General features: G+C 55.0%; 45 protein-coding genes, 3 tRNA genes and 1 pseudogene (2 of these 49 running past the window's edge). 31 read left to right on the top strand and 18 right to left on the bottom strand.

The features are described from left to right. Both EPYR_RS14500 and EPYR_RS14495 read right to left on the bottom strand, forming a co-directional pair. Positions 1–844, bottom strand: partial view of a hypothetical protein gene (locus EPYR_RS14500; RefSeq protein WP_012669121.1) — the 5' portion only. It extends 191 nt beyond the left edge of the window; 844 of the gene's 1,035 nt are visible here — the first part of the coding sequence; it begins with the start codon at positions 842–844; its stop codon lies beyond the left edge, outside the window. Between the two features lie 406 nt (positions 845–1,250). Continuing rightward, positions 1,251–2,462 carry a hypothetical protein gene (locus EPYR_RS14495; protein ID WP_012669120.1) on the bottom strand — a complete coding sequence of 404 codons (1,212 nt, stop codon included), beginning with the start codon at positions 2,460–2,462 and terminating at the stop codon, positions 1,251–1,253. A 302-nt stretch (positions 2,463–2,764) separates the two neighbouring features. Here EPYR_RS14495 and aas point away from each other — a divergent pair, with 302 nt between their 5' ends. Further along, the gene (aas, locus tag EPYR_RS14490; RefSeq protein ID WP_012669119.1) at positions 2,765–4,936 is read left to right on the top strand and encodes a bifunctional acyl-ACP--phospholipid O-acyltransferase/long-chain-fatty-acid--ACP ligase; all 2,172 of its coding nucleotides are present in this window, start codon (positions 2,765–2,767) and stop codon (positions 4,934–4,936) included. Continuing rightward, a complete protein-coding gene (gene lplT / locus EPYR_RS14485) occupies positions 4,917–6,122 on the top strand; it encodes a lysophospholipid transporter LplT (RefSeq protein ID WP_041474038.1) in 1,206 nt (401 codons plus the stop codon). Before aas ends, lplT begins: the two co-directional genes overlap by 20 nt. A gap of 70 nt (positions 6,123–6,192) precedes the next feature. On the opposite strand, the gene EPYR_RS14480 is transcribed toward lplT, so the two are convergent. From EPYR_RS14480 to mutH, 4 genes are all read right to left on the bottom strand, one after another. Then, on the bottom strand, positions 6,193–7,233 hold the full coding sequence (locus EPYR_RS14480; RefSeq protein ID WP_012669117.1) for an NADP(H)-dependent aldo-keto reductase: 1,041 nt from the start codon (positions 7,231–7,233) through the stop codon (positions 6,193–6,195). Between the two features lie 347 nt (positions 7,234–7,580). Next, positions 7,581–7,796: a YgdI/YgdR family lipoprotein gene (locus tag EPYR_RS14475; RefSeq protein ID WP_012669116.1), complete on the bottom strand. Its 216-nt coding sequence runs from the start codon at positions 7,794–7,796 to the stop codon at positions 7,581–7,583. A 160-nt stretch (positions 7,797–7,956) separates the two neighbouring features. Continuing rightward, a complete protein-coding gene (locus EPYR_RS14470; protein ID WP_012669115.1) occupies positions 7,957–8,667 on the bottom strand; it encodes a TerC family protein in 711 nt (236 codons plus the stop codon). Positions 8,668–8,777: 110 nt separating this feature from the next. Next, entirely contained in the window at positions 8,778–9,464 is a 687-nt protein-coding gene (gene mutH, locus EPYR_RS14465) for a DNA mismatch repair endonuclease MutH (RefSeq protein WP_012669114.1), read from the bottom strand. 684 nt (positions 9,465–10,148) lie between these two features. On the opposite strand from mutH, the gene rppH reads away from it, so the two are divergent. The 4 genes from rppH (at position 10,149) to thyA (ending at position 14,748) form a co-directional block, all read left to right on the top strand. Next, a complete protein-coding gene (gene rppH, locus EPYR_RS14460; RefSeq protein WP_012669113.1) occupies positions 10,149–10,676 on the top strand; it encodes an RNA pyrophosphohydrolase in 528 nt (175 codons plus the stop codon). 12 nt (positions 10,677–10,688) lie between these two features. Further along, a complete protein-coding gene (ptsP, locus tag EPYR_RS14455) occupies positions 10,689–12,935 on the top strand; it encodes a phosphoenolpyruvate--protein phosphotransferase (protein WP_012669112.1) in 2,247 nt (748 codons plus the stop codon). Positions 12,936–13,078: 143 nt separating this feature from the next. Continuing rightward, on the top strand, positions 13,079–13,957 hold the full coding sequence (lgt, locus tag EPYR_RS14450) for a prolipoprotein diacylglyceryl transferase (RefSeq protein WP_012669111.1): 879 nt from the start codon (positions 13,079–13,081) through the stop codon (positions 13,955–13,957). Continuing rightward, positions 13,954–14,748, top strand: coding sequence for a thymidylate synthase (gene thyA / locus EPYR_RS14445; RefSeq protein ID WP_012669110.1), 795 nt, complete (start codon positions 13,954–13,956; stop codon positions 14,746–14,748). The genes lgt and thyA overlap by 4 nt, the downstream gene beginning before the upstream one ends. On the opposite strand, the pseudogene ddpX reads toward thyA, so the two are convergent. Continuing rightward, a pseudogene (ddpX, locus tag EPYR_RS19500) lies at positions 14,726–15,314 on the bottom strand (D-alanyl-D-alanine dipeptidase). The gene thyA and the pseudogene ddpX sit on opposite strands and share 23 nt — an antisense overlap. A gap of 136 nt (positions 15,315–15,450) precedes the next feature. Here ddpX and EPYR_RS14435 point away from each other — a divergent pair. From EPYR_RS14435 to recD, 8 genes are all read left to right on the top strand, one after another. Further along, positions 15,451–15,918, top strand: a complete 468-nt coding sequence (locus tag EPYR_RS14435; RefSeq protein WP_012669108.1) for a prepilin-type N-terminal cleavage/methylation domain-containing protein — start codon at positions 15,451–15,453, stop codon at positions 15,916–15,918. Beyond that, positions 15,909–16,460, top strand: coding sequence for a prepilin peptidase-dependent protein (locus tag EPYR_RS14430; RefSeq protein ID WP_014539382.1), 552 nt, complete (start codon positions 15,909–15,911; stop codon positions 16,458–16,460). Before EPYR_RS14435 ends, EPYR_RS14430 begins: the two co-directional genes overlap by 10 nt. Next, the gene (locus EPYR_RS14425) at positions 16,460–16,873 is read left to right on the top strand and encodes a DUF2509 family protein (RefSeq protein ID WP_012669106.1); all 414 of its coding nucleotides are present in this window, start codon (positions 16,460–16,462) and stop codon (positions 16,871–16,873) included. The genes EPYR_RS14430 and EPYR_RS14425 overlap by 1 nt, the downstream gene beginning before the upstream one ends. Next, the gene (locus EPYR_RS14420; protein WP_012669105.1) at positions 16,863–17,195 is read left to right on the top strand and encodes a prepilin-type N-terminal cleavage/methylation domain-containing protein; all 333 of its coding nucleotides are present in this window, start codon (positions 16,863–16,865) and stop codon (positions 17,193–17,195) included. Before EPYR_RS14425 ends, EPYR_RS14420 begins: the two co-directional genes overlap by 11 nt. Positions 17,196–17,266: 71 nt before the next feature. Further along, positions 17,267–20,635, top strand: a complete 3,369-nt coding sequence (gene recC / locus EPYR_RS14415) for an exodeoxyribonuclease V subunit gamma (protein ID WP_012669104.1) — start codon at positions 17,267–17,269, stop codon at positions 20,633–20,635. Positions 20,636–20,816: 181 nt separating this feature from the next. Beyond that, positions 20,817–23,702 (top strand): pitrilysin, encoded by a 2,886-nt coding sequence (ptrA, locus tag EPYR_RS14410; protein ID WP_012669103.1) that lies wholly within the window; start codon positions 20,817–20,819, stop codon positions 23,700–23,702. Continuing rightward, positions 23,699–27,235 carry an exodeoxyribonuclease V subunit beta gene (gene recB, locus EPYR_RS14405; RefSeq protein ID WP_012669102.1) on the top strand — a complete coding sequence of 1,179 codons (3,537 nt, stop codon included), beginning with the start codon at positions 23,699–23,701 and terminating at the stop codon, positions 27,233–27,235. Before ptrA ends, recB begins: the two co-directional genes overlap by 4 nt. Further along, a complete protein-coding gene (gene recD / locus EPYR_RS14400) occupies positions 27,232–29,079 on the top strand; it encodes an exodeoxyribonuclease V subunit alpha (RefSeq protein WP_012669101.1) in 1,848 nt (615 codons plus the stop codon). Before recB ends, recD begins: the two co-directional genes overlap by 4 nt. Positions 29,080–29,247: 168 nt before the next feature. On the opposite strand, the gene EPYR_RS14395 is transcribed toward recD, so the two are convergent. Then, a complete protein-coding gene (locus EPYR_RS14395) occupies positions 29,248–29,805 on the bottom strand; it encodes a YagU family protein (protein WP_012669100.1) in 558 nt (185 codons plus the stop codon). Between the two features lie 190 nt (positions 29,806–29,995). Then, complete coding sequence (gene argA / locus EPYR_RS14390) at positions 29,996–31,351, bottom strand: amino-acid N-acetyltransferase (protein ID WP_041474037.1); 1,356 nt, start codon at positions 31,349–31,351, stop codon at positions 29,996–29,998. A 228-nt stretch (positions 31,352–31,579) separates the two neighbouring features. On the opposite strand from argA, the gene amiC reads away from it, so the two are divergent. After that, complete coding sequence (amiC, locus tag EPYR_RS14385; RefSeq protein WP_012669098.1) at positions 31,580–32,827, top strand: N-acetylmuramoyl-L-alanine amidase AmiC; 1,248 nt, start codon at positions 31,580–31,582, stop codon at positions 32,825–32,827. An 81-nt stretch (positions 32,828–32,908) separates the two neighbouring features. Here the strand turns inward: amiC and EPYR_RS14380 are convergent. From EPYR_RS14380 to EPYR_RS14370, 3 genes are all read right to left on the bottom strand, one after another. Continuing rightward, a tRNA-Met gene (locus tag EPYR_RS14380) sits at positions 32,909–32,985 on the bottom strand. A gap of 41 nt (positions 32,986–33,026) precedes the next feature. Further along, a tRNA-Met gene (locus EPYR_RS14375) sits at positions 33,027–33,103 on the bottom strand. Positions 33,104–33,179: 76 nt separating this feature from the next. Further along, positions 33,180–33,256: transfer RNA gene (locus tag EPYR_RS14370), tRNA-Met, on the bottom strand. Positions 33,257–33,462: 206 nt separating this feature from the next. On the opposite strand from EPYR_RS14370, the gene mltA reads away from it, so the two are divergent. After that, complete coding sequence (mltA, locus tag EPYR_RS14365) at positions 33,463–34,608, top strand: murein transglycosylase A (RefSeq protein ID WP_012669097.1); 1,146 nt, start codon at positions 33,463–33,465, stop codon at positions 34,606–34,608. 50 nt (positions 34,609–34,658) lie between these two features. Beyond that, positions 34,659–35,459 carry a tRNA cyclic N6-threonylcarbamoyladenosine(37) synthase TcdA gene (gene tcdA, locus EPYR_RS14360; RefSeq protein ID WP_012669096.1) on the top strand — a complete coding sequence of 267 codons (801 nt, stop codon included), beginning with the start codon at positions 34,659–34,661 and terminating at the stop codon, positions 35,457–35,459. On the opposite strand, the gene csdE is transcribed toward tcdA, so the two are convergent. Together csdE and csdA are read right to left on the bottom strand one after the other, a co-directional pair. After that, the gene (gene csdE, locus EPYR_RS14355) at positions 35,456–35,905 is read right to left on the bottom strand and encodes a cysteine desulfurase sulfur acceptor subunit CsdE (RefSeq protein ID WP_012669095.1); all 450 of its coding nucleotides are present in this window, start codon (positions 35,903–35,905) and stop codon (positions 35,456–35,458) included. The genes tcdA and csdE overlap by 4 nt on opposite strands. A gap of 1 nt (position 35,906) precedes the next feature. Next, complete coding sequence (gene csdA / locus EPYR_RS14350; RefSeq protein ID WP_012669094.1) at positions 35,907–37,115, bottom strand: cysteine desulfurase CsdA; 1,209 nt, start codon at positions 37,113–37,115, stop codon at positions 35,907–35,909. A gap of 231 nt (positions 37,116–37,346) precedes the next feature. Here csdA and EPYR_RS14345 point away from each other — a divergent pair, with 231 nt between their 5' ends. The 4 genes from EPYR_RS14345 (at position 37,347) to rlmM (ending at position 40,412) form a co-directional block, all read left to right on the top strand. Next, positions 37,347–37,571, top strand: a complete 225-nt coding sequence (locus EPYR_RS14345; RefSeq protein ID WP_012669093.1) for a YgdI/YgdR family lipoprotein — start codon at positions 37,347–37,349, stop codon at positions 37,569–37,571. A 350-nt stretch (positions 37,572–37,921) separates the two neighbouring features. After that, complete coding sequence (locus EPYR_RS14340; RefSeq protein ID WP_012669092.1) at positions 37,922–38,839, top strand: transcriptional regulator GcvA; 918 nt, start codon at positions 37,922–37,924, stop codon at positions 38,837–38,839. A gap of 84 nt (positions 38,840–38,923) precedes the next feature. After that, positions 38,924–39,319 (top strand): DUF423 domain-containing protein, encoded by a 396-nt coding sequence (locus EPYR_RS14335; protein WP_012669091.1) that lies wholly within the window; start codon positions 38,924–38,926, stop codon positions 39,317–39,319. Next, positions 39,312–40,412, top strand: coding sequence for a 23S rRNA (cytidine(2498)-2'-O)-methyltransferase RlmM (gene rlmM / locus EPYR_RS14330; RefSeq protein WP_012669090.1), 1,101 nt, complete (start codon positions 39,312–39,314; stop codon positions 40,410–40,412). Before EPYR_RS14335 ends, rlmM begins: the two co-directional genes overlap by 8 nt. 64 nt (positions 40,413–40,476) lie before the next feature. Here the strand turns inward: rlmM and xni are convergent, their stop codons facing one another. The 3 genes from xni to queF form a co-directional block, all read right to left on the bottom strand. Continuing rightward, positions 40,477–41,229 carry a flap endonuclease Xni gene (gene xni / locus EPYR_RS14325; RefSeq protein ID WP_187298269.1) on the bottom strand — a complete coding sequence of 251 codons (753 nt, stop codon included), beginning with the start codon at positions 41,227–41,229 and terminating at the stop codon, positions 40,477–40,479. Between the two features lie 30 nt (positions 41,230–41,259). Next, the gene (ppnN, locus tag EPYR_RS14320) at positions 41,260–42,624 is read right to left on the bottom strand and encodes a nucleotide 5'-monophosphate nucleosidase PpnN (protein WP_041474036.1); all 1,365 of its coding nucleotides are present in this window, start codon (positions 42,622–42,624) and stop codon (positions 41,260–41,262) included. Between the two features lie 145 nt (positions 42,625–42,769). Beyond that, positions 42,770–43,615: an NADPH-dependent 7-cyano-7-deazaguanine reductase QueF gene (gene queF / locus EPYR_RS14315; RefSeq protein ID WP_012669087.1), complete on the bottom strand. Its 846-nt coding sequence runs from the start codon at positions 43,613–43,615 to the stop codon at positions 42,770–42,772. A 118-nt stretch (positions 43,616–43,733) separates the two neighbouring features. Between queF and syd the strand changes: the two genes are divergently transcribed. From syd to EPYR_RS14290, 5 genes are all read left to right on the top strand, one after another. Beyond that, positions 43,734–44,300, top strand: a complete 567-nt coding sequence (gene syd / locus EPYR_RS14310) for a SecY-interacting protein (RefSeq protein ID WP_012669086.1) — start codon at positions 43,734–43,736, stop codon at positions 44,298–44,300. Between the two features lie 599 nt (positions 44,301–44,899). Further along, positions 44,900–45,223, top strand: a complete 324-nt coding sequence (locus EPYR_RS14305) for a YqcC family protein (RefSeq protein WP_012669085.1) — start codon at positions 44,900–44,902, stop codon at positions 45,221–45,223. Further along, positions 45,223–46,020 carry a tRNA pseudouridine(65) synthase TruC gene (truC, locus tag EPYR_RS14300; protein WP_012669084.1) on the top strand — a complete coding sequence of 266 codons (798 nt, stop codon included), beginning with the start codon at positions 45,223–45,225 and terminating at the stop codon, positions 46,018–46,020. Before EPYR_RS14305 ends, truC begins: the two co-directional genes overlap by 1 nt. Then, positions 46,013–46,462, top strand: coding sequence for a flavodoxin (locus EPYR_RS14295; protein ID WP_012669083.1), 450 nt, complete (start codon positions 46,013–46,015; stop codon positions 46,460–46,462). Before truC ends, EPYR_RS14295 begins: the two co-directional genes overlap by 8 nt. A gap of 105 nt (positions 46,463–46,567) precedes the next feature. After that, a complete protein-coding gene (locus tag EPYR_RS14290; protein ID WP_012669082.1) occupies positions 46,568–47,707 on the top strand; it encodes a glycerate kinase in 1,140 nt (379 codons plus the stop codon). Positions 47,708–47,772: 65 nt separating this feature from the next. Here EPYR_RS14290 and barA read toward each other — a convergent pair whose 3' ends face one another. Next, a complete protein-coding gene (gene barA, locus EPYR_RS14285) occupies positions 47,773–50,502 on the bottom strand; it encodes a two-component sensor histidine kinase BarA (protein WP_012669081.1) in 2,730 nt (909 codons plus the stop codon). A 141-nt stretch (positions 50,503–50,643) separates the two neighbouring features. On the opposite strand from barA, the gene rlmD reads away from it, so the two are divergent. From rlmD to eno, 5 genes are all read left to right on the top strand, one after another. Then, positions 50,644–51,960: a 23S rRNA (uracil(1939)-C(5))-methyltransferase RlmD gene (gene rlmD / locus EPYR_RS14280; protein WP_012669080.1), complete on the top strand. Its 1,317-nt coding sequence runs from the start codon at positions 50,644–50,646 to the stop codon at positions 51,958–51,960. Positions 51,961–51,992: 32 nt separating this feature from the next. Beyond that, on the top strand, positions 51,993–54,227 hold the full coding sequence (gene relA, locus EPYR_RS14275) for a GTP diphosphokinase (protein ID WP_012669079.1): 2,235 nt from the start codon (positions 51,993–51,995) through the stop codon (positions 54,225–54,227). 38 nt (positions 54,228–54,265) lie between these two features. Continuing rightward, positions 54,266–55,042 carry a nucleoside triphosphate pyrophosphohydrolase gene (mazG, locus tag EPYR_RS14270; protein ID WP_012669078.1) on the top strand — a complete coding sequence of 259 codons (777 nt, stop codon included), beginning with the start codon at positions 54,266–54,268 and terminating at the stop codon, positions 55,040–55,042. Positions 55,043–55,241: 199 nt separating this feature from the next. Next, positions 55,242–56,879, top strand: coding sequence for a glutamine hydrolyzing CTP synthase (gene pyrG / locus EPYR_RS14265; protein ID WP_012669077.1), 1,638 nt, complete (start codon positions 55,242–55,244; stop codon positions 56,877–56,879). A gap of 80 nt (positions 56,880–56,959) precedes the next feature. Beyond that, positions 56,960–57,671: the 5' portion of a phosphopyruvate hydratase gene (gene eno, locus EPYR_RS14260; RefSeq protein ID WP_012669076.1), read on the top strand. 584 nt of this gene lie beyond the right edge of the window; the window shows 712 of its 1,296 coding nt (coding positions 1–712); its start codon is at positions 56,960–56,962; its stop codon lies beyond the right edge, outside the window.

Raw genomic sequence — 57,671 nt, 5'->3', positions numbered from 1 at the left:
TTTTTTCCCACACTCCCTTATCATCGAGTGGATGCTCGGTTTTTTTATTTCTGTGGAACTCAAAGTATATTCTTTTGTACAATTTATCCTCAAATTTGATGAGTTCTTGAGAGAGATTACGCTGTCCATTATTAATCATGTAAGTAGGGTTAGTCACTTCGTGGATAAATGTATTTATTTCTTGTGATGTTCTTAACGGGGTTTTAGATGTAGGTAGAAACTTTGTGTTAACATTTTTTTCTTTTTCTTTCATTATTGTACTTGGCATATGCTTCATTGATAAAGTTCTGCTTTTAGGATCCGGGCGGATTGGTAAGTTCGGTTCTCCCTCTGTATCATGTTTTTCAACGGTAGCGGCAGCGTCTGCCAGTAGTAGTAAATTATTTCGCAACTCTGGTGTTAATTTTAATTTTAATTTTTTACTGTTTTCATGAGTTGAAGGGATGGGGCGTTTATTCGCGTTACTGGCCATTGTGTTTTGAGAATTACTGACATTTGTAGTCAGCTCGGTAAATCCTTTTTGAAAAGGATAGGAGGGGGCGTTAACATGTTTTCCATCGGTAATTCTTTCAGTAGTGTTGATGCAGGGTTGGCGGTCTGGAGTAATTCTATTTGGCACTTTTTTCCCCTCGTGAAATTGGTTTAATTGTCTTTTTTTGTATTTAATGAAAGATGTTTCATTTTCCAAAGTTATTCCGGGGAGTATATAAATAAACGCTTGTCTCTTGTTTTGGATGCCGCAACGTTTAAAAAAATGGGTGTTATCCTGCCATATATTAAGGGGGGTTAACTGGGGGGCATTTAGAGCAGGTTTGTCAGTATTTCCATTAATAAAAATGATCATTAGTTAACTCTATGTTTCTTCTGTAAATATTTAAATGTGTTACTTTATCGTGCGTATTTATTCGCAGTTTTTAGCTAATGGAGCAGGCCTACTATGGTGTTTACTTTTCTACGTGCGCTGTTGCGCCTGGCGTTTCGCACCAGTCGCCGGTTCCAGTTTAAGCAAACAGCGAGTGTTGAGTCGGCACGAGTTAAGCGTCCAGCCGATCGTGGAACTGGGCGGCGGCTGGGGATCTCAATGAAAGGGGAATAGTCGTTAACGTCTGATATTCATGAAAAAAGGGCGGGCATGTTATCCCACCGTTAACATTAGCATTCCCCGGCTAAAGTAAAAATCTGGGGCTGTGAAAGACCACGAAATATCAGGCACAGGGTGGAATGAAAATAATACGGCAGGATTATTTATCCTATCGAATGTCAGATTGTTTTAGAAAAAAATCCAATTCAGCCTGTAAATAGTACCCTAACCTCTCCTTTACAAAATTCATGGACCATAGGCGTGTATCCAGAAGGTCGGTCGTTTCTTGATTGTTGGAATTAGCAGTTCTAATAACCATTCTATAATGATTTTTTAGTTCATGTATAATTTCTTCCAAGAGGATTTCTTTATTTGATGTCTGCGAAATCGGGCCATTTGACTTGAGTAAGCCTCGTAATTTTTCCTTCCAGTGCGCACTAAATTTCCTGAGTGCAAGAAAGTGAACGGTATTGTTGTTTTTTTTCATGAAAGCAGGGTGAGTCACGCTGATGAGGAGGGCGTCTATTTCATCTTTCAGATTATTTAAGTATTTTTCTTCTTCTTGTGAGATCGAATGCGTTACAGATATAGATGGAGGTTCTGCGCTAAAATTATTGTCCTGACCTACGGATGTGGAAGGTCGTGGTAAATTATCGGGCGATACGCCTGATATCAAAATTCCCCTTGCTTTTTTTACATTGGTGGCAACGTCTGCCAGCATATGTAAATCAGATAATGGTAGTTCTAATTTCAACGTCCTGCCTGAATTATCTGAACTATCTAAATTATCTTCATTAGTGGCAACGTCTGCCAGCAGATGTAAATCAGAGAATGTTAGTCCTGATTCCAACGTCCTGCTTGAATTATCTTCATTAGTGGCAACGTCTGCCAGCAGATGTAAATCAGATAATGGTAGTTCTAATTTCAACGTCCTGCCTGAATTATCTGAACTATCTAAATTATCTTCATTAGTGGCAACGTCTGCCAGCAGATGTAAATCAGAGAATGTTAGTCCTGATTCCAACGTCCTGCTTGAATTATCTTCATTAGTGGCAACGTCTGCCAGCAGATGTAAATCAGATAATGGTAGTTCTGATTTTAACGTCCTGCCTGAATTATCTGCATTGGTGGCAACGTCTGCCAGCAGATATAAATTATCGTTCGGTGATGTTTTTAATTTTTTTCTATTTTCGTTGTTTGATTGGGTTGCACCTTTTTTTCTTTTTTTAACTATTTCTGTATGAGTATTACTACCGTTTATGATCTTATTGATAACATTTTTTCTATCCAAGGAAGGGGGTTTTTTAGTGGCCTTTAAGCTGCTGGCATGATCATGGGGGCGTATAGGATTTGGATTGCCTGTAGAGATATTTTTTTTCATTTTGTCTTTATAAAATATTTTATTTTCTTTAGTGAAAGACATTTTTATCAAATTAATCCTATTATATATATCAATAAACGCTCGATTTATGGCTTGGGTGCTGGAATATTATCAATCGTAATCATTTCTTTAGAAAATTAATGGCGCCGTGCCATGGGATCTGATTTTAAGTAAATCTGACAGCATGTTAGCGCAGATGATCTTTTATAAATTAACTTTATCATCCTTCTATAAATATTGAATTTTCTTGCTATATCGTGCATCTTTAGAAGCAATTTTAGCTGCGAAGGAGCAGGCTGGCTATGGTGTTTATTTTTTTACGTGTGCTGTTGCGTCTGGCGTTTCGCACCCGCTTAACCGGCGATATCGCCAGCCTGTCGCAACAACGCGTGTTGATCACCCCGAATCATATGTCATTTCTCGACGGGGTACTGCTGGCGGTATTCCTGCCGGTAAAACCGGTGTTTGCCGTTTACTCCTCCATCAGTGACCAGTGGTATATGCGCGTGTTGCGTTCGCTAATCGATTTCGTGCCGCTCGACCCCACCAAACCGATGTCGGTTAAGCATTTAGTCAAGCTGATTGGTCAGGGACGGCCGGTGGTGATTTTCCCTGAAGGGCGTATCACCGTGACCGGTTCACTGATGAAAATCTACGATGGGGCGGGGTTTGTCGCGGCAAAATCACAGGCAATCGTGGTGCCGCTGCGTATCGAAGGGGCCGAGTACACGCCTTTCGGCCGCCTGGGGGGCGTGGTCAAGCGCCGCCTGTTCCCGCGCATTACGCTGACCGTCCTGCCTGCCACCACCATCCCCATGCCGCAGGCACCGCGCGCCCGTGACCGCCGCCGCCTGGCCGGAGAGCATCTCCACCATATTATGATGGAGGCGCGCATGGCGGTGCGCCCGCGTGAAACCCTGTATCAGGCATTTCTCGCCGCCCGTACCCGTTACGGCCTGTTTAAGCCCTGTATAGAAGACGTTAATTTCAAACCCGACAGTTACAGCGGATTGCTGAAAAAAGCGCTTGGCGTTGGGCGCATTCTGCAACGTTACAGCCAGCCCGGTGAACATGTCGGCCTGCTGCTGCCAAACGCAACGGTGACGGCGGCGGCAATCCTTGGTGCCTCGATGCGCGGGCGCGTGCCGGCCATGTTGAATTACACCGCCGGGGTTAAAGGACTCACCAGCGCCTTGACCGCTGGCGAAATCAACACCGTATTTACCTCACGACAGTTCCTCGACAAAGGCAAGCTGTGGCATCTGCCTCAGGGCATCACTCAGGTTAAGTGGATTTATCTGGAAGATTTGAAAGATACCCTGACCACTCAGGATAAACTGTGGATCATGGGTCATTTGCTGCTGCCGCAGCGGGCGATGGTTGCTCAACAGCCGGAAGACGCGGCGATGGTGCTGTTCACCTCCGGTTCTGAAGGTCACCCCAAAGGGGTGGTGCATTCGCATAAGAGCCTGCTGGCGAACGTCGAACAGATCCGCACCGTGGCAGACTTTACCCCACGCGATCGCTTTATGTCGGCGCTGCCGCTTTTCCACGCCTTTGGCCTGACCGTGGGTCTGTTCACCCCACTGATGACCGGGGCGCAGGTGTTCCTGTATCCCAGCCCATTGCATTATCGTATCGTCCCTGAACTGGTGTATGACCGGAACTGTACCGTGCTGTTCGGCACCTCGACTTTCCTCGGCAACTATGCCCGCTTCGCCAACCCGTATGATTTTGCCCGGTTGCGCTACGTGGTCGCCGGGGCGGAGAAACTGCAGGATCACACGCGTGAATTATGGATGGAAAAATACGGCATTCGCATTCTGGAAGGCTATGGCGTGACGGAATGTGCGCCGGTAGTGGCGATCAACGTGCCGATGGCCGCTAAATCTCACACCGTGGGGCGCATCCTGCCGGGGATGGATTCACGCCTGGTGTCGGTGCCGGGCATTGAGCAGGGCGGCCGGTTGCAGTTGCGCGGCCCGAATATCATGAAAGGCTATCTGCGCGTGGAACATCCGGGCAGGCTTGAGGCACCACAGGCCGATAACGGTGAAGGACAGATGGAAGCGGGCTGGTATGACACCGGCGATATCGTTAGCTTCGACGAAAGCGGCTTCTGCCAGATCCAGGGGCGCGTGAAGCGTTTTGCTAAAATTGCGGGTGAGATGGTGTCACTGGAGATCGTGGAACAGCTAGCCCAGAAAGCCTCCGGAGACAAACAGCACGCCGCCACCATCAAACCGGACGGCAATCGCGGCGAGGCGCTGGTGCTGTTTACCACCGACGCGCAGCTGACGCGTGAACAATTGATGCACAGCGCCCGTGAACTGGGTAGCCCGGAACTGGCCGTGCCAAGAGATATTCGCCTGTTGGCGCAGCTACCGCTGCTGGGCAGCGGTAAACCTGATTTTGTTACCCTGCGCGAGATGGCGGAGCAGCCGGAGGATCGTCGTGACTCATCCGCAAACTGAGGCAAAACCGCTGCTGTCAAAAGGGATGATGGCGGTGATTGCCGCTCAGTTCCTGTCGGCATTTGGCGACAACGCGCTGTTGTTTGCCACCCTGGCGGTGCTGAAGAAGCTGGTCTGGCCCGACTGGAGCCAGCCCGTATTACAGATGGTGTTTGTCGCCACCTATATCATTCTGGCACCGTTTGTTGGCCAGCTGGCGGACAGCTTTGCCAAAGGGCGGGTGATGATGTTTGCCAACGTGCTCAAACTGCTGGGCGCACTGACCATCTGCGTGGGGTTTGATCCTTTCCTTGGCTATAGCCTGGTGGGGATTGGCGCAGCGGCTTATTCCCCGGCGAAGTACGGCATCCTTGGTGAACTGACCGGCGGCGATACGCTGGTGAAAGCCAACGGCCTGATAGAGTCATCGACCATTGCGGCTATACTGCTCGGTTCCGTCGCCGGAGGTTTTCTCTCCGACTGGAATCTGACGGGGGCGCTAGTGACCTGCGTCGTGGTGTACGGGCTGGCGGTGGCGGCTAACCTGTTTATCCCAACGCTTGCCGTCGCACGCGCTGGCCGCTCATGGCATCCTAAAAAGATCTCTGTCAGCTTCTTCCAGGCTTGTGCCGTGCTGTGGCGTGACGGGCAAACGCGTTTTTCTCTGGTGGGAACCAGCATGTTTTGGGGGGCGGGCGTCACGCTGCGTTTTCTGCTGGTGCTGTGGGTTCCGGTGGCATTGGGGATCGACGATAACAAAACGCCAACGCTGCTGAATGCGATGGTGGCGATTGGCATCGTGATCGGTGCAATGGCCGCCGCGAAGCTGGTGACGTTGAAAACCGTGGCGCGCTGTATGCCCGCCGGAGTGCTGATTGGTGTGGCAGTGCTGGTGTTCTCACTGCAACATCATGCGGTAAATGCTTATCTGCTGCTGGTCATTATCGGTATGCTGGGCGGTTTCTTTGTGGTGCCGCTGAATGCGCTGCTGCAGATGCGGGGTAAAGAGAGCGTCGGGGCGGGTAACGCGATTGCGGTACAGAATCTCGGTGAAAATACCGCGATGTTGCTGATGCTGGGGCTTTACTCGCTGGCGATCAAACTGGGTGCGCCAGCGGTGGCGACCGGAGTGGGTTTTGGCGCGCTGTTTGCGCTGTCCATTGCTCTTCTGTGGGGCTGGCAGTGGCGGCAAAACCGTAAGATATGATGCCGTATGGCAAACCGGGCCGTTCACGGCCCGGTGGTTAACGCACTGTCATTCAAAACGACGCCAGGGATTACGGTGCCGGATAGGTATAGCGGCGGTGAATCGCCTCCAGCCCGGCGAGAACCTCTTCATTAAGCGTGACGTCGTAGCTGTCGATATTGATTTTCAGCTGTTCCAGCGAGGTAGCGCCCAGCAGGGTACTGGCGACAAACGGCTGTTGGCGCACAAAGGCCAGCGCCATTTGCGATGGATCAAGCCCGTGCTGGTGGGCAAGGCTCACATACTCGGCTATCGCCTGCTGTGACTGCTCGCCGCTGTAGCGGGTAAAGCGGCTGAACAGCGTGTTGCGCGCCCCGGCGGGTTTAGCGCCGTTCAGGTATTTACCGCTCAGAGTACCGAATGCCAGGCTGGAATAAGCCAGCAGCTCGACGCCTTCATGATGGGCGATTTCCGCCAGACCCACCTCAAAGCTGCGGTTCAGCAGGCTGTAGGGGTTCTGAATGCTGACGATGCGCGGCAGCTCATGTTTTTCTGCCAGCTGCAAATAGCGCATCACCCCCCATGCCGTCTCATTCGACACGCCGATATAGCGAATTTTACCGGCACGCACCTGTTCAGCCAGCGCCTCCAGCGTCTCCAGCAGCGTAACCGTGGAGGTATCTTCGCTGTACTGATAGTTCAGCTTACCGAAGAAGTTGGTCTGTCGCTGCGGCCAGTGCAGCTGGTAGAGATCAAGATAGTCGGTGTTCAGGCGTTTCAGGCTGGCTTCCAGTGCGGCGCGAATGTTTTTACGGTCGAGAGCCTGGTTCGGGCGAATTGAGGCATCTGTACCGCGTATCGGACCGGACACTTTTGAAGCCAGCACGATCTTATCGCGCTGGCCTCGGGCCTTCAGCCAGCTGCCAATATACTGTTCGGTCAGTCCCTGTGTTTCCGGGCGCGGCGGCACCGGGTACATTTCGGCAGTATCGATCAGGTTGATGCCACGGCTCAGAGCCAGGTCAAGCTGCGCATGGGCGTCAGCTTCGCTGTTTTGCTCACCAAATGTCATGGTGCCCAGCCCCAGAGAACTGACTTCCAGGGTACTGTGGGGAATACGGTGGTAATGCATTGCGGGCTTCCTTTTGATTAGGCGAAGGTCAGGGACTTAAGCTACGTGCGCAACAGGGGGTTGCTACCAGCGGGATAGCGCGTCACGCGGCCAAAACCCGGGGGCGATGATACCCGTCATATTCCAGGCTAAAGATGCGCTGGCTGCTCTTATTTACCCGGCTCAGGTTGGAGCCTTCCCCCTAAGCAGGCAGCACCCGTGCTGCTCAGAAACGCGTTGCTATTTGTCCTGCAACTCGAATGACTTGGGTAAATAACCGCGCCGGGCGGATGGGGGAAGATGCGACGGAGCGGGAAAATCGGTAGCTGGCACCTGTCATCGTGCGTTACCAGGTAACAAAACGCGGATTAACGTTCAACCATAGAAGAGACTTCATCACCGTTGATTTGCAGTTCATGACCGGATTGATCAGTATATTTCACCAGCCCGGTCTCTTTGTCAATCTGGGGCTTTCCGTCGGTCATGATCATTGTACCGTCTTTGGTCGCCATCACGTAATCGCTACTACAGCCGCTAATCATCACGGCAATGCCCAGCACCGCTGCGTCAAAAAACCACTTCATATTCATCTCCCTGCATTTCTCAGAGCAAACTCTAAGTGTAGTAATAAACGCTTTTACTTGTCAGATTAACAGTATGATTCCGAAAAAAGGAGTGACGAAGGACAAACCCGTCACATCTGTCCGTGCTACCCCGGCGACTGGCCAGGGTAGCGGAACAATGTCAGCGGGGCTGTTTTTTGTTACGTAACAGATTCAGGCTTTCTACCGCCATGGAGAAGAACATAGCAAAATAGATGTAACCTTTCGGAATATGAATGCGGAAGCTCTCGAGTATTAATGTGAAGCCAACGAGGATGAGAAACGCCAGCGCCAGCATTTTTACCGACGGATGACGTTCAACAAAACCGCCAATAGTCCGCGCGGCAAACATCATCACCATCACCGCAATTACCACTGCGGCCATCATAATAATCAAATGATCGGACAGGCCAACCGCTGTGATCACCGAATCGAGGCTAAAGATAATATCCAGCAGCATAATCTGTACGATGGCACCCATGAACGAATGCACGTTGGTTTTGTGCTCGTCAAAACCGCCCTCAATAGTTTCATGAATCTCCATACCTGACTTCCACAGCAGGAACAGTCCGCCGCCCAGCAGTATCAGGTCGCGCAGGGACAAGTCGTGATCCATCACGGTAAAGAGCGGGTCGGTCAGGCGGATAACCCAGGCAATGGAAGCCAGCAGACCGAGGCGCATTAGCATCGCACCGGCCAGACCCAGACGGCGGGCGGTATTTTGCTGGTGCTTCGGTAGCTTCGCCACCACCAGCGAAAGGAAGATAATATTATCGATACCGAGAACGATTTCGAGGACGGTCAACGTTCCGAGGGCTAACCATGCGTTGGGATCGGCAATCCATTCAAACATTATTTCGTTACACCTTAAACTTAAACAAAATATAAACGAAGATTATACGCAGGTTGATTGCAGCATGAAAATTTTACTGCATTTTTTTAGCGTGCATTCCGCCAGTGCGGTCATAACAAAAAGTGCTGGGCAAGCAGTGGAGCGGTAAAGGTTTTCTTCAGGTAAAAGCCGCGCGGCAGCGTCATGACAGGTTGCCCGTTGCGGCCAATCGCTTCAGTCAGCGCTTTGCTGTTGGCGGCCTTTGGGCGGATTTGCAGCACTTCACCGTGGCGGGCAGTGATTTGATCCACCTTGCCCAGCACGATCATATCCATCAGCTCTTCCCAATCGCTTTGCAGCTGCCGTTCTTCGTCTGCATTCGGGCTCCATAGCAATGCAGCACCAACGCGCCGCTGCACCAGCTCAATGCTGCGCTCGCCTTCTACCGGAACCCACAACACCCGTGCCAGCTTATACCGGACGTGGCTGTTGTGCCAGGTGACTCCGCTGTTACCGGTCAGCGGTGCCACGCAGACAAAGGTCGTTTCCAGCGGGCGGCCTGCGGCATCAACCGGAATCGTCTTCAGCTCTACGCCAATCTCGGCAAAATCCTGCTGCGGTTTGCTGCCGGCGTTGGCACCAAGATAACGTTCCAGTAGCAGGCCGACCCAGCCTTTATCGCGCTTCAAATCACGCGGAACAGGTAAACCGATGCGCAACGCCAGTTCCCCAAGCGTGTAGCCCGCCAGTGCGCTGGCTCGCGCCAGCAACTCATCTTCATTTTGTGGTGGGGGGATCCGATCAATCTCAGCGTTCATTATCGCTTCCGTTATTGTTCAAAAAACAGGCGCTTTTTATTTGCGCCGCTCCTTTCCATTCTGGAACTGGGGGTAACGCTAATAATAGCATGATATATGGCGTTTTTTTATGGCATCAGCCGCCTGAACATTGACAATGCGCGGCGGTTTTACCCGGCTTGTCACCGGGAATGAACAGGATCACCGGGGTAGTTATCCACAGAAAAGTGGGATAACTCACAGGTAAAGCCCATACTGTTTCCATTTACAGCCTTGACGCGGGCATTTTTCTCAAGTTTTAACCTGATCCAGCCTAACTAATCGACATATTCTGTGGATAACGTAGTAAGCGTTCGATCTTTCACCAGTGACGGTTCAGGTTGATATGACAGCGGTATGACAGCGGGCGTAAAAGCGGCAATTTATGATAAATATCGTTGATAAATATGCGTTTAATTTTATGTTGTGCAAAAGTACACTGTGCTGTGAGTAAAGTTTTCCCCATCTGTTAACAGAGTTCTACACAAAGCTATCCACAGAAAACGTGAATAAGATCGCTCTTTTATCCGCAATTCTGTTCATAACTTTGCGATTTGCCAACAGTTATCCCAGCCTGATTCAGCAGGATCGTGTAAAAGCAGTGGTTTACCGTCTGTAAGGAGTATGAAACAATCAGAACATCCAGTTTTAGTTTGAGGTAGTCCGGTGATCGATGATGATGGCTACCGCCCGAATGTGGGTATCGTAATTTGTAACAGGCAGGGGCAGGTTTTGTGGGCCAGGCGTTTTGGTCAGCACTCCTGGCAGTTTCCTCAGGGCGGGATTAATCCTGGTGAAACTGCGGAGCAGGCGATGTACCGCGAGCTTTTCGAGGAAGTCGGCCTGAACCGCAAGGATGTTCGTATCCTTGCCGCGACCCGTAACTGGTTACGATATAAGTTGCCGAAACGTTTGGTGCGTTGGGACACAAAGCCGGTTTGTATCGGCCAAAAACAGAAGTGGTACCTTCTGCAGCTGATGTGCAATGACGCGGATATCAATGTGCAAACCAGCAGCACGCCAGAGTTCGACGGCTGGCGCTGGGTGAGCTACTGGTATCCGGTTCGCCAGGTCGTCTCTTTTAAACGTGATGTTTATCGTCGCGTAATGAAAGAGTTCGCTGGCGTGGTCATGCCCCTGCAGGAGAGTGCCGTACAGAGAAATACGCCAGGTTATCGACGAAAGAGAGGTTAAGCCACATAGATTATGCTCACACAGCTGCGCGAAATAGTTGAAAAAGTGGCGGCAGCGCCCCGGCTTACCGAGGCGCTGGATATCCTGGTTAACGAAATTTGTCTGGCGATGGATACCGAGGTCTGCTCGGTCTATCTTGCCGACCACGACCGCCGCTGCTACTACCTGATGGCAACGCGCGGGCTGAAGAAACCGCGTGGGCGCACGGTCGCACTTGCCTTTGATGAGGGGATCGTCGGGTTGGTTGGCCGGCTGGCAGAGCCTATCAACCTCGCCGACGCACAGAAACACCCCAGTTTTAAATACGTTCCCTCGGTCAAAGAAGAGCGTTTCCGTTCTTTTCTTGGCGTGCCGATTATCAGCAGACGTCAGCTATTGGGCGTGCTGGTGGTACAGCAACGTGAGCACCGCCAGTTTGACGAAAGTGAAGAATCTTTTCTGGTCACGCTGGCCACCCAGATGGCGGGGCTACTCTCACAGTCCCAGCTTAATGCCCTGTTTGGCCAGTACAGACAAACCCGTATCCGCGCGCTGGCAGCCGCTCCCGGCGTTGCTGTTGCCAAAGGTTGGGTTGACTCCAGTCAGCCCTCTCTGGAGAACGTCTTCTCCGCTTCAACGCTGGACACGGTGCGCGAGCGTGAGCGTCTGGCGCTGGCGCTGAGCGAAGCCTCGAACGAATTCCGCCGCTACAGCAAGCGTTTCACGGCCAGTATGCACAAAGAGAGCGCGGCAATCTTCGATCTCTATTCTCACCTGCTGAGCGATGCGCGCCTGAAGCAGGATTTGCAGAAGGAGATCGATGCCGGTTCGGTTGCCGAATGGGCGGTGAAAAAAGTGGTAGAGAAATTTGCCGCCCAGTTTGCCAGCCTGCAGGACAGCTATCTGCGCGAAAGGGCAGGGGATCTGCGCGTTCTTGGTCAGCGCCTGCTGTTTCACCTTGATGACACTATGCAGGGCACCAACACCTGGCCTGAGCGTTTTGTGCTGGTGGCTGATGAGCTGACCGCCACTACCCTGGCTGAACTGCCGCACGATCGCCTCGTGGGCGTGGTAGTACGCGACGGGGCTGCCAACTCGCATGCGGCCATTATGGTGCGCGCGATGGGCATTCCGACGGTAATGGGTGCCGATATTCAACCTGAACTGATGAACGGCCGCCTGCTGATCGTCGACGGCTATCGCGGCGAGCTGCTGGTCGATCCTGAACCGGTGCTGGTACAGGAGTATCAGCGGTTGATCAGCGAAGAAAACGAGCTGAGCCAGCTGGCAGAAGATAACGTTTTCCTGCCCGGCACGTTAAAAAGCGGTGAGCAGGTCAAGGTGATGCTTAATGCGGGACTGAGCGCCGAACATGAACAGGTTTTGGGCAACCGGGTGGATGGGGTTGGGCTGTACCGCACCGAGATCCCGTTTATGCTACAAAGCGGTTTTCCGTCGGAAGAAGAGCAGGTTGCGCAGTATCAGGGTATGTTACAGCTGTTTCTCGATAAGCCAGTCACGCTGCGTACCCTGGACGTTGGTGCAGATAAACAGCTGCCGTATATGCCGATCAGCGAGGAAAATCCGTGCCTCGGCTGGCGCGGGATCCGCCTTACCCTCGACCAACCTGAAATCTTCCTCGTCCAGCTACGCGCCATGCTGCGAGCCAACGTTGCCAGCGACAACCTCAATATTTTGCTGCCGATGGTCAGCAGCCTTGAGGAGATCGACGAAGCCCGCAAGCTGCTGGACCGCGCCGCGCGTGAAGTTGAAGAGATGCTGGGTTACGCCATCCCGCTGCCTCGCCTCGGCATCATGATTGAAGTGCCGTCGATGATCTTTATGATCGACCAGCTCCGGCAGCGGGTTGATTTTGTCTCGATTGGGACCAACGATTTAACCCAGTATCTGCTGGCGGTAGACCGCAACAATACCCGCGTGGCCAACCTGTACGACAGCCTGCATCCGGCGATGCTGCGCGCGCTGAAAGCGATTGCTGAAGCCACCCGGCACGCCGGCATTGAGCTTTGCCTGTGTGGCGAAATGGCCGGTGACCCCATGTGCGTGGTGCTGTTAGTTGGCCTTGGCTATCACCACCTCAGCATGAATGGCCGTAACGTGGCGCGCGTGAAGTATCTGCTGCGCCATATTGAACTGAAAGAAGCCCAACTTTTGGCCCAGCGCGGGCTGGAAGCGCAGCTTGCCAGCGAAGTGCGCCATCATGTGGTCAGCTTTATGGAGCAGCATGGATTGGGCGGATTAATCAGAGGCGGCCGCTGAAACAGCGCCGCCCGGTGATGATGCCTGACAAAGTTTACCGTTCCCCGAACCTGAATAACTCGCTTTATGCTATGATCCGCGCCTTCTTATATCGCCTTTGGCGCACGGCTCCCCGTCAAGACTGACTTTAATAATGGTGAAAGATGAATAACGGCTATCTGGCTTTCCCTCAATTCGATCCGGTGATCTTCTCCATCGGACCGGTTTCACTGCACTGGTACGGGCTGATGTATCTGGTGGGCTTTGTCTTCGCCATGTGGCTGGCGGTGCGCCGTGCCAACAAGCCGGGCAGCGGCTGGAAAAAGGAAGAAGTGGAAAACCTGCTGTATGCCGGTTTCCTTGGGGTCTTTCTTGGCGGGCGTATTGGCTACGTGCTGTTTTACAATATGCCGCTGTTCCTTGAAAACCCGCTGTATTTGTTCAAAGTCTGGGATGGCGGCATGTCATTCCACGGTGGTTTGATTGGGGTTATCGTGGTGATGCTGGTATTTGTTCACCGCAGCAAACGTCATTTCTTCCAGGTCGCTGATTTTATCGCGCCGCTGATCCCGTTTGGCCTCGGGGCGGGTCGTCTCGGCAACTTCATTAACGGCGAACTGTGGGGTCGCGTTGACCCGAACCTGCCGTGGGCGATGCTGTTCCCCGGCTCACGTAGCGAAGATATCGCGCTGGTAGCAACACACCCCGAATGGCAGCAGCTGCTGGCAACCTGGGGCGTATTGCCGCGTCACCCTTCACAGCTTTATGAGCTGGTTCTGGAAGGCGTGGTGCTGTTTATCATTCTTAACCTGTTTATTCGCCAATCCCGTCCGATGGGCGCAGTATCCGGGCTTTTTCTTATTGGTTACGGCGCGTTCCGCATTATCGTTGAGTTTTTCCGTCAGCCCGACCAGCAGCTTGGCCTGTTTGGCGGCATCAGCATGGGGCAGATCCTGTCGCTGCCGATGATCCTGGCCGGAGTGATTATGATGATTTGGGCGTATCGTCGTCGCCCGCAGCAACGAATTCGAGAGGCAAAATGAAACAGTATCTGGCATTAATGCAGCATGTGCTTGAGCAGGGCACGCCGAAAGACGATCGTACCGGCACCGGTACGCTGTCAATCTTTGGCCACCAGATGCGTTTCAACCTGCAACAGGGCTTTCCGCTGGTCACCACTAAAAAGTGCCATCTGCGTTCGATTATTCATGAGCTTTTGTGGTTCCTGAATGGCGACACCAATACGGCTTATCTGAAAGAAAATAAGGTGTCGATCTGGGACGAATGGGCGGACGAAAACGGCGATCTCGGCCCGGTCTACGGCAAGCAGTGGCGCAGCTGGGGAACCGCAGACGGGCGACAGATTGACCAGTTGAGCAAGGTTATCGAACAGCTTAAAAGCGATCCTGACTCAAGGCGTATTATTGTTTCGGCCTGGAATGTCGGCGAGCTGGAGCAGATGGCGCTGGCGCCGTGCCACGCCTTTTTCCAGTTCTACGTGGCGCAGGGGAAGCTCTCCTGCCAGCTGTATCAGCGTTCTTGCGATATTTTCCTCGGTCTGCCGTTCAACATTGCCAGCTATGCTTTGCTGTTACACATGATCGCGCAGCAGTGCGACCTCGAAGTGGGCGATTTTGTCTGGACCGGCGGAGATACCCACCTGTACAGCAATCACCTGGAACAGGCTCGTTTACAGCTGCAGCGTGAACCGCGCGCGTTGCCAAAACTGGTGATTAAGCGTAAACCGGCCTCGCTGTTTGACTATTGTTTCGACGATTTTGAGATTGAAGGTTACGATCCGCACCCGGCGATTAAAGCGCCGGTGGCCATCTGAAGCTCCCCCCTGATTTCGGCGGGTAGCAGGCAAACTGCTCAGGCAGCAACGGATAGCTTGCCGCCTGAGGTCGTTCAAAATGCCACCATTCGGTGGCAATGCCACAGAATCCCCCACCAAACAATGATCGCGTTCAGCAACAGGCGATGACGCAGAGCCTGCATTGGCACAGCAGGATGATACGCATGAGAGCGCGGATGCATCTCGTCGAACCCGGTTCCCATATCAACAACCCTGCTTTCCTTGTCCACCAGCGTCACATCCACCACCGTACCGCGACAATGGTTTGAACCCTCGTCAGGCGGGATAACATAGTCCGGGTCCGAACAGGACAGCCATAAATTTTGCTGTGCCTGCTGTGGACGGTACGCGTCGTAAATCAACAGGGTAAAACCTGCCAGCTGTACAATGTGCACGCTGCGCGCCAGGGCAGCATCAGGATGCAGCAGACAGCGATCTTCACCATAGATAGCCTGCCCGGTGATATTGTCTGCCGTGGCGTACTTTTAAGCGATCCTCACCTGCGGCAGCGCGACGCTGATGTCGACCAGCTCGGTATCAGGCATCAATATTTCCCCCTTTTGGAAGCCGCATCTTAACGTTAATGAGTGTTCATGCAACATCACAATTATCCTGGAAGGAAGCTCGCATCCCGATCTGTTGGTGCTGGCAACAGCAGGAGAAAAGCGCACACTGGCCGGTATGAAAATAAGGAATGTCTCCGGTTTTACGCTGCTGGAAATGCTGGTGGCGATCGCCATCGCCTGTCTGCTCAGTTTAGGGGGCTGGCGAGGCTGGCACGACTGGCAGCAGCGGCAGCAGCTGGATGACTGCGCGCAGCAGATCCGGCACCTGCTGCAGCGAATACGCAGCGATGCCAACTGGCATAACGCCGTGCGGTTGCTGTGGCTTAAACCCGGTGCGCGCTGGTGTCTGGGGGCAGGCAGTGTGCCAGCACGCTGTCGCGCCGGAATGCGACATGCTCTGCCGGCACCGTACCCTGGAATACGCGTGCAGGAAATCACTGCGGGAACAGGGTTTTATGGCAAAAACAGCGTGGCTCACGCTGGCAGAATCGTTATCAGTAGTCCCGCTGGTGAACGGCGCGTGATCCTCTCGGCTCGTGGCCGGGTGCGCATCTGCGCACAGTCGGAGGAGCAATGCCGATGAAAACACAGGGCTTTACGCTGCTGGAAATCTTGATTGCTATGGCGATTGGTAGCGTGCTGTTGCTCGGCGTTGCGCGCACGCTGCCGCTGATACAGACGCAAAATCTGCGTTTAATGATGCAGGCACAGCTGCACGAGGAATTGCAACATATGATGCGGAGCCTGGAAAAAGCCGTGCGGCGTGCCGGTTACTGTAACGGCACATGCCAGGGAAAGGGGTTGCGCATCGGCCGCGCTGATGGCAGCTGTCTGCTGGTGCGCTGGGATGAAAACAGCAACGGTCAGTGGGAAGGAACGGGGCATAAAGACAGTGATTTTTACGGCTACCGGCTGCGCGCTAAAAGTCTTGAGATGCAGCGCGGAGTGGACAGCTGTGAAGGCGGCGGCTGGGAACGGCTGAACGAACCCCGGTTCATCACTATAAGTGCTTTTCAACTGGAAATGCGTCACCGGCTGATGAAGGTGACGCTCAGCGGATTTGCGAAAGCCTGGCCTGACGTCTCGCTAACCGTCGAGCACTGGCTGATGGCGGAGAACCTGTAATGCGCCTGGATTCCCAGCGCGGCAGCGGTACGTTAATCATGGTGGTCATCCTTCTGCTAATGGGAACGCTTATGCTTAACGCCACGCGGCGACAGCTCAGTGATGCAGGCAGCCTGGTCGGCGATGAACGGATTTACCTGCAACAATTTACCGCCGCAACCTCGGCGCTGGCCTGGGGGCAGCGTCTCTCCTGGAAAGCAGCCGACGGCTGGCAGTGCCAGCAGCAGGGAGAGTACCGCTGGCGTGCCTGTCTGCACTTTGCGCGGATGCTGCTGCGCGCCGATAGCGGGCCGCAGACCCTGGTACTGTATCACTGGATGAAAAAATCCCGTTCAGGCGAACTGCAGCCCCGACCACACGGCTGGCTGGACTACTGCCCGCTGGCAAAAAAGGGAGGATGCGATGTGGAATAACCAGAAAAATCAGCGTGGGTTCAGTCTGCCAGAAACGTTGTTTGCCCTGCTGCTATTTAGCGTCAGTTTTACCGCGTTGATGAAATATCAGCAGGTGCTGGGGCTGGGGTTTCAACAGCAGTGGCAGCAGCGTGAAGCCTGGCGCCAGGCTTTTCAACGCCTGCAGGGTAATGTACAGATTAATGAGAGCATGGGCTGGCACAGCCAGCTCAGCTCGCGCAGCGGCCCGGTGGGTTGCCGGTTGCTCAGTGCCCAGGTGACCAGCCCTGCAGGACGGCAAGCTGCGCTGACTCAACTGAACTGCCAGCATGGCCGCAGATAGCCTGCGGCGTTTTCAAGCCGTGCGGAACGGGTTACAGTACCCTCCGCGACATCATTAAGGGGCAGCGCCGTATGTTTCATGTTTACCATTCGAATCAGCTGGACGTGCTGAAAATGTTGGCCTGCTGGCAGATAGAAAACCAGCCGTTGCGCGATCCGCTGCGTTCTGAGGTGGTACTGGTGCAAAGCCCCGGCATGGCGCAGTGGCTGCAAATGTCGCTGGCCGAAGAGTTTAAGATTGCTGCCAATATCGACTTCCCGCTGCCCGCCAGCTTTATCTGGGACATGTTTGTACGCGTACTGCCTGAAATCCCTAAGGAGAGCGCATTTAACAAGTCCAGTATGAGCTGGAAGCTGATGGCGATCCTGCCCGGTATGCTGCCGGGGGAAGCCTTTACCATGCTGCGGCACTATCTGAGTGACGACGACGACAAGCGTAAGCTTTTCCAGCTGGCATCGCGCGTGGCGGATCTGTTTGACCAGTATCTGGTCTATCGTCCACAGTGGCTAAACGGCTGGGAAAAGGGCCAGCTGACAGAGGGGCTGGGGGATGCTCAGATATGGCAGGCCCCGCTGTGGGCGGCGCTGGTGGAATACACCCGGCGTCTGGGACAGCCGGAATGGCACCGCGCCAATCTTTATCGGCGTTTCATCTCCCGGCTGGAAAACAGCAGCACGCGCCCGCCAAATCTGCCCGACCGGGTATTTATTTGTGGTATTTCGGCGCTGCCGCCGGTTTACCTGCAGGCGCTACAGGCGCTGGGAAAGCACATTGAAATCTACCTGCTGTTTACCAACCCCTGCCGTCACTACTGGGCTGATATTCAGGACTATGCTTTCCTCGCGAAGCTGCAAAGCCGCCATCGCCGCCATTACCAGGATAACCGCCCGATCCCGCAGTTTCGCGATGCCGACAACGCTTCCTCGCTGTTTAATGACGCTGGCGAGCAGCAGCTAAGTAACCCGCTGCTGGCTTTCTGGGGGAAGCTGGGGCGCGACAATCTCTATCTGCTGGCGGATATGGAGCCGGACGAAGTGTTCGCCTTTGTTGATATTGAACCTATCAATCTGCTGCAAACGCTTAAGCGCGACCTGCTGGAGCTGGAAGATCATGCGGTGATTGGCCTGCTAGAAAGTGAATGGGAGAACAGCCGCAGCAAGCGCGTGCTGAACGCAGATGACCGATCGGTAGAGATTCACCTGTGCCACAGCCCGCAGCGTGAGGTTGAAGTATTGCAGGACAGGCTGCTGGCGATGATGGCCGACGACCCGAAGCTGACCGCACGGGATATCATTGTGATGGTCGCCGATATCGATGCCTACACGCCGTTTATTCAGGCGGTGTTTGGCAATGCGCCAGCCGATCGCGCCGTGCCGTTTGCCATTTCTGACCGCCGTGCCAGCCAGGCGCATCCGGCGCTTCAGGCCTTTATTTCCCTGCTCAGCCTGCCGGACAGCCGCTTTACCGCCGAGGAGGTGCTTGCCCTGCTGGAAGTGCCCGCCGTCGCCAGCCGTTTCGCCATAGACGAAGAGGGACTCAGCCTGCTGCGCCACTGGGTAGCGGAGTCGGGTGTGCGCTGGGGGCTGGACGATGATAGCGTGCGCGAGCTGGATCTGCCCGCAACCGGCCAGCACACCTGGCATTTTGGCCTGACGCGCATGCTGCTGGGCTATGCCATGAACAGCGAAGCGGGCGACTGGCAAGGGATCCTGCCCTTTGACGAGTCCAGCGGTTTGATTGCCGAACTGGCGGGAAATCTGGCTGAACTGCTGATGCAGCTTAACCGCTGGCAGCAGTGGCTAAGTGAACCGCGTGAGTTGGATAGCTGGTTACCGCTGTGTCGCCGGATGCTGGATGACTTTTTTAACAGTGATGCAGAAACAGATGCCGCGCTGGCGCTGATTGAAGAGCAGTGGCAGCAGGCGATTAACTACGGCGTGCAGGCCGGGTATCGACAGGCGGTGCCGCTCACCTTGCTGCGCGATGAGCTTTCATCGCGCCTTGACCAGCAGCGTATCAGCCAGCGATTCCTCGCCGGCCCGGTCAATTTCTGTACCCTGATGCCAATGCGCTCAATCCCGTTCAAAGTGGTGTGCCTGCTGGGCATGAACGACGGAGTCTATCCGCGTACCTTGCCGCCGCTGGGCTTTGACTTAATGAGTCAGCAATTGCAAAAGGGCGATCGCAGCCGTCGCGACGATGACCGCTATCTGTTCCTTGAAGCACTTAACTCGGCGCAGCAGCAGCTGTATATCAGCTATATTGCCCGCTCGATACAGGATAATACTGAACGTTACCCGTCGGTGCTGGTCAGTGAACTGGTGGAATACATTAGCCAGAGCTTTTGCCTGGCTGAAGACAGCGCCAGGGATGTTGACAGCAGCGCTGAAGCGGTAGTGAAACATTTGCATCATCTGCACAGTCGTATGCCATTCGCGGCGGAGAATTTTAGCCCACAGGCAGAATTTCGCAGCTTTGCCGCCGAGTGGCTGCCCGCTGCCAGCGGACAGGGAACGGCCCATCCGCCATTTATGCGGGCGTTGCCGGAAGAGAGCGAAACGGTCATCGGTTTTGACAAGCTGGTTCGTTTCTGGCGCCATCCGGTTCGGGCTTTTTTCAGCCTGCGGCTTGGCGTCAGCTTCCAGCTGGAAGAGACCGGGTTGCCGGATGCGGAACCGTTTTCCCTTGATGGCCTGAGCCGCTACCAGGTTAACAGCCTGCTGCTTAACAGCCTGATCGACGGAAACGAAGGTGACAAGCTGTATACCCGCCAGCGCGCTGCCGGGGTACTGCCATACGGCGCATTCGGTGAACTGTTCTGGCAGGAACAGGAAGCAGAAATGAGCGAACTGGCCGCGCAGGTGCGTGAGCAGCGTGCGGCGGCGGAAAACTGGGAAATCTCGTTAACGTTGGGTGGAGTAACGCTTAGCGGCTGGCTGGCACAGGTACAGGACAACGGGCTGCTGCGCTGGCGTCCGGGCAAGCTGAATGTTAAAGATGGCCTGGCGCTATGGCTGGAACATTTGGTGTACTGCGCCATGGGCGGCAGCGGCAGCAGCCTGATGCTGGGGCGTGAAAAGAGCGTGTGGCGTTTCCCGCCGCTGGCTGCCGATGCCGCGCAGCAGCAGCTGGTTCACTATATTGGTGGTTACCGCCAGGGGATGCGTGCGCCCCTGTTACTGACCGCTTCCGGCGGTGCTTGGCTGAAAGCGTGCTTTGATCAAAAGACTGGCGTTTTGCAGCATGATGAGGCCACGCAGAAACAGGCACGCGGAAAGTTATTGCAGTGCTGGCAGGGAAATTATCAGGTTGAGGGCGAAGGGAGCGATCCTTACCTGCAACGGTTGCTGCGTCGGCTGGATGATGACAGCGTGCAGGAGATGATCGCTCAGGCAGAGCGCTGGCTGTTACCGCTTTTGCTGCACCATCAGCCTGACTAAGCTGCCGCCTTGGGGATGAAGGCACCTGTCAGGTCAACAGACATTGCGCGTAAGATCCTGTCGTGTTTTTATTGAATGGTGGATGAAGTTAGCGTGCGTCATCGGGCGCATGATGGAAGGTTTAAGCCGATATTCATCTGGCAGGAAGTCAGATGGTTACCCGTTTGGTTGAGGAGTATCAATGCGTCGTTATGCAGTCTGGTTAGCTTGTTTTGTTTCCGTCACGTTGTTCAGCCCTCTGACACAGGCTCAGGCAGGTTGGCGTCCACTCACCGAAACCATTCGCAAAAGTGAAAAAGACCCGCGTCAGTACCAGTCGATTAAGCTTGATAATGGCATGACGGTTCTGCTGGTGTCAGATGTGCGCGCGACAAAATCGCTGGCGGCGCTGGCGCTACCCGTTGGATCGCTGGAAAACCCCACCGACCAGCCCGGCCTGGCGCATTATTTAGAACATATGCTATTGATGGGATCAAAGCGCTACCCGCAGCCGGATAATCTGGCAGAGTTCCTGAAAAAAAGTGGCGGCAGTCATAACGCCAGTACCGCATCTTATCGCACCGCTTTCTACCTTGAGGTGGAAAACAGCGCGCTGCAGCCGGCGGCAGACCGGCTAGCCGATGCGATTGCTGAACCGCTGCTCGACCCGGTCAATGCCGATCGTGAACGTAATGCGGTGAATGCTGAACTTACCATGGCGCGCTCGCGTGATGGCATGCGCATGGCGCAGGTCGATGCGGAAACGCTTAACCCCCTGCACCCCAGCTCTCGCTTCTCCGGCGGAAATCTGGAAACGCTGCGCGATAAGCCAGGCAGTAAACTGCAGGATGCGCTTAAGGCGTTTTATCATCGCTATTATTCAGCGAATCTGATGAAGGCGGTGATCTACGGTAATCAGCCGCTGCCCGAACTGGCTAACATCGCGGCAGGCACTTTTGGTCGCGTGGAAAACCGCCACGCCAGCGTACCGGATATCACTGTTCCGGTGGTAACCGACCAGCAGAAAGGCATCATTATTCACTATGTGCCGGCCCAGCCGCGCAAACAGCTAAAAATAGAATTTCGTATTGAGAACAACAGCGACCGGTTCCGCAGCAAAACCGACACGCTTATTGGTTATCTGATCGGTAACCGCAGCAAAAACACCCTTTCTGACTGGTTACAAAATCAGGGGCTGGCGGACGCGATCAATGCCGGAGCAGACCCGATGGTTGACCGTAACGCCGGGGTGTTCACTATCTCCGTTTCGCTGACCGACAAAGGCCAGGCAAACCGCGATGAAGTGATTGCTGCGGTGTTCAGTTACCTCGATACGCTGCGCAGTCAGGGCATTGATAAGCGCTATTTTGATGAAGTGTCACATGTTCTCGATCTTGATTTCCGCTATCCTTCGATAACCCGTGATATGGACTACATCGAATGGCTGGTCGATACCATGCTGCGCGTGCCGGTAGCCGATACGCTGGTGGCGCCGTATATCGCTGACCGCTACGATCCACAGGCAATTAAAGCGCGTCTCGATGGCATGACGCCGCAAAATGCGCGCATCTGGTTTATCAGCCCGCAGGAGCCGCACAATAAAACCGCTTACTTTGTTGATGCGCCTTACCAGGTCGATCGCATCAGCGCGCAGCGCTTTAAAGACTGGCAGACTGCCAGCGACAAAATAAAACTGGTGCTACCGCTGCTCAACCCTTTGATCCCGGATGATTTTAGCCTGATCAAGGCCGATAAAGCCTATTCTCGCCCTGAAGAATTGATCAATCAGAACGGGCTGCGCGTTTTCTATATGCCCAGTCAGTATCACGCCGATGAACCAAAGGCCAATATTGCCCTTGTGCTGCGCAACACGGCTGCCACAAGCACGGCACAGAATCAGGTGATGTTCGCACTTAACGATTATCTGGCCGGGGTGGCGCTGGACGAACTGAGTTCACAGGCGTCGGTTGGCGGTATCAGCTTCTCCACCAGTGAAGATGACGGTGTGGCCTTCAGCGCCAGCGGCTTCACCCAGCGCCTGCCGAAGCTGATGAGCCAGCTACTGGCGGGCTATGCCAGTTTTACCCCAAGCGAACAGCTGCTTGAACAGGCTAAGTCCTGGTATCTGGAGCAGCTGGATGCGGCAGAAAAAGGCAAAGCGTTTGAACTTGCGTTCCAGCCTGCACAGCTGCTGTCTGAGCTGCCGTACACCGAACGCAGCGAGCGGCGTAAGCAGGTAGCGGGGATCACTTTGCAACAGCTGCTGGACTACCGCAAAATGCTACTGGAGCAGTCAACGCCGGAACTGATGGTGGTGGGTAATATGACCCCCGACGCGGTGCGTAAACTGGCAAACAGTATAAAAGAGCGCCTGAACTGTGTAGGCGCTGAACGGTGGCACAGCCAGCAGGTTAAGCTTGATAAGCGAGTGCTGGCTAACCTGCAAAAGCCGGGCAGCAGCAGTGACTCGGCGCTGGCTGCGGTGTATATCCCGCTTGGATTTTCCGAAAACCAGAGCCTGGCCAGTAGTTCTCTGCTCAGCCAGATTATTCAGCCGTGGTTTTACAATCAGCTGCGTACCCAGGAGCAGCTGGGCTATGCGGTCTTTACCTTCCAAATGCCGGTCGGACGCCAGTGGGGCATTGGCTTCCTGCTGCAAAGTAACGATAAACAGCCGGCCTATCTGCTACGCCGTTTCAAGGCTTTCTACCCCACGGCCGAAAAGCGACTGAGTGGCATGAGCAAACAGGAGTTTTCTCAGTACCAGGCGGCCATGATCAATGAGCTTAAGCAGCGTCCGCAAACGCTGGATGAAGAGGCGGCGCGCTTCAGCAAAGATTTTGATCGTGAGAACTACCGTTTTGATACCCGTGAAAAAGTGATTGCGCAGATCCAGAAGTTAACGCCGGAATCACTGGCCGATTTCTTCCACCAGGCGGTGATGGCCCCAACCGGGCTGGCGCTGCTGTCGCAGATCTCCGGCAGCCATGATGGCAAGGCCGATTATGCGCAAGAGAAGGGCTGGACCACCTGGAAGGATCTCTCCACGCTGCAACAGTCGCTGCCGGTGAGCCAGGATACACTATGAGCCAACGAGCCGCTGAAACGCTGGAGCCGCTGAGCCTTCCCCTGCACGGCGAGCGGCTGATTGAAGCTTCGGCCGGGACGGGAAAAACCTTCACCATCGGGCTGCTCTATCTGCGGCTGCTGCTCGGCCTGGGAGGGGCGGCGGCCTTCAGCCGCCCGCTGTCGGTAGAAGAAATTCTGGTCGTTACCTTCACCGAGGCTGCCACCGCCGAGCTGCGCGGGCGTATTCGTGCCAATATCCACGAGCTGCGCATCGCCTGCATTCGTGGTAAAAGCCCGAATCTGATGCTGGCGGCATTAATAGCGGAGATCGCCGATCTGCCCCAGGCGGCATCGGTGCTGCTGGCGGCCGAGCATCAAATGGACGAAGCCGGCATTTTTACCATTCACGGCTTTTGCCAGCGCATGCTGAATCTCAATGCCTTTGAGTCCGGTATGCTGTTTGATCAGCAGCTGCTGGAAGATGAAACGCCGCTGCGCCGCCGGGCGGCGGCCGATTTCTGGCGTCGCTACTGTTATCCGCTGCCGCTGCCGGTAGCACGCGTGGTGCGCCAACTGTGGGCGGGGCCGGAGCAGTTACTGAAAACCCTGTCGCCGTGGCTTGGCGGCGAAGCGCCAGTGCTGAAATCGGCGCCGGAGAGCGATGAGACCCTTGAGCAGCGCCATGAGAAAATCATTGCGCGCATCAGCATGTTGAAACAGGCGTGGCTGGCGGCGGGTAATTTACAGCAGGTGATTGACGCTTCCGGCGTTGATCGCCGCAGCTACAATAGTAAGCACTTACCAAACTGGCTGGAGAAAATCTCCCTGTGGGCGCAGGCAGAGACGCAAGACTACCAGCTGCCAAAAGACCTTGAGCGCTTCGGCCAGCGCATCCTGCTGGAGAAAACGAAAAAAGGTGAGCCGCCACGTCACCCCCTGTTCGATCAAATTGACGCCTTTCTCGCCGAGCCGCTGTCGCTCCGTGACCTGGTGATTGCCCGCGCGCTGCAGCAGGTTCGCTTTGTCACCCAGCAGGAGAAACGACTGCATGGCCAACTGGGATTTGACGATTTGTTGGGACGCTTCGATTTTGCCCTCCAGCAGCCGGGTGGTGAGGCGCTGGCTTCAGCTATCCGCCAACGTTATCCGGTGGCGCTGATCGATGAATTCCAGGACACCGACCCGCAGCAGTATCGTATTTTCCGCACGCTGTATCGTCGGCAGGCTGACAGTGCACTGCTACTGATCGGCGACCCGAAACAGGCGATCTACGCGTTTCGCGGCGCGGATATCTTTACCTATATGAAAGCGCGCTCTGAAGTTAGCGCCCACTATACGCTGGAGACTAACTGGCGGTCGTCTCCGGCAATGGTTAATGCGGTCAATCAGCTGTTTTTACGCCAGAAAAACCCGTTCCTCTTCAACGAAATACCCTTTATTAACGTCAATCCGGCTGCGCCTAATCACGGCCTGAACTTTAGCGTGCAGGGTAAAGTGCAGCCTGCTCTGCAGTTCTGGCTACAGCCCGGTAATGGAGTGGGGGTTAGTGATTACCAACAGTTTATGGCGCGTCAGTGCGCGGCGGAAATCTGCCGCTGGCTCACTGCGGGTCAGCAGGGCGAGGCGTTAATAGGAAATACCGGGAAACAGAGTCCGGTACAGGCCTCGGACATTACCGTGCTGGTGCGCAGCCGCAGTGAAGCCGCAGTGGTGCGCGAAGCGTTATATGCTCTGGCCATTCCGTCAGTTTACCTCTCCAACCGTGACAGCGTATTTACCACGCCGGAAGCGCGCGAAATGCTGTGGCTGTTACAGGCGGTGCTGGCTCCGGAGCAGGAGCGCGTTCTGCGCAGCGCGCTGGCCACCAGCCTGTTTGGCACCGATGCGCTGGCGCTTGATGCGCTCAGCCAGGACGAACGCGCATGGGATGCGCTGGTGGATGAGTTCGTTGATTATCGCCAGCGCTGGCTGCAACGCGGCGTGCTGCCGATGCTGCGTGAGCTGATGATGAAACGCCAGATAGCCGAAAACCTGCTGGCCTCCGATAACGGTGAACGCCGGCTGACCGATCTGCTGCATGTGGGCGAACTGTTGCAGGAAGCCTCTGCCACCCTCGACAGCGAACATGCGCTGGTGCGCTGGCTGGCGCAGCAGGTGGAGCAGCCGGATGGCCAGTCATCCGTTCAGCAGCTGCGTCTGGAGAGCGATCGCCATTTGGTACAGATTGTCACTATCCACAAATCCAAAGGTTTGCAGTATCCGCTGGTGTGGCTGCCGTTTGTCGCCAACTTTCGCGAGGCGGATAACGGCGTTTACCATGACCGGCAGACGTTTACCGCGTTGCTTGATTTACAGCAGAGCGAGGAAAGTATCGAACTGGCGGAGCAGGAGCGGCTGGCGGAAGATCTGCGATTGCTCTACGTCGCACTGACTCGTTCGGTATTTCACTGTAGCGTTGGCATCGCGCCGCTGATTAAGGGCGCACGTAAGAAAGAGGGCAACAGCGACCTGCATTGCAGCGCGCTGGGCTATCTGGTGCAGCAGGGTGAACCGGCCGATGCCTCCGGCCTGCTGGCGGCATTACAGGCGTTGAACGGTGATGCCATAGCGTTAATGAGGCCAGCAGAGGCAGATGCCACCCCGTGGCAGGCGCAGCAAACGGAGCCGCAAATCCTCAGCAGCCGGACGCTGCCACGCTCGCTGCGTGATAACTGGCGCGTGACCAGTTATTCCGGTCTGCAACAGCACGGCCATTCAATTGCGCTGGAATTGCTGCCGCGCCTCGACGTTGATGCGGCCGGGGAAGCCAGCAATGAACCCGTTCCGCAGCTGACGCCGCATACCTTCCCGCGCGGTGCCGGGCCGGGAACATTTCTTCACGGGCTGTTTGAAACGCTGGAATTCACCACTCCGCTGGATGAAGAGTGGCTGGCGCAGCAACTCAGCAGCCAGGGGCTGGGGGATGAGTGGCAGCCGGTGATGCGCGACTGGGTTGAGCGCATCCTGCATACCCCGCTTAATGAGACGGGCGTCAGCCTTTACCAGCTGCCAGCACAAGCAAGGAAGGCGGAGCTGCAGTTTTATTTGCCGATCTCCCGTCTGCTGACGGCAGAGGCGCTGGACAGGGTGGTACGTCAGGACCCGCTGTCGCAGCCCTGCCCACCGCTCGACTTTCACCAGGTTCAGGGCATGTTGAAAGGTTTTATCGATCTGGTGTTCTGCTGGCAGGGTAAATATTACCTGCTGGACTATAAATCTAACTGGCTGGGCGAAGACAGCAGCGCCTATACGCGGGAGGCGATGGCGCAGGCGATGCAGGCGCATCGTTATGATTTGCAGTACCAGCTTTACACGTTGGCGCTGCACCGCTATCTGCGTCACCGTCTGGTTGTTTACGACTACCAGCAGCACTTTGGTGGCGTTATCTATCTGTTTCTGCGTGGTCTGGACGGTGCGGCTGGCAGTAACGGGATTTACTTTACCCGACCGCAGCCGGAGTTTGTCACCGCTCTTGACCAACTGTTTGCCAGCCCCCCGGAGAGTAACCTATGACGCTGGCAGAAGCCTTACAGCTGGCACAGCACCAGCGCTTACTACGTCCTCTGGACGTGCAGTTTGCCTGCATGGTGGCAACTGAACAGCAGCCCGCGCTGATGCTGGCGGCAGCGCTGGTCAGCCGCGACGCCGGGGAAGGTCATGTTTGTCTGCCGTTGGCACAGCTGCGGCCTGCCTCTTTTTTTGCCGGGCGCCATCCGGAGCTGGCACAGGCACTGTGGCAGGCTGCGGGCGCGCCGGAGGACTGGCAGGCGCTGCTGCTGGCACAAAGCGCGGTCAGCGACGGCCAGCAGGCCACGCCGCTGGTGGTGTATCAACAGCGGCTTTATCTGCATCGTATGTGGCAAAGCGAGGGGGAAATTGCGCAGTTTATTCAGCGTCAGAATTATCCTCAGGATCTGGAAGAAAAGCGGGTGCGTGATACGCTGGAGCGTTATTTTGGCCAGCAGCCCGATGACTGGCAAAAGATCGCCGCAGCGGTAGCGCTGACGCGCCAGGTGTCGGTGATCTCCGGCGGGCCTGGAACCGGCAAAACCACCACCGTGGCCAAGCTGCTTGCCAGCCTGATTGAACTATCGCCCACGCCACCGCGTATCGAACTGGCGGCACCGACCGGCAAGGCGGCGGCGCGGCTGACGGAATCGCTCGGTAAAACGCTGCTACAGCTGCAGCTGGCCGATCGCATCCTGAGAAGTTTCCCATTGGAGGCGACGACGCTGCATCGCCTGCTGGGGGCGCTGCCGGGCAGTCAGCGCATGCGCTATCATGCCGGAAATCCACTGCATCTTGACGTACTGGTCGTCGATGAAGCCTCAATGGTGGATCTCCCGATGCTGGCTAACCTGATTGCCGCTTTGCCCGCTCATGCGCGGGTTATCTTTCTCGGTGACCGCGATCAGCTGGCTTCAGTCGAAGCCGGAGCGGTGCTGGGTGATATTTGCCGTTGTGCGGAAGAGGGCTACAGCCCGCAGCGTGCCGCAGAGCTGACGCGTCTTACCGGCTGCGAGGTGGCGGGGCGCGAAGATGCCAGCGCCTCTGCGGTGCGCGATACGATCTGCCTGCTGCGTAAAAGCTATCGTTTTACGCAATCATCCGGCATCGGCCAGCTGGCGCTGGCGGTTAATGCGGGTGAGGTAAAAAGGGCAGAGCAGTTATTCAGCAAGGGTTTAAGCGATATCCGCCACCATACGCTAAGCAGCAGCGAGGACTATCAGCAGCTGCTGGACGACTGTGTTGCAGGGTACCGTGAATACCTGAAATTGCTGAAGGAAGGAGCCACGCCAGGCGAAGTCCTGGCCGCATTTGGCCGCTTCCAGCTGCTGTGCGCTGTGCGCGAAGGACCGTTTGGTGTTGCAGGGCTGAATGACCGTATTGAACAGACGCTGCGCCTGACGGGGCTTATCCGCCGCAATACCGCACTTAACGGCAAATGGTACGCTGGTCGCCCGGTGATGATTGCGCGCAATGACCGTGCGCTCGGCCTGTTTAACGGTGATATCGGCATCGCGATGCCGGATGAAAAACAGCAGCTGAAAGTGTATTTTCCGTTACCGGATGGCACTCTCAAGGCGGTGCAGCCCAGCCGCCTGCCGCCGCATGATACGGCCTATGCCATGACGGTGCACAAGTCGCAGGGATCCGAGTTTGAGCACACGCTGCTGGTTTTACCTAACCAGATGATGCCGGTACTGACCCGTGAACTGGTTTATACCGCCATGACCCGCGCCAGACAGCAGTTAACCCTTTATGCCGACTTTTCGGTGTTCAACAGTGCGGTGAAGATACGCACGCAGCGGCGTAGTGGGCTGGTGGATCGGTTGAATAACAGGGCAGCTTTTTAGCCTGAGCCGGGAGCAGGGAGCAGGCCTTTTCGCTTAACGTGGACTGAAAAGGGTGGCTGAACTGGCAGCACCGCCCTGCAGACGGAAAAAATGCGGAAACACCGGCGGTGTGGAACTTGGAGCCATAAAATGCCCGGCAGCAAGGCAGGGCATTTTATGTATTAAGTGTTATTTAAACTCGCTAAACCACTTTCCTGTGATGGGCTTCGCGAACGCAGCCAGTACTGCAATCAGGCTGACTTCAATCGATACCGACCAGGCGATATGGCCTGTGATCTCGCTCCAAAGCTCATAACCATTAAGATCCCACAGCCAGCCGATTTTTCCGCCTGAATAAGCCGGATGGCGAAAGCCCAGCGCCGGAATAAGGAAACCGTGCATCGCGATAGTGATGATTAAGCCATAGGCAGCGCCGTACCACAGTCTGACTTTAGGCCAGAAAGCGGATAGCAGGACGTAAGCAAAGGCGAAAGCAAAACTAAACAGCCAGTGGTACAGCATCACCGCGCCGGGAATAGTGATGCCCTGATAGACATAATCCATGGAATGGGCGTTGATCCCCAGCGGGCCAAGCCAGGCGTCAATATGTGCTGCGGGCGGTGATATTTCACCGGCTATACGCGGGGGCATATTCGCTTCCGTGCCGGACTTGACCAGGGAACTGATAAACCCGCCAATCAGGGTACTCCATACGATAATTTTCAGGTTTATTTTATTGATTGTCATAACACACATTTTCCTTACGTCCATCGAAAACAGACAGCGGTTAGCCACCTGCAATAATCATATTTGTTTTGTCATCTGCAGGTGATTCAGCGCCCTTATCTTCTCACCAACAGGGGTGAAATGCCTGTATCTGCTGCCGGCACGGCTGGCAAAAACAGGCTAAAGCTTCAGGCTCCGGCACCGAAAGCGATCAGCTCTGGCGGGTATGAACGCTGGCTTCGCGCAGGTCTGCCATCAACACTTTGGAACGCCGCTGATAGTTATACATCTGCTTTTTACTTTCCGGCAGCCGCTCGATCTCTACCGGCTCAAAGCCGCGCTCCTGGAACCAGTGAATGCTGCGCGTGGTCAGCACGAACAGCTTTTTTAGCCCCATCTGCCGCGCCTGTAACGCCACGCGCTCCAGTAATGCTTCACCGCGTGACGAGCTGCGGTAATCAGGATGTACCGCTACGCAGGCCATTTCACCAATCTGCTCTTCCGGGAACGGATAGAGGGCGGCACAGCCGATGGTCAGGTTATCGCGCTCGATAATGGTAAATTTGTCGATTTCCATCTCCAGCTGTTCACGCGAACGGCGTACCAGAATGCCCTGCTGTTCCATCGGGCGGATCAGTTCCAGAATGCCGCCGATATCGTTAATGGTGGCACGGCGGATCTGCTCGGCGCTCTCCATAACAATCTGGGTGCCGATGCCGTCGCGTGAGAACAGTTCCTGTAACAGCGCGCCATCTTCCCGATAGCTGATCAGGTGGCTGCGACGTACCCCGCTGCGGCAGGCTTTTACCGCGCCGCGCAGGAAGCGTACCGTGCCTGAGTGGTAATCATCCCGGGTTTCAAACTCTTCGATGCGCAGCTGTGCCTCATTCGGGAACAGCTCGGAGATAATGCGGCCTTCTGCATCCGTCACCCCCTGTTCGGAGCAGAAACCAATCATCTTTTCGGCCTTCAGCTTAATTGACAGTTGGGTGGCCACCTCTTCCGAGGTCAGATTGAAGCTCTCTCCGGTGACCGATACGGCTACCGGCCCCAACAGGACAATGGCTCCGCTGTCCAGCTGACGATGTATCGATTCTTCATCGATGCGGCGGATACGGCCGCTATGGCAGTAGTCGACGCCATCATCGACGCCCAGCGGCTGAGCGATAATAAAGTTTCCGCTAACGACATTAATATGCGCGCCCTGCAATGGGGTGTTATTCAGGCTCATGGACAGGCGGGCAGTAATATCTAACTGCAAACGGCCGGCAGCCTGCTTGACCAGCTCCAGCGACTGGGCATCCGTTACGCGGGTATGTTTATGGTAGACAGGTTCCAGATTGTGCCCGGCAAGGCTGGCATCGATCTGCGGGCGGGCGCCGTACACCACCACCAGGCGGATGCCCAGGCTATGCAGCAGGCCGATATCGTTGACGATGCTTGAGAAGTTTTCATGCCCGATGGCTTCACCGCCCAGCATAATGACAAACGTTTTACCACGATGGGCGTTGATATAGGGTACGGTATGGCGAAATCCCTGAACCAGCTCGGTACTACGTTCCTTCACGGCAAATCCTCTCTGCATTATTATTCGTTAAAAGTGTATTTTTATTCTTTTATGGGCGCGGGTGCAAGTAGCATTTGTCCTTAATCATCACTCGGAATGGTATTTTCTTCTGTCAGACGCGCTGCATTTATTCGTTTTTCTCAGTGACACTGCCGGAGGGATTCGTTAGAGTTTCGCCGATTTTTTTATTTGGCTTTTTATTAGACACCTCACAGCATTTGGAGTGGCATGACTGATTCAACTTCCCTTAACCGCCGACGGTTATTACAAGGGGCCGGGGCGCTGTGGCTGTTGAGCGTTAGCCGCACAGGCATGAGCGCCAGTCGACATGTTGTCGCAATCCGCATCTGGCCTTCGTCCACCTACTCACGTTTGACCATTGAGTCTAATACGCCGCTGAAATATAAGCAGTTTGCTCTGAGAAACCCCGACCGTGTCGTGGTGGATATTGAACATATTCAGCTTAATCGCGTATTGAACGATGTCGGGAAGCTGGTGCGCGAAGACGATCCTTATATTAAAAATGTGCGTGTGGGTCAGTTTGACCCGAATACCGTGCGCCTGGTGCTGGAAATCAAACAGAATGTTGCGCCGCGTACCTTTACTCTTGCCCCGGTCGCCGGGATTAAACATCGTCTGGTGCTGGATCTCTATCCGGTGCAAAGGCCGCAGCACAATGACGATCCGCTGCTGGCGTTACTGGAAGATTACAATCAGGGCGATCTGGGGCGTAGCCAGCCTAAGGCCGCGCCGCTACCCGGTAAGGCTGGAAAGGATCGGCCGATAGTGATTATGCTTGACCCCGGTCACGGTGGCGAAGATTCCGGCGCCGTTGGCAAACACAAAACGCGTGAAAAAGACGTGGTGCTGAAAATTGCCCGCCGCCTGAAATCCCTGATCGACAAGCAGCCGAATATGCGCGCCTATATGACGCGTAATGAAGATGTGTTTATTCCGTTAAAAGTGCGGGTGGCGAAAGCGCGCAAACAGCGTGCCGATCTGTTTATTTCCATTCACGCCGATGCGTTTACCCGTCGTACAGCGCGCGGATCGTCCGTGTTCGCGTTATCGACAAAAGGGGCCACCAGTACCGCAGCACGATTTCTGGCACAGACCCAGAATGAGTCGGATCTGATTGGCGGCGTCAGTATGAGGGGCGATCGCTATCTCGACCATACGATGTTCGATATGTTGCAGGGCCGCACAATCAACGACAGCCTGAGGTTTGGCGGGGAAGTGCTGGCGCGGATGGGAAAAATTAATCACCTGCACAAGCGCACCGTCGATCAGGCGGGTTTTGCGGTGTTGAAAGCGCCCGATATCCCGTCAATTCTGGTAGAAACCGCATTTATCAGTAACCTGGAAGAGGAACGTAAGCTGCGTACCACGCGTTTTCAGCATCAGGTGGCGGATTCGATTCTGGCAGGGATTAAAGCCTATTTTGCTAACGGCGCGTCGTTGGCCACCAATAAATAACCACCGGAAAGAAAGGATTCTGCCCGGTAAAACAGGCTGGATAAGCTTCAGATACAAAAAAACACCCTGAAGGGTGTTTGTTGGTTGCGGGAGCCGGATTTGAACCGACGACCTTCGGGTTATGAGCCCGACGAGCTACCAGGCTGCTCCATCCCGCGTCCGGTTGACGCTTTTATTACTGCACACCACGACGGCAAATTGGTTGCGGGAGCCGGATTTGAACCGACGACCTTCGGGTTATGAGCCCGACGAGCTACCAGGCTGCTCCATCCCGCGTCCGCGTGGTTTGTCGCTTCCATCACGACACTGTCTCTGTTACTGCTTCACTAAACCTTAACTGATTTCAGTGAATTGGTTGCGGGAGCCGGATTTGAACCGACGACCTTCGGGTTATGAGCCCGACGAGCTACCAGGCTGCTCCATCCCGCGTCCGTGGAAGCGCACTATACGCCTGATGCGTTTTGTTGCAACCCCTTTTTGCAGTTAAGTGGCTAAAAGCGCGCTCAGGCTATCTTTTTTTGACCAAATGCTGAAAAGTTGTGCAAATAATTGTGGTCTTTTTCCACCAGCACATTTTCTTATGGTGGAGCCTTTGCTATCTTCGCGCAGGGTTCCCGTATAAAGGTAAGCAAGGCATGAAAGCAGGTTGGGCGAAATATCTGGTGACCGGCACGCTGCTGGCACTGCTGGCGGGGTGTAGCTCGAAACCCACCGATCGTGGGCAACAGTATAAAGATGGAAAGTTGATCCAGCCGCTGGCGCTGGTCAATCAGCCCAATGCGAAAGGTCGCCCGGTCAACGGCAAAGATTTTGCCGATCAGGTTTCTCAAATACGCTTTGCCTCGGCAGGCATGTATTCACGCCAGTCTGCCGCCTACAGCGCCATTCAGAGCTGGCTGATGGCCGGCGGCGATACCCGTCAGCTGCGGCAGTTTGGTCTGAATGCTTTCCAGATGGAAGGCACCGACAACTACGGTAACGTGCAGTTTACCGGCTATTACACGCCGGTTGTTCAGGCGCGTTACAGCCGTCAGGGCGAGTTCCAGTTCCCTTTGTATCGCATGCCGCATAAAAAGCGCAGCAGGCTGCCGAGCAGGGCGGAGATTTACAGCGGAGCACTGGGCGAAGGCTACGTGGCAGGTTACAGCAACTCGCTGATGGATAATTTTATGATGGACGTACAGGGCAGCGGCTACGTTGATTTTGGCGACGGCCGTCCGCTGAAGTTCTTTGGTTACGGTGGTAAAAACGGCCATCCCTATCACAGCATCGGTAAAGTGCTGATCGACCGTGGAGAAGTGAAGCGGGAAGACATGTCGATGCAGGCGATACGCCAGTGGGGAGAACAGCACAGTGCGGCAGAAGTGCGCGAGCTGCTGGAACAGAATCCGTCCTTCGTGTTCTTCAAGCCGGATAGCTTTGCGCCGGTGCGCGGAGCCAGTGCGGTGCCGCTGATTGCCAAAGCTTCGGTAGCGGCCGACCGTGCGCTGATCCCCGCCGGAACCGCGCTGCTGGCAGAAATCCCCCTGCTGGATAATAACGGTAAATTTACCGGAAAATATGAGATGCGCATGATGGTTTCTCTGGATGTCGGCGGAGCAATTAAAGGCCAGCATTTTGATATCTATCAGGGCGTCGGTGCAGATGCCGGCCATATGGCCGGCTGGTTCAATCACTATGGCCGCGTCTGGGTGCTGAAAACAGCCCCGGGAACCGGGGCGCCGGTGTTCTCATCGGCACAAAACAGCACATCTCAAGGCTCCTTACTGCTCAGCCAGTAAACCTGAGGCGGGTAGGCGTTTCCGACCCGCCGTTTTCAAGGAATAGTTGAATGACGGTTCTTTCTGACGCCTGGCGGCAACGCTTTGGCGGCATAGCACGTTTATACGGCCAGCCAGCACTGCAACTGTTTGCCGACGCGCATATTTGCGTCGTGGGCATTGGCGGGGTTGGCTCGTGGGCAGCGGAAGCGCTGGCGCGTAGCGGGATTGGCGCAATTACCCTGATCGACATGGATGATATCTGTATCAGTAACACCAACCGGCAGATCCATGCGCTGAAGGGGCATGTCGGTCAGGCGAAAACCGAGGTGATGGCTGCCCGTATCCGCGAAATTAACCCGGAATGTCGCGTGACCTGTGTTGATGACTTTATTACCGCAGACAATACTGCTGAACTGCTCGACCAGGGCTTTAGCTATGTTATTGACGCTATTGATAGCGTGAGACCCAAAGCGGCGCTGTTAGCCTGGTGCCGCCGTCACAAAATTCCGCTGGTGACCACCGGCGGGGCGGGCGGACAGATTGACCCGACGCAAATTCAGGTTGCCGATCTGGCGAAAACCATTCAGGACCCGCTGGCGGCCAAACTGCGTGAGCGGCTGAAAAGCGATTTTAACATCGTGAAAAACAGCAAAGGCAAGCTGGGGATTGACTGCGTTTTCTCGACCGAAGCGCTGATGTATCCGCAGCCGGATGGATCGGTATGCGCCTCACGCAGTACTGCCGAAGGCCCTAAACGTATGGACTGCGCCTCCGGGTTTGGCGCGGTGACAATGGTGACCGCCACCTTTGGCTTTGTCGCGGTTTCACATGCGTTAAAAAAGATGATGGCAAAAGCGGCTCGGTCTTAACCCCGGTACGAGTTGGCGGCCTGTAAAACCGCATCTGCAAGCGCCTGTAAACCCGCGCTGCGTGATGCGCTAAGCGGCTCTTTCAGGCTCAGTTGGGCAAACAGGCTTAGCGGATCCTGCTGGCTTACTTCCTGTGGGGTCTTGCCTTCTACGGCGGTTAACAGTACGGCCAACAGCCCGCGCACGATGCGCCCTTCGCTGTCACCGTAGAAATGCAGACGGCCATTTTCCAGCAGCTGATGGCCCAGCCAAACCCGGTTTTCACACCCTCGCAGTTCAGTCGTCTCGTTCTTCAGCTCGTCAGGCAGCACGGGCAGCTGTTTGCCCAGCAGGATCAGCTGGCGATAGCGCTCTTCCCACTGCCTGAAATGGGAGAATTGCGCTAACAGGGAGTCGGAGGTAATTTGCGCACCAAACGGGTGGGCGGCAATGAGTGATAAGCACATATTAATCTGCCAGTAACGTTATTGCTGTTGTCATGGCCGCAACCAGGGCGTCCACATCTTCCAGAGTATTATAGGGCGCAAACGAGGCTCTCAAGGTGCCGTTCACGCCCAGCGCGGCCAGCAGCGGCTGAGCGCAATGCTGACCGGCGCGAATGGCCACGCCACTTTCAGCCAGCAGGGTAACGACATCACTGTGGTGAACACCTGCAACGTTAAATGCCAGCAGGCTGGAGCCGCTGGCGCGATAGCTTTGAAAACCGGGCAGGGCGGCAGCAAGACGGGTTTCTGCCACGGCAGCGAGGTGGCTGCTCCAGCGTTCTGCTGCCGTTCTGTCAATGCCGCCCAGCCACTGCAGGGCGGCGCTCAGACCAATTACCCCGGCGACGTTTGGCGTGCCTGCTTCAAAGCACCAGGGAGCCGCCTGCGGCGTGAACCCCTCGAAATTTACGTGGGTTAACATTTTCCCTCCACCTTGCCACGGCACCATTTCGGCCAGTCGTTGCGCTTTACCATACAACGCACCGATCCCCGTTGGGCCGTAGAGTTTGTGCGCGGAAAAAGCATAAAAATCAATATCCAGCGCCTGTACGTCTGGAGGGCAATGAACCACGCCCTGTGCGCCGTCGATCATCACTTTAGCACCGCAGGCATGCGCAAGGGCAACTGCTGCGGGCAGATCCGGGCAGCCGCCGGTGATATTCGACATCTGTCCCAGCGCCAGCAGGCGCGTACGGGCGTTCAGCAGAGCGGGAAGTTGGCTGATATCCGGCAGGCGATCGCTGCCAATCGGCCATTTCACCACTTTTGCCCCGGTCTGCGTGGCCACCATCAGCCACGGCACCAGATTCGCATGATGTTCCGCCTCGCTGACCACAATCTCGTCGCCCGGCCGCAGACGAGGGCGCAACCAGCTTTGCGCCACAAGATTGATAGCCTCGGTGGTGCCTTTAGTCCAGACGATGTTCTGCGCCTCCGGCGCGTTCAGCAGTTGTGCGACCTGGCCGCGAGCATTTTCATAGCGTGCGGTCAGCTGCTGTGCGGCAGCAAACTGACTGCGATGCACGGTGCCGGCACTCATGCGATAAAACTGTTCCGTCGCTTCAATCACCGCCAGAGGTTTCAGCGCAGTGGCCGCGCTGTCAAGGTAGCACCCTGCATCATTCAGAGCGGGAAATTGCTGGCGAAACAGCATTGGGTTAAATGACGTCATGCTCACGGTATATTCCTGTCGGGTGATGCTTTATGTGTTAAACCAGGCTAAGAACAGGCTGAAATCAATCTGCTTTTCTGGCAAAGCGTCAAAAGCGCGTTATGCTGGATTATGTCTGTTTTTAGCCAATATGCGCAAATACCCCTCGTCCCGGCAGGCTTTTCAGCGCGTGAATAATGCGGCTATGTTAGCCCGACGCGGACTTTACCTCTTAGTCAGGAGAGACACAAAATGAAAAAATTAGCTGCAATTATCGCTGCCTGTACCATGACGTTAACGCTGGCTGCGTGTTCAGGCAACTATGTTATGCATACCACCGACGGTCGTACGATTGTTGCCAACGGTAAGCCCGCAGTGGACGGCGAAACCGGCATGATTAGCTATAAAGATGCCAACGGCACCAAACAGCAGATCAACCGGTCTGACGTTAAAGAAATGGTCGAAATGGATCGGTAGTAAAATCCCGGCAAAAAAAAAGCACCGCAGTTTGCGGTGCTATAGAAATCAATATGGACAGACAGGGTAAATCTACAGGAATAAAAGGCAGCCTGAGCTACCGGACCCGAAAATTGTCAGGTCAATTGCAAACACAACATCACGACCACAAGCCAAAAGCACCTCAACATTCCGTAAGTTAATACTTAATTTCGCTGCGCTTTTCGTTCCGGCTCAGGAAGTGGCGCAACTATAGGTATTTACTGGCGGTTCCTCAACGGACAATTTATAATGTATCGGATAATAAAAACTAATGCGCGACGCTGAATCACAGAGTCACTTATGGACGCGACGAAAAGTACCCCTCTGCCATGTCAAAACGTTTACCACCTTTGAATGCGCTGCGTGTTTTTGATGCTGCCGCACGCCACCTCAGTTTTACCAAGGCTGCCGAAGAACTGTTCGTGACTCAGGCTGCAGTCAGTCATCAGATTAAGTCGCTGGAGGATTTCCTCGGCCTGAAACTGTTTCGTCGCCGCAATCGTTCGCTGTTACTGACGGAAGAGGGGCAAAGCTATTATCTCGATATTAAAGAGATTTTCACCGCATTAAACGACGCCACGCGCAAGCTGCAGGCGCGCAGTGCAAAAGGGGCATTGACGGTCAGCTTGCTGCCGAGTTTCGCCATTCAATGGCTGGTGCCAAGGCTCACCAGCTTTAATTTAACTTATCCGGGCATTGATGTACGCATTCAGGCGGTAGACCGCGATGAAGAGAAGCTGGCGGATGATGTCGACGTGGCTATTTTTTATGGCCGTGGTAACTGGCCGGGGCTGAGAGCAGAGAAGCTGTACGCGGAATATCTGCTGCCGGTGTGTTCACCACTGCTGTTAACGGGCGCACATCCCCTGACCTCGCCAGCGGCGCTGGCTCATCACACGTTGCTGCATGACGCTTCACGCCGTGACTGGCAGTCATATACCCGCCAGCTGGGCCTGAACACGATTAATGTGCAACACGGGCCTATTTTCAGCCACAGTGCGATGGTGTTGCAGGCCGCGATCCATGGGCAGGGCGTGGCGCTGGCGAACAACGTCATGGCGCAAAGTGAAATCGAAGCGGGCCGACTGGTATGCCCGTTTAACGATGTGTTAGTCAGTAAAAATGCTTTTTATCTGGTTTGTCATGACAGTCAGGCAGAACTGGGTAAAATAGCCGCCTTTCGTCAGTGGATCCTGGCGAAAGCGGCCAGTGAACAAGAAAAATTTCGCTTTCGCTACGAAAGCTGAGCCTATCCCGGCGTGATGAAACCGCTGGGAACAGTTACCCATGGCTGCGGAGATCGGACCCGTGCCTTGACAGAGGATAGCGACATGTCCAGTCGTGCAATGTTAATTTTTTGTTCCCTGAGTGGCTTTTTCTACGTCATGCTCGGGGCTTTTGGCGCTCACTTTTTGAGTCAGTCGCTGGGTAGTGCAGAAATGGCCTGGATGAAAACCGGGCTGGATTATCAGGCGTTCCATACCCTGGCGATCCTGGGTATGGCAGCAGCGATGCTGTGCCGGACAAATATCTGGTTTTACTGGAGCAGCGCGTTTCTGGCGCTGGGTACGGTGCTGTTTAGCGGCAGCCTTTACTGCCTGGCGCTGTCGCACCTGAAAATATGGGTTTGGATCACCCCGATTGGTGGCACCTGCTTCCTGATCGGCTGGGTTTTAATGTTGGTTGGCGCACTGCGTCTGAAAAAAAGGGCAGAACGCCATGAATAAGATTTTACTGTATTGCCGTCAGGGTTTTGAGAAAGAGTGTGCGGCGGAGATCACCGCCAAGGCTGCCGGGCATGAGATCTTCGGCTTTGCCCGTGTTAAAGAGGGCTCTGCCTATGTGCTGTTTGAATGCTATCAGCAGGGTGAGGCCGAAAAGCTGCTGGCTGAACTCCCCTTTAGTGAGCTGATCTTCTCGCGACAAATGATCGTGGTGGGTGAACTGCTGCGCGATTTGCCGCCTGAGGATCGCATCACTCCGTTGTCAGGGATGCTGACCGGCGTGGTAGAAAAAGGCGGCGAACTGCGCGTGGAAGTCCCTGATACCAATGCCAGCAAGGAGCTGCTGAAGTTCTGCCGTAAGTTCACCGTGCCGTTGCGCGCCAGTTTGCGTAAAGACGGCATTCTGCTGAACTATGAAAGCAATAAGCGCCCGGTGGTACACGTTTTCTTTATCGCTTCAGGCTGCTGCTATGTGGGCTATTCCCTGCCTGGCAACAATTCGCCGCTGTTTATGGGCATTCCGCGTCTTAAGTTTCCCTCGGATGCGCCCAGCCGCTCTACCCTCAAGCTGGAAGAGGCCTTTCACGTCTTTATTCCTGCCGATGAGTGGGATGAACGCCTTGCCAGCGGTATGTGGGCAGTAGATTTGGGGGCCTGCCCCGGCGGCTGGACTTATCAGCTGGTGCAGCGCAGCATGATGGTTAACGCGGTGGACAACGGCCCGATGGCACCGAGCCTGATGGATACCGGCCAGGTATTTCACCAGCGTGAAGATGGATTTAAATATCGCCCTACGCGCAGCAATAACTACTGGGTGGTGTGCGATATGGTGGAAAAGCCGGTGCGGGTGGCGAATCTGATGGCTGACTGGCTGGTTAACGGCTGGTGCCGGGAAGCGATTTTTAACCTCAAGCTGCCGATGAAGAAGCGCTACGAGGAAGTGTCGCAGAATCTGCAAATGATCCATGAAAAGCTGGCAGAAAATGGCATTAACGCGCAGATTCAGGCGCGCCAGCTGTATCACGACCGTGAAGAGGTGACGGTACATATTCGCCGCATCTGGAGCGCTACGCCGGGCCGCCGCGACGAACGATAATCCCGGGGAGAACGCCATTTCCAGTTCGCCCCGTGCGCAGCCAGGGCTGACAAATAAGTCAGCCTTAAGCCAGGCGCAGCTCTTTTAAGTTTCCTTCCAGCAACAGATCCGTTTTTAATGTCGCAACCTGTTTACAGATTGTGGCCATCTGCTGATGTTCTGCCAGCTTTTTCCGCCACTTCTCCGGCACCTGTTCCAGATTCTGATAAATGGCCGCCATGCTGCCAAACTGCCGTAACAGCTGTGCGGCACTTTTGCCGCCGATGCCCGCTACGCCGGGGATTTTGCTGCTGCTGATACCCGCCAGCCCCCAGTAGTCGGTAAGCTGTGTCGGTTCCACGCCAAATGAGTCAGTAATAAACGGCATGTCCAGCCAGCGTTTCTGGAAGTAGTCGCGGATTTGAATCGTGGGTGCTAACAGCTGGCAGTAGCCTTTATCCGTAGAGACGATCGTCGCCTGATGGCCTACGGCCGCGACTTTGCTGGCCAGAGTCGCAGCCAAATCGTCGGCTTCGTCGCCTTTGGAATGCCAGCTTTTTACGCCAATGCTGGCAAAGGCACAGCGTAACAGCGGCATTTCATCGCGCAGCGCGTCCGGCATTGGCGACCGCCCGGCTTTATAGTCCGGCAGCAGTTGATGACGCCAGCTGCTGCTGCGGCGGTCATCGTCAAATACCGCGACCGCGTGAGTCGGCCGGGTGTGCAACAACAGTTGCTGCATCGCGTTCAGGCAGGCTTCCTGGCAGGGAGAACCCTGCACGGCATGAATGCGCCGAATCAGGTTCAGCGCATCAATAATCAGCAGATGTACCATCAGATAATCCTGAGCGGCCCGCAGGACGCCCTTCTATTTAATGATCTCGTAGCAGGGAACATAAGCGCTGCCCGGCAGCTTCATACGATGCTGTGCGACAAATCCTTGCAGTAAATCGTCCATACGACGCATGATTTCCGGGTTACCATGCAGCTTATAAGGGCCTTTCTCTTTGATAGCCCTGATGCCCACATCCTTCACGTTACCGGCGACAATGCCCGAAAACGCGCGACGCAGCGCGGCGGCAAGCTGTTCGGCCGGCTGATCGGGTGACAGGTTGAGGTTAGCCATATTTTCATGGCTGGGCATAAATGGCATCTGCAGATCGGGAGCGATACGCAGCGCCCAGTTGAAGCTGTAGGCATCACCCGTTTCACGACGGTGCTCTTTGACTTCAGGCATCGCTTTTTTCATCAGGCGCGCCACTTCCGCCGCATCATCGATAATAATCGAGTAGTGCTTACGCGCTTCATCACCCAGCGTACTGACGATAAATTCGTCCAGCACGCGGAAGTAGTCGGCGCTCTCCTGTGGGCCGGTGAGGATGAGCGGCAGAACCTGGTGGCGATTGTGAGGATTCATCAGGATCCCCAGCAGATAGAGCAACTCTTCGGCTGTACCCACGCCGCCAGGAAAGATAAGGATGCCGTGCGCTATGCGCACAAAGGCTTCCAGGCGCTTTTCAATGTCGGGCATGATAATCAGCTCGTTAACCAGCGGGTTAGGCGGTTCAGCGGCGATAATCGACGGTTCGGTCAGGCCGATAAAGCGGCCTTCTTTATAGCGTTGCTGCGCATGACCCACCGCAGCCCCTTTCATCGGCGCTTCCATCACGCCTGGCCCGCATCCGGTACAGATATTCAGCTCGCGCAGCCCCAGCTGAGCGCCGACGTTCCGGCAGTACTGGTATTCAACGGCGTTGATCGAGTGACCGCCCCAGCACACCACGGTGTTAGGCTCTTCTCCAATGTGCAGCGCACGCGCATTACGCAGAATGGAGAACACCAGGTTGGTGATATGCACCGGATTGGCAATATTTTGATACTGGAAGCGCCCGGCGTTATCAATCTGACCGTTGACGAAGAGAATATCGCGCAGCACGGCAAACAGGTTGGCCTGCAGGGCGCGAATAATACGCCCATCGACAAAGGCCTCTTCGGGAGGGTTGATCAATTCGAGCTTAACGCCGCGCTCGCGTCGAAGCACGTTGATGTCGAAGCTTTCGAAGCGTGAGAGCAATTCCTCGCTACTGTCAGTCTGGCTGCCTGAATTAAGTACGGCGAGCGAGCAGTTACGAAACAGCTGGTAAAGATCGCTGCTGGCCGTACGTTTCAGCATGTCGACTTCCAGTTGGGAAAGCAGATCCATTGAGCCGAGTGGGCTAATGTGTGTAATCAAGTGTTCTCCGTTACACCCGCCTGGGTGTGTCATAAATCCGCGATTTCGCCATCACGAAGATAATATATCCTTGGGCTGCATCAGGTTGCCGCCCGTGCTCAGATTAGCCTTTACCGTGGATAAATAACACCGGGCAGAGCCGACTTTACTGACGTACCAGCCGTGAGCGACCCGGTACAAACTGCGTGTTGCTGCGCCACGGATTGATATCAAGCCCTCCGCGACGGGTATAACGAGCATAAACACTCAGGCTTTCCGGCTTACAGTAGCGTAAAATTTCGCTGAAAATGCGCTCTACGCACTGTTCGTGGAACTCATTATGCTGGCGGAAAGAGACCAGGTAACGCAGCAGCGCTTCGCGCTGAATGCGTGGGCCACGATAGCTAATTTGCACCGATCCCCAGTCTGGCTGATCGGTTATCAGACAGTTAGATTTTAACAGGTGGCTGACTAACTGCTCTTCAACCACTTCACTCCCGGTCGCGTTTTGCAGGTAACTGACATCAAATTGATAGTTATTGATCTCAATATCCTGCTCGTCGATGCAGGAACCGTCGAAATGACCAATGGGTTGACCTTCGATCTCATGCAGGCGGAATAGCGCCACGCTGACCTTACCCAGGGCACAGGCGCTCAGATCGCGTTCCAGCGTCTGGCGAACTTCACCCCAGTCGGCAAATTTAGTCTGGTTAAAACTGTTCAGATATAGTTTGAAGCTTTTGGACTCGATCAGATTGACACTGCAGGCATCGAGGACGACTTCGCCCAGCGCAACCTGTGGCACCCCCTTGCTGTTAAGCCAGGAGAGTTCATACAATGTCCAGATATCTGCCCCGCAGAACGGCAGGCTGTCGCCATCAAGGCCGAGAGGGTCACGGTTAAGGCTGCGTGGTACAGCCTGTAACAGCGCTGGCTGATAAGTGTCGTGATATTCTGTAGGTTGCCCCAGGGTAAGACCTTCCAGCGCATGATGATTGTCATATGTCGACATGTTATTCCCTAATTATTTGGTGCCTGCCGTGGCAGGAATGGTGACAAATCCGTCAGCCCATTATGCCTTCAGGCTATAATAGGCTGTTAGTGTAACCCAGTCAGTAAAGAGTAAAAAAATGATTGATGAAACCACACAGGCATTACGCGATTTTAGTCAGCGTTATTGCGATATCTGGCAGCAGCAAAGCGGGCATGCGCCTGCCAGTAAGGAACTTTACGGTATTCCTTCAACCTGTGTGATGGCCTCACATGAGGAAGAGGAAGAAGTTTGGTGGCTGCCACAGCCGTTTATGCTGGAGCCAAATCTCGATGCCGTCGAGCGGGCGCTGGATATTCGCCTGCAGCCAGCGGTTACCGCGTTCTATACTTCACAGTTCGCCGGGGATATGACGGGAACTTTGCACGGGCAGCAGATGTCTTTATTGCAAGTCTGGAGTGAAGATGACTTTGTACGCGTGCAGGAAAACCTGATTGGTCATTTGGTTATGAAGCGCCGTCTTAAGCAATCGCCCACTTTATTTATCGCCACCACCGCCTCCGAACTGGAGGTCGTATCAGTTTGTAATGTGAGTGGCGAAGTCATTCTTGAGCATTTAGGTACCAAAAAGCGCCAGCTTATCGCGCCATCTGTCCGGAACTTTCTTATTTCTTTACAGCCGCTTATCATAGACCCTCCGAATTAAGCCGCCTGCCCTGTGCGAGATCTCTTACAGAATCTGTAAGAGATCGCTTGTAATCATGCAGATATGACTAACGCTTAAGAATTAAAAATGATTTATATCATCTGGTTAGTCTATTTTTGGCAGTCAGCGAAGTCGGAATGGCTTAAACAGCCGCCCCGGGCATCTTGTTTGCTAATGTTATTAAGGCACAATAGATTCCGTTGCGAAGGAACAGCATGATATGAGATTAACATCAGGATGATGTGCTCATTGAAGGATTGAATCATCGGGATGATGTATCAGGGACAGGCTCCAGGATGAAGCAAAGGAGATCTCAGGAAGAGGTAATGGACACCTCCAGGACGGAGAATGTGAGCCGCAAAGGACTGTCGGCGGTCATGGAAGCCAAAGGATCAACGTCAGGAAGATGTTTGCTTAGGAAAGCGCACGGACCAGTTTTCAAGGATGAGCAGGGAGCATAAAGGTAGCCGGATAGCTGCAAACGAACCGGGGGCACTGTTTATACAGTGCCCCCTTTTTTTGTTGATACTTTTCCCTGAAACCGACGCGAATGCTATGCTTTGCGTCCTTTTCACCGACAATGATTTAAGAGGTTGCCCATGAGCCGTGAACAGCAGGTTCAGGAACGATTACTGGCGATAGAATCGTTACTCAAACAGGCCGGATTATGGCAATACGTCGCCCCTGTCAGCGAGGCGTTCACCAGCACTGAACCTTTCTGCATTGATACCATGACGCCGTTGCAGTGGTTGCAGTGGATGCTTTTGCCCAAAATGCAGGCGCTGTTGGACGCCGGCGCACCGCTGCCGCCCACGCTGGCCATTGCCCCCTATTATGACGTCGCGCTGGAAGGAGATATTCCTGAACGTGCGCGGCTGCTACACCTGCTGAATGAGTTTGACCAGCTGTTTGAGTCGCCATAATGCTTGAAATCATTTATCAGGATCGCTGGCTGGTGGCGGTCAATAAGCCGTCCGGTATGCTGGTGCACCGCAGCTGGCTCGATCGGCATGAAACCGTGTTTGCCATGCAGACGGTACGCGACCAGATTGGCCAGCATGTGTTTACCGTACATCGCTTGGATCGTCCGACTTCCGGCGTACTGCTAATGGCCCTGTCGAGCGAGGTTGCTCGTCTTCTGTCGCAGCAGTTTGAACAGCACCAGCTGCAAAAAACCTATCATGCGGTGGTGCGTGGCTGGCTGGAAGGGGCCGATACGCTCGACTACCCACTGACCGAAGAGCAGGATAAAATTGCCGATAAATTCAGTCAGCCGGAGAAAGCACCACAGCCAGCGGTGACGCACTGGCGTGGCGTGGCCACCGCCGAACTGCCGGTGCCGGTCGGGCGCTATCAGACTTCACGCTATTCACTGGTGGAAATGTTGCCTGAGTCCGGGCGTAAACATCAGTTGCGCCGTCATATGACCCATCTGCGCCACCCGATTATTGGCGACAGCGCCCACGGTGATTTGAAGCAGAACCGTTCTGCGGCGGCAAACTTTGGCATGAATCGTCTGATGCTGCACGCCAGCGAACTCAATCTGACGCATCCGGTCACTGCCGAGCCGTTAATGTTGCGCGCCGGGTTGGATGCGGTCTGGCAGAAGGTCATCAATCAGCTTGGCTGGCAGGCGAATCTGCCTGACGTGATGCGGGCAGGGCTGGCGCAGCAGACCGCACAAAATGAAGTATCAGTTGATGGAGAGAATAATGGCTGAAGTAGGTATTTTTGTTGGCACCGTTTATGGAAACGCGCTGTTAGTCGCTGAAGAAGCTGAACCTTTGCTGGTACAGGCCGGTCACAAAGTCACGGTTTTTGACGATCCGACGCTGGAAGACTGGCAGCGCTATGCGAATAAAGTGGTTCTGGTGGTCACCTCTACCACCGGGCATGGCGACCTGCCGGACAGCATTGTTCCGCTGTTCCAGGCGATCAAAGATAAGCTGGGCTACCAGCCTGGCCTGCGCTACGGCATTATCGCGCTTGGTGACAGCAGCTACGATCATTTCTGCGGTGGCGGGAAGCAGTTCGACGCGCTGTTATCTGAGCAGAGTGCGCTTCGCGTCGGTGAGGTCCTGATGGTCGATGCCAGCGAAAGTCCGGAGCCGGAAGAAGTCACCTCGCCGTGGGTTGAGCAGTGGGCTAAGCTTTTAGGCTAAAGGCCGCCAGGAGCGGACCTTCTGCACTGGCCCGCTGCTGGCGTGCGCACTGCAAAAAGGGTGACTCCTGGGCATCTGGTTCACCGCATGCGCTATGGACAACCGATGAAAATAGTTATCGCCCCTGATTCTTACAAAGAAAGCCTCTCCGCATTACAGGTTGCCACTCAGATTGAACTGGGTTTTCGCGACATTTTCCCCGATGCGCAATATATCAAACTGCCGGTTGCCGACGGCGGCGAAGGGACAGTTGAAGCCATGGTCGCCGCGAGCGGTGGAAAAATCGTCCGGTTACAGGCCACAGGCCCGCTGGGGAAGCCCGTTGAGGCATTCTACGGCCTGTCCGGTGACGGGCAGTGCGCCATTATTGAAATGGCTGCCGCCAGCGGGCTGGAGCATGTGCCTGCTGCGCAGCGTGATGCGATGACCGCCACCAGCTGGGGCACCGGAGAGCTGATGCGCCATGCGCTGGATCAGGGCGTAAAGCGGATGATTATCGGTATTGGGGGCAGCGCCAGCAATGACGGCGGGGCGGGGATGATTCAGGCGTTGGGTGCCAGGCTGTTGGATCAGCAGGGCAAGTGCATCAGTTACGGTGGTGCTGAACTGGCACGGCTTGCCGCTGTCGATCTCAGCGGCCTGGATCGCCGGATTGCTGAATGCCAGATTGACGTTGCCTGCGACGTGACTAACCCGCTGACCGGCGAGCAGGGCGCATCGGTGGTATTTGGCCCACAAAAAGGGGCCACGCCCGCACAGGTTGTACAGCTGGATTATGCGCTCAAGCACTTTGCGGCGCTGATCCAGCGAGATATGCACTGCGATGTGCTCACTCTTGCCGGAGGCGGCGCTGCTGGCGGTATGGGGGCCGGGCTTTATGCTTTTTGTCGCGCCACGCTGCGACCCGGCATTGAGATTGTCACCGAAGCGCTCGGGCTGGAGGCATTAGTGCGGGATGCCACGCTGGTGGTAACCGGAGAAGGGCGCATCGACAGCCAGACGATTCAGGGTAAAGTGCCGGTGGGCGTGGCGCGGGTGGCGAAGCGTCACAAAAAGCCGGTGATCGCTATTGCCGGAAGCCTCTCACGCGATGCGGGCGTGGTACACCAGCACGGGCTGGATGCGGTATTCAGCGTGATTTACCGCATCTGCAGTCTGGATGATGCGCTACAGGAAGCCGCAGAAAATGTGCGTATGACGGCGCGCAACGTTGCTGCTACCCTCCATATCGGACGGCAAATGTAAGCGTCGGCGGCCTCGCCGTGGGGCGATACGGGCGGGGTTCGCCCCGCAGCGATCCCTCAGCGGGCTTACAGCTTCAGCCGCTCTTTGGCCAGCCGTGCAACGTTATGCATTTCGTCAAGCAGTTCGAGCAGCTCGGGTTCTGACGCCGCGATATCTTCACTGTGACGCAGGTTTTGTTCCAGCTGCAGACACAGCTGTTTCATGCGCGGTACGCCGCTATAGCTGGCGCTGCCATGCAGTTTATGAATGATGTTGCGCAATGCGCTGATATTGTTCTCTGCGCTATACAACTCCACCAGTTTTTGCACCTCAGGCAGAAAGTCGACCAGCATCTGCAAAAGGTCGTGCGCCAAATCGGGCTTGTTTGCCGCCTGGCTCAAAGCCATCGTCCAGTCGAGAGAGGCCGGAACCTCGCTCACTGACGGCAATGCGCGCTGCCCAACCGGCGAGTAACGGGCCAGCAGGCGACTCAGCTTTTGTTCATCGATAGGCTTGGCGAGATAATCGTTCATTCCGGCCTTCATCAGCTGCTGGCGTTCCCCGTCCATCGCATGGGCAGTGACGGCGACAATCGGGGTATTCGTATGTTGCGGCAGTTCGCGGATCCGTTCACTGGCGCGAATGCCATCAATGTCAGGCATTTGAATATCCATCAAAATGATATCCAAATGCTGTAGCCGCGCCTGTGCAATCGCCGCTTCACCGCTGTCGCACAGGACAATATCGGCCACCTGTTCTTCCAGCAGCGCGCCGATAAGTTTGAGGTTCGCCGGATTATCATCTACCGCCATCACCCTCAGCGGCAGCAGCGTACGTTCGGCCTGTGGCTGCATGTCGCGGCGATGATGATGGTCGACAAGAACGGGCAGCAGGCGCGTCATGGAAAGCGGCTTAATCAGGCAGGCGGTCACGCCACGCGCTTTCAAATCTTCCGCATAGATCTGCATCTGGAAAGGTAAAGCCATAATCACGCTGTTGGCGCGTTGCAAAATGGGCGTTAGCTGTTCTTCATCGATCTCAAGGCTATGTCCCTGAACCACGGGCAGACCCATCAGCAGCACATCATAGCAATCTTGCGCCAGCTCATCGAGGGATGGACTATAGCTTACCTGCATTGGCGTGGCATTGAGCATTTCCATTACCGCTTTCGCTGCCGCCGCGTTCGGCTCGACATAGGCCAGATGCTGGCCTTCAACACAATCCATGATGCGCGGATCGCTGGCAGCGTTAGGGTTAAGTTCCAGGTTAATATGGAACCAGAAGGTTGAACCTCGGTGCAGCCGGCTATGGAAGGAGATTTCACCGCCCATTTCATTCACCAGTTTCTGCGTGATCACCAGCCCCAGCCCGGTGCCGCCGTGGCGGCGTGAAATACTGGCGTCAGCCTGTCGGAACGCCTGGAACAACTTCGACTGTTGTTTCTCGGAAATGCCGATGCCCGTATCGTGGATTTGTACTTCCAGCTCCATGCGATTATTGCTCAGTGCGCGTTTTTCCACCCGAATATCAATATTGCCCGATTCGGTAAACTTGATGGCATTACCCAGCAGATTAACAATAATTTGCTGCATGCGTAGCGGGTCACCGATGGCGTTATCCGGGACATCACTCTGAATATTCAGGGTTAATTCCAGCCCTTTTTCATGCGCGGACTGAGCCAGCAGCACCACCACTTCATCCAGGGTAGCGCGCAGCGGAAACGGAATTGTCTCCAGCACCAGCTTTCCGGCTTCCAGCTTAGAGAAATCCAGCACGTCATTAATAATGCTCAGCAGATTATTGGCCGACCGCTCAATCGTATGCAAATAGTCGCGCTGGGTTGAATTGAGCATCGTTTTCAGCGTCTGGCGAGTAAAACCGATCACCCCGTTGAGCGGAGTACGTAATTCATGAGACATATTCGCCAGAAATTCCGATTTAATACGAGCCGCTTCCTGGGCGCGCCGCTTCGCCAGATCCAGCTCGACGTTCTGAATTTCCATCTGTTCCAGGGTTTCACGCAGATCGGAGGTTGCCTGATCGATGTTCTGCTGCATCTCCTCGTGATAGGCGGTGAGCGACATGGCCATGGAGTTAATGCCGTTTTTCAACACGTCCAGTTCGCCCAGCATGTGGCCCTCCACCCGGCTGTCGAGCTGTCCACGGCGAATGCGGTCAACGGTACTGACCATATTGCGGATAGGGCCGGTCACGTCACGCATCAGACGATAAGCAAACAGCATGGCAATACACAGGCACAACAGCAGGAGCAGCGTGGAGATAAACACTTCTTTGTACTGTTGAAGTCTCACCGATTGCAGATCCAGCTCAATGGCGACGTAGCCGAGTGGATTACCGGTCGGTTTGGCATCCTGGGCTGGCGATTCATCCGGATAGTAGCTTTCAGAAAGAATGGGAGTGCGCAGGATGACTGAATTGCCTTGACGCTGTTTCATTGAACGCGCCGTTAATGGCAGGTTTTCCGGCAGGCGCAGCAGATCCGGTGCCTGATGGTAATTCGACGTAACGAACAGCTGATTGTGGTCGTCAAAGACTGAAATGGCCCGCACAATATCCGAATGGCGACGATGCAGCAGGCTAACCAGCTGGCGCACCGATTCACGGCTGTGAAAGGTCATGCCGTACTCGCTGGAAACCGCCAGCGGTTCAATAATATTGACCCCGGCATCCGTCAGCTGGCTTTGTAATTCATTGTAGCGGTTAACAACAAAAAAAGTGGAAAGCAGCAGGCCGATCATCAGCGTCGGTGCCAGAATCAAAATCATCATGCGTGCCCGCAGGCTGTATTTGGTCATCATATTCCCTGTATGCGACAGTGCGCGGTGCCGTCCATTTGGCATTGTGTCCTGAAGAGGTCGAATTATGGCTGACGTTGTGCCAGGCTACGCCCGTTTTTTCACGACCATCATCTCTACTTTTCGAGAACGAAGAAAATAATGGCGCAATTCTACTCTGCAAAAAGGCGCGTGACGACCCGCCAGACGATAACGGTAACAGTTCATGACCTTGACAGCTTCGGTCAGGGGGTGGCGCACCATCATGGCAAAGCCCTGTTTGTGCAGGGAGCATTGCCCGGCGAAGTGGCAGAAGTGAGCATCAGTGAAGATAAACGCCACTTTTCACGCGGGGTGGCAAAACGTATCGTTACCGCCAGCCCGGAACGCGTCCAGCCCCGCTGTCCTCATTATAGCCGCTGCGGCGGCTGTCAGCTGCAGCATGCCTCCCCGTCCCTGCAACAGCAAAGTAAAGCCAAAGCGCTGGGGCATTTGTTATCAAAGCAGCGCGGCGAGGCCGTGGCGGTGGACGACATTATCACCGGGCCGACATGGGGCTATCGCCGGCGTGCGCGCCTTGGTCTTAGCTTCCAGCCCGCAACGCAGACATTACACATGGGGTTTCGCGAAAAAAGCACCAGTGAACTGGTCAATATCACGCATTGCCCGATATTGAAGCCCGAACTTAATGCATTGCTTCAGCCCCTTCGTGCGGTGCTAAGCGGTTTGCAGGCGGTGCGCCGTCTCGGACATGTTGAGCTGGTGCAGGCAGACAACGGGCCGCTGCTGGTTTTACGCCATCTGGATGCGTTGACGACGGGCGACCGGCAAAAACTGGAACAATTTTCGCATAAGCACCACTTGTCTTTATACCTGGCGGCCGATGGCGACTCGCTTGAGCAGGCTAGCGGCGTCATGCCGCACTATCGTTCTGGTGATCTGACGCTGACGTTCAGCCCGCGTGACTTTATCCAGGTGAACGATGAGGTTAACCAGCAGATGGTGGCGCGCGCGCTGACGTGGCTTGACCTGCAACCAGAAGATCGGGTACTGGATCTGTACTGTGGAATGGGAAATTTTACCCTTCCAATGGGAAAATTTGCTAAAAATGTTGTGGGAGTGGAGGGCGTAGCAGCATTAGTGGCCAAGGCTGGGTATAATGCAGAATTAAATAATCTTAACAATGTGACGTTCTGGCAGCATAACCTTGAAGAAGATGTTAGCCGTCAGCCGTGGGCCGCGCAGGGATTCAATAAAGTATTACTTGATCCAGCGCGTGCTGGTGCTGCGGGAGTGATGGCGCATATCACCAAGCTTGCGCCGCAACGGGTGGTTTATGTTTCCTGTAACCCCACGACGCTCGCGCGTGATAGTGAGATTTTGCTTACGTCCGGCTACCAACTGGAAAGGGTGACTATGCTTGACATGTTTCCCCATACCGGGCACCTGGAATCGATGGTGCTGTTTAGCCGAAAATAGCTCCCCGATCGGGGGCAATGCCTGGAGGGCATATGGTTGCGGTAAGAAGTGCACATCTTAATACGGCTGGCGAGTTTGCGCTCGACCAATGGATCGCTGATTTGGCGATCTCTAACCCGCAGTCATGTGAACGACTGGCCGATACCTGGCGCTATTGTGACACGGCGACGAAGAATCACCCCGATGCGGCCCTGCTGCTGTGGCGCGGCGTTGAGATGGTGGAGATCCTCTCCATGCTCAGCATGGATAACGAAACCCTGAGCGCGGCGCTGCTGTTTCCACTGGCAGATGCCGGCGTGGTCAGCGAAGAGGTGCTCGAAGCGCAGTTTGGTCAATCCATCGTCTCGCTGGTGCACGGCGTGCGCGATATGGATGCCATTCGTCAGTTAAAAGCCACGCACAATGATTCGATGGCCTCCGAGCAGGTTGATAACGTACGGCGAATGCTGCTGGCGATGGTGGAAGATTTTCGCTGCGTGGTTATCAAGCTGGCGGAGCGCATCGCTCATCTGCGGGAAGTCAAAGACGCGCCGGAAGATGAGCGCGTGCTGGCGGCGAAAGAGTGTACCAATATCTATGCGCCGTTAGCGAACCGCCTCGGGATTGGCCAGTTGAAGTGGGAACTGGAAGATTTCTGTTTCCGCTACCTGCACCCGGAAGAGTACAAGCGCATCGCCAAACTGCTGCACGAGCGGCGCATCGATCGCGAAGATTATATCGATACCTTCGTGCAGTCGCTGCGCACCGAAATCGTTAAAGAGGGCGTGAAGGCCGAAGTGTATGGCCGACCCAAACATATCTACAGCATCTGGCGCAAGATGCAGAAAAAGTCGCTGGCTTTCGATGAGCTGTTCGACGTGCGTGCGGTGCGTATCGTTGCTGAACGTTTGCAGGATTGCTACGGCGCACTGGGTATCGTTCATACGCTTTACCGCCATCTGCCAAACGAGTTTGATGACTACGTTGCTAACCCTAAACCCAACGGTTATCAGTCGATCCACACCGTGGTGCTGGGGCCTAAGGGCAAAACCGTCGAGATCCAGATCCGCACCCGCCAGATGCATGAAGATGCCGAGCTGGGCGTGGCGGCGCACTGGAAATATAAGGAAGGCGGCGTGGGCGGCAGCGCGCGCGGCGCATCCGGCCATGAAGAACGCATTGCCTGGCTGCGTAAGCTGATCACCTGGCAGGAGGAGATGTCGGACTCCGGCGAGATGCTTGACGAAGTGCGCAGTCAGGTATTCGACGATCGGGTTTACGTGTTTACCCCGAAAGGGGATGTGGTGGATCTGCCTGCCGGCTCCACGCCGCTGGACTTCGCTTACCACATTCACAGCGATATCGGTCACCGCTGCATCGGGGCGAAAATTGGCGGGCGCATTGTGCCGTTTACCTATCATCTGCAAATGGGCGATCAGATCGACATCATCACCCAGAAGCAGCCAAACCCGAGTCGCGACTGGCTGAACCCTAACCTCGGCTATGTCACCACCAGCCGTGGGCGTTCGAAGATCCACGCCTGGTTCCGTAAGCAGGATCGCGACAAAAATATTATTGCCGGTCGGCAGATCCTCGACAACGAACTCGATCATCTTGATATCAACCTGAAAGATGCTGAAAAGGTGCTGCTGCCGCGCTATAACTACAATTCGCTGGATGAATTGCTGGCAGCGATTGGCGGCGGCGACGTGCGTCTGAATCAGATGAGTAACTTCCTGCAGTCTAAGCTGCATAAGCCGAGTGCCGAAGAGGAAGACCGCGAGGCGCTGCGCCAGCTGACGCAGAAAACTTCCAATAGCGTGCCGCGCAGCAAAGAGAGCGGCCGCGTGGTGGTCGAGGGCGTTGGCAACCTGATGCATCATATTGCGCGCTGCTGCCAGCCGATACCCGGTGATGACATTACCGGTTTTATCACCCAGGGGCGCGGCATTTCGATTCACCGCGCCGACTGTGACCAGCTGGCCGACCTGATATCCCACGCGCCTGAGCGCATTGTTGATGCCGTATGGGGAGAAACCTACTCCAGCGGCTATTCGCTGGTGGTGCGGGTGACGGCGAACGACCGCAGCGGTCTGTTGCGCGATATCACCACCATTCTGGCCAACGAAAAAGTGAATGTGCTCGGCGTTTCCAGCCACAGCGATACCAAAAGGCAGCTGGCAACTATTGATATGGATATTGAGATTTATAATCAACAGGTGCTGAGCCGGGTGCTGGCGCGCCTTAATCAGGTGCCTGATATCATTGACGCGAAGCGTCTGCATTAATCTGTCTGAGCGGATAAACCACCTGAATGGATAAAACAATGACTTCTCTCGATCGCCTGCTGGGCATCATGAAAACCCTGCGCGATGCGGAAAACGGCTGCCCGTGGGATCGTCAGCAAACTTTTGCCTCCATTGCGCCTTATACGCTGGAAGAAGCTTATGAAGTGGTCGACGCCATCAACCGCGCCGATTTTGACGATCTGCGCGGCGAACTGGGTGACCTGCTTTTCCAGGTGGTGTTTTACGCGCAGATGGCCCAGGAGCAGGGGCATTTTAACTTCGATGATATCTGCCGGGCCATCAGCGATAAGCTGGAGCGCCGCCACCCGCATCTCTTTGCCAGCGCTCAGGGCAGTGAGGGGGAACCGATGAACTGGGAACAGATCAAAAGCACCGAGCGCGCAGAGAAAGCACAGCACTCGGCGCTGGATGACATTCCCCATGCGCTACCAGCCCTGATGCGCGCCCACAAAATCCAGAAACGCTGTAGCAGCGTGGGTTTTGACTGGGACACCCTTGGGCCGGTGTTGGATAAAGTGCACGAAGAGATTGACGAAGTGATGCACGAAGCGCAGCAGGCGGTGATCGACCGCGATAAGCTGGAAGAGGAAATTGGCGATCTGCTGTTTGCCACGGTAAATCTGTCGCGTCATCTTGGCAGCAAAGCGGAAACCGCGTTGCAAAAGGCCAATTTCAAATTTGAACGTCGCTTCCGTCAGGTTGAGCAAATTATTGCCGCCCAGGACCTGGAAATGCAGCAGGCGAGCCTGGCGCAAATGGAGGCCGCATGGCAAATCGTCAAATCACAGGAATAGTTAGCTGACACGATTCAACAAAAGTGTGACACACGTCAACCTCCGGCGGCGAACATTCAGGTAATCTCCTGGCGGTAAATACGCTGGAAAGCACACAACCGGAAACGATCAATTGTCGCCCCTGTGGGTTTCGGGTATACTATTTTCCCGTCCTGGTTATTCATTCCATCGTCTTTAAACCTACATTCTCAGGTTCAGCATGACAACGAACTATATATTTGTGACCGGCGGGGTCGTTTCCTCTCTGGGTAAAGGCATTGCCGCAGCCTCCCTGGCTGCCATCCTTGAAGCACGCGGTCTTAACGTGACCATCATGAAGCTGGACCCGTACATCAACGTGGATCCGGGTACCATGAGCCCGACCCAGCACGGTGAAGTCTTCGTCACTGATGACGGCGCGGAAACCGATCTGGATCTCGGTCACTACGAACGCTTTATCCGTACCCGGATGAGCCGCCGTAACAACTTCACCACCGGCCGTATTTACTCCGAAGTGCTGCGCAAAGAGCGTCGCGGTGACTATCTGGGCGCAACCATTCAGGTGATCCCGCATATTACCAATGCCATCAAAGAGCGCATCATCGAAGGTGGCGAAGGCCATGATGTGGTGCTGGTGGAAATCGGCGGAACCGTCGGTGATATCGAATCCCTGCCGTTCCTTGAAGCCATCCGTCAGATGGCGGTTGACGTTGGCCGCGAGCACACCATGTATATGCACCTGACGCTGGTGCCGTATATGGCGGCAGCGGGCGAGGTCAAAACCAAGCCAACGCAACATTCCGTGAAAGAGCTGCTGTCAATCGGTATTCAGCCCGATGTGCTGATCTGCCGTTCCGATCGGGCGGTGCCGGCTAACGAACGTGCGAAAATCGCGCTGTTCTGCAACGTGCCGGAAAAAGCGGTGATCTCGCTGAAAGATGTCGACTCCATCTACAAAATCCCGGGCATGCTGAAATCGCAGGGCCTCGATGACTATATCTGCAAGCGCTTCAACCTGAATGCGCCTGAAGCCAATCTGCAAGAGTGGGAGCAGGTGATTTATCAGGAAGCCAATCCGGGCGGCGAAGTGAATATCGGCATGGTGGGTAAATATGTCGAATTGCCGGATGCCTATAAATCGGTGATTGAAGCCCTGAAGCACGGCGGCCTGAAAAACCGTGTGACGGTGAATATTAAACTTATCGATTCACAGGATGTCGAAACCCGAGGTGTGGAGCTGCTGAAGGATTTGGATGCCATCCTGATCCCTGGCGGATTTGGCTATCGCGGCGTTGAAGGCAAGCTGATGACCGCGCAGTACGCCCGCGAAAACAACATCCCTTATCTGGGCATCTGCCTGGGTATGCAGGTGGCGCTGATGGAATTCGCCCGCAACGTGGCGCATATGGAAGGAGCCAACTCCACGGAGTTCGTACCGGACTGTAAATACCCGGTGGTGGCGCTGATCACTGAATGGCGTGACGAAGAAGGCAACGTTGAGCAGCGTAGCGAGCAGAGCGATTTAGGCGGCACCATGCGTCTGGGCAGCCAGCAGTGCCAGCTGACCGACAACAGCCTGGTGCGTCAGCTGTACGGCTCCGACACCATCGTTGAGCGTCACCGCCATCGTTATGAAGTCAACAATATGCTATTGAAGCAAATTGAAGCGGCCGGGTTACGTGTGGCAGGCCGCTCCGGGGATGACCAGCTGGTAGAGATCGTTGAGATCCCGAATCACCCCTGGTTTGTTGCATGTCAGTTCCATCCGGAATTTACTTCTACACCTCGAGACGGTCACCCGCTGTTTAGCGGCTTTGTTAAAGCCGCCAGCGAGTACCAGAAGCGTTTGGCAAAATAAGTGTTTTCATAACCTGTTGGAACTCAATAGTTTCGACAGGTATGTCTGAGTTTAAGTTAACTTGTACTGAGGAAAATCTAATGTCCAAAATCGTTAAAGTCATCGGTCGCGAAATCATCGACTCCCGTGGTAACCCGACCGTTGAAGCAGAAGTTCATCTGGAAGGCGGCTTTGTCGGTCTGGCAGCAGCGCCATCAGGTGCTTCTACCGGTTCGCGCGAAGCGCTGGAACTGCGTGACGGTGACAAATCACGTTTCCTGGGTAAAGGCGTAACCAAAGCGGTTGGCGCGGTTAACGGTCCTATCGCTGAAGCGGTGACCGGTAAAGACGCGAAAGACCAGGCTAACATCGACAAGATCATGATCGATCTGGACGGTACTGAGAACAAATCCAAGTTTGGCGCTAACGCCATTCTGGCGGTTTCTCTGGCTGCCGCTAAGGCTGCAGCTGCCGCGAAAGGCATGCCGCTGTATGAGCACATCGCTGAACTGAACGGGACTCCGGGCAAATTCTCCATGCCACTGCCAATGATGAACATCATCAACGGCGGTGAGCACGCTGACAACAACGTCGACATTCAGGAATTCATGATCCAGCCTGTTGGCGCGAAAACCCTGAAAGAAGCGGTACGCATCGGTTCTGAAGTGTTCCACAACCTGGCAAAAGTGCTGAAGTCGAAAGGCATGAGCACCGCCGTAGGTGACGAAGGCGGCTACGCGCCTGACCTGGGTTCTAACGCCGAAGCGCTGGCCGTTATCGCTGAAGCGGTAAAAGCAGCAGGCTACGAGCTGG

The sequence above is a fragment of the Erwinia pyrifoliae DSM 12163 genome (assembly GCF_000026985.1).
In the GTDB taxonomy this organism is placed as follows: Bacteria; Pseudomonadota; Gammaproteobacteria; order Enterobacterales; family Enterobacteriaceae; genus Erwinia; species Erwinia pyrifoliae.
Note: the sequence above shows the minus strand (reverse complement) of the source record. Positions and strands in the feature narration are given on the sequence as shown.

Coding starts and splice junctions, on each gene's coding strand:
- EPYR_RS14495 (WP_012669120.1), bottom strand. CDS start 2,462: ATGAAAAAAAATATCTCTACAGGCAATCCAAATCCTATACGCCCCCAT.
- aas (WP_012669119.1), top strand. CDS start 2,765: ATGGTGTTTATTTTTTTACGTGTGCTGTTGCGTCTGGCGTTTCGCACC.
- EPYR_RS14480 (WP_012669117.1), bottom strand. CDS start 7,233: ATGCATTACCACCGTATTCCCCACAGTACCCTGGAAGTCAGTTCTCTG.
- EPYR_RS14475 (WP_012669116.1), bottom strand. CDS start 7,796: ATGAAGTGGTTTTTTGACGCAGCGGTGCTGGGCATTGCCGTGATGATT.
- EPYR_RS14470 (WP_012669115.1), bottom strand. CDS start 8,667: ATGTTTGAATGGATTGCCGATCCCAACGCATGGTTAGCCCTCGGAACG.
- mutH (WP_012669114.1), bottom strand. CDS start 9,464: ATGAACGCTGAGATTGATCGGATCCCCCCACCACAAAATGAAGATGAG.
- ptsP (WP_012669112.1), top strand. CDS start 10,689: ATGCTCACACAGCTGCGCGAAATAGTTGAAAAAGTGGCGGCAGCGCCC.
- lgt (WP_012669111.1), top strand. CDS start 13,079: ATGAATAACGGCTATCTGGCTTTCCCTCAATTCGATCCGGTGATCTTC.
- thyA (WP_012669110.1), top strand. CDS start 13,954: ATGAAACAGTATCTGGCATTAATGCAGCATGTGCTTGAGCAGGGCACG.
- EPYR_RS14435 (WP_012669108.1), top strand. CDS start 15,451: ATGAAAATAAGGAATGTCTCCGGTTTTACGCTGCTGGAAATGCTGGTG.
- EPYR_RS14430 (WP_014539382.1), top strand. CDS start 15,909: ATGCCGATGAAAACACAGGGCTTTACGCTGCTGGAAATCTTGATTGCT.
- EPYR_RS14425 (WP_012669106.1), top strand. CDS start 16,460: ATGCGCCTGGATTCCCAGCGCGGCAGCGGTACGTTAATCATGGTGGTC.
- EPYR_RS14420 (WP_012669105.1), top strand. CDS start 16,863: ATGTGGAATAACCAGAAAAATCAGCGTGGGTTCAGTCTGCCAGAAACG.
- recC (WP_012669104.1), top strand. CDS start 17,267: ATGTTTCATGTTTACCATTCGAATCAGCTGGACGTGCTGAAAATGTTG.
- ptrA (WP_012669103.1), top strand. CDS start 20,817: ATGCGTCGTTATGCAGTCTGGTTAGCTTGTTTTGTTTCCGTCACGTTG.
- recB (WP_012669102.1), top strand. CDS start 23,699: ATGAGCCAACGAGCCGCTGAAACGCTGGAGCCGCTGAGCCTTCCCCTG.
- recD (WP_012669101.1), top strand. CDS start 27,232: ATGACGCTGGCAGAAGCCTTACAGCTGGCACAGCACCAGCGCTTACTA.
- EPYR_RS14395 (WP_012669100.1), bottom strand. CDS start 29,805: ATGACAATCAATAAAATAAACCTGAAAATTATCGTATGGAGTACCCTG.
- amiC (WP_012669098.1), top strand. CDS start 31,580: ATGACTGATTCAACTTCCCTTAACCGCCGACGGTTATTACAAGGGGCC.
- mltA (WP_012669097.1), top strand. CDS start 33,463: ATGAAAGCAGGTTGGGCGAAATATCTGGTGACCGGCACGCTGCTGGCA.
- tcdA (WP_012669096.1), top strand. CDS start 34,659: ATGACGGTTCTTTCTGACGCCTGGCGGCAACGCTTTGGCGGCATAGCA.
- csdE (WP_012669095.1), bottom strand. CDS start 35,905: ATGTGCTTATCACTCATTGCCGCCCACCCGTTTGGTGCGCAAATTACC.
- csdA (WP_012669094.1), bottom strand. CDS start 37,115: ATGACGTCATTTAACCCAATGCTGTTTCGCCAGCAATTTCCCGCTCTG.
- EPYR_RS14345 (WP_012669093.1), top strand. CDS start 37,347: ATGAAAAAATTAGCTGCAATTATCGCTGCCTGTACCATGACGTTAACG.
- EPYR_RS14340 (WP_012669092.1), top strand. CDS start 37,922: ATGTCAAAACGTTTACCACCTTTGAATGCGCTGCGTGTTTTTGATGCT.
- EPYR_RS14335 (WP_012669091.1), top strand. CDS start 38,924: ATGTCCAGTCGTGCAATGTTAATTTTTTGTTCCCTGAGTGGCTTTTTC.
- rlmM (WP_012669090.1), top strand. CDS start 39,312: ATGAATAAGATTTTACTGTATTGCCGTCAGGGTTTTGAGAAAGAGTGT.
- queF (WP_012669087.1), bottom strand. CDS start 43,615: ATGTCGACATATGACAATCATCATGCGCTGGAAGGTCTTACCCTGGGG.
- syd (WP_012669086.1), top strand. CDS start 43,734: ATGATTGATGAAACCACACAGGCATTACGCGATTTTAGTCAGCGTTAT.
- EPYR_RS14305 (WP_012669085.1), top strand. CDS start 44,900: ATGAGCCGTGAACAGCAGGTTCAGGAACGATTACTGGCGATAGAATCG.
- truC (WP_012669084.1), top strand. CDS start 45,223: ATGCTTGAAATCATTTATCAGGATCGCTGGCTGGTGGCGGTCAATAAG.
- EPYR_RS14295 (WP_012669083.1), top strand. CDS start 46,013: ATGGCTGAAGTAGGTATTTTTGTTGGCACCGTTTATGGAAACGCGCTG.
- EPYR_RS14290 (WP_012669082.1), top strand. CDS start 46,568: ATGAAAATAGTTATCGCCCCTGATTCTTACAAAGAAAGCCTCTCCGCA.
- barA (WP_012669081.1), bottom strand. CDS start 50,502: ATGACCAAATACAGCCTGCGGGCACGCATGATGATTTTGATTCTGGCA.
- rlmD (WP_012669080.1), top strand. CDS start 50,644: ATGGCGCAATTCTACTCTGCAAAAAGGCGCGTGACGACCCGCCAGACG.
- relA (WP_012669079.1), top strand. CDS start 51,993: ATGGTTGCGGTAAGAAGTGCACATCTTAATACGGCTGGCGAGTTTGCG.
- mazG (WP_012669078.1), top strand. CDS start 54,266: ATGACTTCTCTCGATCGCCTGCTGGGCATCATGAAAACCCTGCGCGAT.
- pyrG (WP_012669077.1), top strand. CDS start 55,242: ATGACAACGAACTATATATTTGTGACCGGCGGGGTCGTTTCCTCTCTG.